The 57,671-nt window shown below is 70.8% G+C and carries 48 protein-coding genes (2 of these 48 running past the window's edge); 33 read left to right on the top strand and 15 right to left on the bottom strand.

What is annotated here, in order from left to right; all coding sequences use genetic code 11:
* The 4 genes in view from hutU to hutI are tightly spaced (at most 32 nt apart) and all read left to right on the top strand, a layout consistent with a single transcriptional unit that may run on beyond the window.
* Window positions 1-1,657, top strand: the 3' portion of a protein-coding gene (gene hutU, locus OHB13_RS13740; RefSeq protein WP_328377283.1) for a urocanate hydratase. It extends 8 nt beyond the left edge of the window; 1,657 of the gene's 1,665 nt are visible here — the last part of the coding sequence; the start codon falls outside the window, past its left edge; it ends in the stop codon at window positions 1,655-1,657.
* Window positions 1,658-1,674: 17 nt separating this feature from the next.
* On the top strand, window positions 1,675-2,874 hold the full coding sequence (locus OHB13_RS13735; protein WP_328380286.1) for an allantoate amidohydrolase: 1,200 nt from the start codon (window positions 1,675-1,677) through the stop codon (window positions 2,872-2,874).
* On the top strand, window positions 2,865-4,214 hold the full coding sequence (locus tag OHB13_RS13730; protein ID WP_328377282.1) for a formimidoylglutamate deiminase: 1,350 nt from the start codon (window positions 2,865-2,867) through the stop codon (window positions 4,212-4,214). Before OHB13_RS13735 ends, OHB13_RS13730 begins: the two co-directional genes overlap by 10 nt.
* Before the next feature lie 32 nt (window positions 4,215-4,246).
* A complete protein-coding gene (hutI, locus tag OHB13_RS13725; protein WP_328377281.1) occupies window positions 4,247-5,425 on the top strand; it encodes an imidazolonepropionase in 1,179 nt (392 codons plus the stop codon).
* A 216-nt stretch (window positions 5,426-5,641) separates the two neighbouring features.
* Here the strand turns inward: hutI and OHB13_RS13720 are convergent, their stop codons facing one another.
* On the bottom strand, window positions 5,642-6,523 hold the full coding sequence (locus OHB13_RS13720) for an RNA polymerase sigma factor SigF (protein WP_401608860.1): 882 nt from the start codon (window positions 6,521-6,523) through the stop codon (window positions 5,642-5,644).
* 248 nt (window positions 6,524-6,771) lie between these two features.
* Here OHB13_RS13720 and OHB13_RS13715 point away from each other — a divergent pair, with 248 nt between their 5' ends.
* From OHB13_RS13715 to OHB13_RS13690, 6 genes are all read left to right on the top strand, one after another.
* Window positions 6,772-7,140 carry an STAS domain-containing protein gene (locus tag OHB13_RS13715; RefSeq protein ID WP_266856340.1) on the top strand — a complete coding sequence of 123 codons (369 nt, stop codon included), beginning with the start codon at window positions 6,772-6,774 and terminating at the stop codon, window positions 7,138-7,140.
* Between the two features lie 117 nt (window positions 7,141-7,257).
* Window positions 7,258-7,749, top strand: a complete 492-nt coding sequence (locus OHB13_RS13710) for an ATP-binding protein (protein WP_328377280.1) — start codon at window positions 7,258-7,260, stop codon at window positions 7,747-7,749.
* Window positions 7,750-7,902: 153 nt separating this feature from the next.
* On the top strand, window positions 7,903-8,619 hold the full coding sequence (locus OHB13_RS13705; protein WP_266856344.1) for a peptidase: 717 nt from the start codon (window positions 7,903-7,905) through the stop codon (window positions 8,617-8,619).
* A 47-nt stretch (window positions 8,620-8,666) separates the two neighbouring features.
* Window positions 8,667-9,677 carry a COG1470 family protein gene (locus OHB13_RS13700; protein WP_328377279.1) on the top strand — a complete coding sequence of 337 codons (1,011 nt, stop codon included), beginning with the start codon at window positions 8,667-8,669 and terminating at the stop codon, window positions 9,675-9,677.
* A gap of 2 nt (window positions 9,678-9,679) precedes the next feature.
* A complete protein-coding gene (locus OHB13_RS13695; protein ID WP_328380285.1) occupies window positions 9,680-10,822 on the top strand; it encodes a hypothetical protein in 1,143 nt (380 codons plus the stop codon).
* Between the two features lie 14 nt (window positions 10,823-10,836).
* Window positions 10,837-12,240 carry a hypothetical protein gene (locus OHB13_RS13690; RefSeq protein WP_328377278.1) on the top strand — a complete coding sequence of 468 codons (1,404 nt, stop codon included), beginning with the start codon at window positions 10,837-10,839 and terminating at the stop codon, window positions 12,238-12,240.
* 155 nt (window positions 12,241-12,395) lie between these two features.
* On the opposite strand, the gene OHB13_RS13685 is transcribed toward OHB13_RS13690, so the two are convergent.
* Window positions 12,396-13,877 (bottom strand): peptide MFS transporter, encoded by a 1,482-nt coding sequence (locus tag OHB13_RS13685; protein WP_328377277.1) that lies wholly within the window; start codon window positions 13,875-13,877, stop codon window positions 12,396-12,398.
* Window positions 13,878-14,340: 463 nt separating this feature from the next.
* On the opposite strand from OHB13_RS13685, the gene OHB13_RS13680 reads away from it, so the two are divergent.
* Window positions 14,341-15,018 (top strand): response regulator transcription factor, encoded by a 678-nt coding sequence (locus OHB13_RS13680; protein WP_164261518.1) that lies wholly within the window; start codon window positions 14,341-14,343, stop codon window positions 15,016-15,018.
* Window positions 15,019-15,174: 156 nt separating this feature from the next.
* Window positions 15,175-16,458, top strand: coding sequence for an ATP-binding protein (locus OHB13_RS13675; RefSeq protein WP_266856356.1), 1,284 nt, complete (start codon window positions 15,175-15,177; stop codon window positions 16,456-16,458).
* Window positions 16,459-16,467: 9 nt separating this feature from the next.
* Here OHB13_RS13675 and OHB13_RS13670 read toward each other — a convergent pair whose 3' ends face one another.
* Window positions 16,468-16,953 (bottom strand): GtrA family protein, encoded by a 486-nt coding sequence (locus OHB13_RS13670; RefSeq protein ID WP_266856358.1) that lies wholly within the window; start codon window positions 16,951-16,953, stop codon window positions 16,468-16,470.
* Between the two features lie 149 nt (window positions 16,954-17,102).
* On the opposite strand from OHB13_RS13670, the gene OHB13_RS13665 reads away from it, so the two are divergent.
* Genes OHB13_RS13665 through OHB13_RS13655 form a run of 3 tightly spaced genes read left to right on the top strand, consistent with a single transcriptional unit; the run spans window position 17,103 to window position 20,008 of the window.
* On the top strand, window positions 17,103-18,254 hold the full coding sequence (locus OHB13_RS13665; RefSeq protein WP_328377276.1) for a 5-(carboxyamino)imidazole ribonucleotide synthase: 1,152 nt from the start codon (window positions 17,103-17,105) through the stop codon (window positions 18,252-18,254).
* On the top strand, window positions 18,251-18,811 hold the full coding sequence (purE, locus tag OHB13_RS13660; RefSeq protein WP_328377275.1) for a 5-(carboxyamino)imidazole ribonucleotide mutase: 561 nt from the start codon (window positions 18,251-18,253) through the stop codon (window positions 18,809-18,811). Before OHB13_RS13665 ends, purE begins: the two co-directional genes overlap by 4 nt.
* Before the next feature lie 9 nt (window positions 18,812-18,820).
* Window positions 18,821-20,008: a dipeptidase gene (locus OHB13_RS13655; protein ID WP_328377274.1), complete on the top strand. Its 1,188-nt coding sequence runs from the start codon at window positions 18,821-18,823 to the stop codon at window positions 20,006-20,008.
* A gap of 77 nt (window positions 20,009-20,085) precedes the next feature.
* Here OHB13_RS13655 and OHB13_RS13650 read toward each other — a convergent pair whose 3' ends face one another.
* Window positions 20,086-20,448, bottom strand: coding sequence for a VOC family protein (locus tag OHB13_RS13650; RefSeq protein ID WP_328377273.1), 363 nt, complete (start codon window positions 20,446-20,448; stop codon window positions 20,086-20,088).
* Between the two features lie 113 nt (window positions 20,449-20,561).
* Window positions 20,562-21,905 (bottom strand): UDP-glucose dehydrogenase family protein, encoded by a 1,344-nt coding sequence (locus OHB13_RS13645; protein ID WP_328377272.1) that lies wholly within the window; start codon window positions 21,903-21,905, stop codon window positions 20,562-20,564.
* Between the two features lie 167 nt (window positions 21,906-22,072).
* On the opposite strand from OHB13_RS13645, the gene OHB13_RS13640 reads away from it, so the two are divergent.
* Window positions 22,073-23,230 carry an acyl-CoA dehydrogenase family protein gene (locus OHB13_RS13640; protein ID WP_164261492.1) on the top strand — a complete coding sequence of 386 codons (1,158 nt, stop codon included), beginning with the start codon at window positions 22,073-22,075 and terminating at the stop codon, window positions 23,228-23,230.
* 111 nt (window positions 23,231-23,341) lie between these two features.
* Here the strand turns inward: OHB13_RS13640 and OHB13_RS13635 are convergent, their stop codons facing one another.
* The gene (locus OHB13_RS13635) at window positions 23,342-24,604 is read right to left on the bottom strand and encodes an LCP family protein (protein ID WP_266856369.1); all 1,263 of its coding nucleotides are present in this window, start codon (window positions 24,602-24,604) and stop codon (window positions 23,342-23,344) included.
* Between the two features lie 118 nt (window positions 24,605-24,722).
* Here OHB13_RS13635 and OHB13_RS13630 point away from each other — a divergent pair, with 118 nt between their 5' ends.
* Window positions 24,723-25,247 (top strand): acyl-CoA thioesterase, encoded by a 525-nt coding sequence (locus OHB13_RS13630; protein ID WP_266856371.1) that lies wholly within the window; start codon window positions 24,723-24,725, stop codon window positions 25,245-25,247.
* A gap of 67 nt (window positions 25,248-25,314) precedes the next feature.
* Here OHB13_RS13630 and OHB13_RS13625 read toward each other — a convergent pair whose 3' ends face one another.
* Window positions 25,315-26,781 (bottom strand): LCP family protein, encoded by a 1,467-nt coding sequence (locus OHB13_RS13625; protein ID WP_443062998.1) that lies wholly within the window; start codon window positions 26,779-26,781, stop codon window positions 25,315-25,317.
* Between the two features lie 96 nt (window positions 26,782-26,877).
* On the opposite strand from OHB13_RS13625, the gene OHB13_RS13620 reads away from it, so the two are divergent.
* Complete coding sequence (locus OHB13_RS13620) at window positions 26,878-27,909, top strand: glycosyltransferase family 2 protein (RefSeq protein WP_328377270.1); 1,032 nt, start codon at window positions 26,878-26,880, stop codon at window positions 27,907-27,909.
* A gap of 83 nt (window positions 27,910-27,992) precedes the next feature.
* On the opposite strand, the gene OHB13_RS13615 is transcribed toward OHB13_RS13620, so the two are convergent.
* The 4 genes from OHB13_RS13615 to OHB13_RS13600 all read right to left on the bottom strand — a co-directional run bounded on the left by OHB13_RS13615 (window position 27,993) and on the right by OHB13_RS13600 (window position 33,903).
* Complete coding sequence (locus tag OHB13_RS13615) at window positions 27,993-29,651, bottom strand: LCP family protein (RefSeq protein ID WP_328377269.1); 1,659 nt, start codon at window positions 29,649-29,651, stop codon at window positions 27,993-27,995.
* A gap of 48 nt (window positions 29,652-29,699) precedes the next feature.
* Window positions 29,700-31,475 (bottom strand): LCP family protein, encoded by a 1,776-nt coding sequence (locus tag OHB13_RS13610; protein ID WP_328377268.1) that lies wholly within the window; start codon window positions 31,473-31,475, stop codon window positions 29,700-29,702.
* A gap of 219 nt (window positions 31,476-31,694) precedes the next feature.
* Window positions 31,695-32,933, bottom strand: a complete 1,239-nt coding sequence (locus tag OHB13_RS13605) for an LCP family protein (protein ID WP_328377267.1) — start codon at window positions 32,931-32,933, stop codon at window positions 31,695-31,697.
* Window positions 32,934-33,147: 214 nt separating this feature from the next.
* The gene (locus tag OHB13_RS13600) at window positions 33,148-33,903 is read right to left on the bottom strand and encodes a TIGR03089 family protein (protein ID WP_266856383.1); all 756 of its coding nucleotides are present in this window, start codon (window positions 33,901-33,903) and stop codon (window positions 33,148-33,150) included.
* Between the two features lie 160 nt (window positions 33,904-34,063).
* Between OHB13_RS13600 and OHB13_RS13595 the strand changes: the two genes are divergently transcribed.
* The 3 genes from OHB13_RS13595 to OHB13_RS13585 all read left to right on the top strand — a co-directional run bounded on the left by OHB13_RS13595 (window position 34,064) and on the right by OHB13_RS13585 (window position 37,632).
* Window positions 34,064-35,503 carry an N-acetylmuramoyl-L-alanine amidase gene (locus tag OHB13_RS13595; protein ID WP_328377266.1) on the top strand — a complete coding sequence of 480 codons (1,440 nt, stop codon included), beginning with the start codon at window positions 34,064-34,066 and terminating at the stop codon, window positions 35,501-35,503.
* Between the two features lie 130 nt (window positions 35,504-35,633).
* A complete protein-coding gene (locus OHB13_RS13590; protein ID WP_266856387.1) occupies window positions 35,634-36,716 on the top strand; it encodes a nucleotidyltransferase family protein in 1,083 nt (360 codons plus the stop codon).
* A 10-nt stretch (window positions 36,717-36,726) separates the two neighbouring features.
* Window positions 36,727-37,632 carry a DNA-3-methyladenine glycosylase family protein gene (locus OHB13_RS13585; RefSeq protein WP_328377265.1) on the top strand — a complete coding sequence of 302 codons (906 nt, stop codon included), beginning with the start codon at window positions 36,727-36,729 and terminating at the stop codon, window positions 37,630-37,632.
* A gap of 52 nt (window positions 37,633-37,684) precedes the next feature.
* Here the strand turns inward: OHB13_RS13585 and OHB13_RS13580 are convergent, their stop codons facing one another.
* The 3 genes from OHB13_RS13580 to OHB13_RS13570 form a co-directional block, all read right to left on the bottom strand.
* The gene (locus OHB13_RS13580) at window positions 37,685-38,995 is read right to left on the bottom strand and encodes a coenzyme F420-0:L-glutamate ligase (RefSeq protein ID WP_328377264.1); all 1,311 of its coding nucleotides are present in this window, start codon (window positions 38,993-38,995) and stop codon (window positions 37,685-37,687) included.
* A complete protein-coding gene (cofD, locus tag OHB13_RS13575; protein ID WP_266856393.1) occupies window positions 38,992-39,948 on the bottom strand; it encodes a 2-phospho-L-lactate transferase in 957 nt (318 codons plus the stop codon). The genes OHB13_RS13580 and cofD overlap by 4 nt, the downstream gene beginning before the upstream one ends.
* 119 nt (window positions 39,949-40,067) lie before the next feature.
* Window positions 40,068-40,628: a cysteine dioxygenase gene (locus OHB13_RS13570; protein ID WP_328377263.1), complete on the bottom strand. Its 561-nt coding sequence runs from the start codon at window positions 40,626-40,628 to the stop codon at window positions 40,068-40,070.
* A gap of 656 nt (window positions 40,629-41,284) precedes the next feature.
* Between OHB13_RS13570 and OHB13_RS13565 the strand changes: the two genes are divergently transcribed.
* The 3 genes from OHB13_RS13565 to OHB13_RS13555 all read left to right on the top strand — a co-directional run bounded on the left by OHB13_RS13565 (window position 41,285) and on the right by OHB13_RS13555 (window position 47,195).
* Window positions 41,285-41,548, top strand: coding sequence for a WhiB family transcriptional regulator (locus tag OHB13_RS13565; RefSeq protein WP_164266780.1), 264 nt, complete (start codon window positions 41,285-41,287; stop codon window positions 41,546-41,548).
* A gap of 263 nt (window positions 41,549-41,811) precedes the next feature.
* Window positions 41,812-45,687 carry a glycosyltransferase gene (locus tag OHB13_RS13560; protein WP_328377262.1) on the top strand — a complete coding sequence of 1,292 codons (3,876 nt, stop codon included), beginning with the start codon at window positions 41,812-41,814 and terminating at the stop codon, window positions 45,685-45,687.
* Window positions 45,684-47,195 carry a DUF5719 family protein gene (locus OHB13_RS13555; RefSeq protein WP_328377261.1) on the top strand — a complete coding sequence of 504 codons (1,512 nt, stop codon included), beginning with the start codon at window positions 45,684-45,686 and terminating at the stop codon, window positions 47,193-47,195. The genes OHB13_RS13560 and OHB13_RS13555 overlap by 4 nt, the downstream gene beginning before the upstream one ends.
* Window positions 47,196-47,294: 99 nt before the next feature.
* On the opposite strand, the gene OHB13_RS13550 is transcribed toward OHB13_RS13555, so the two are convergent.
* Window positions 47,295-47,753 (bottom strand): metallopeptidase family protein, encoded by a 459-nt coding sequence (locus OHB13_RS13550; protein ID WP_266856401.1) that lies wholly within the window; start codon window positions 47,751-47,753, stop codon window positions 47,295-47,297.
* A gap of 332 nt (window positions 47,754-48,085) precedes the next feature.
* On the opposite strand from OHB13_RS13550, the gene OHB13_RS13545 reads away from it, so the two are divergent.
* From OHB13_RS13545 to OHB13_RS13505, 9 genes are all read left to right on the top strand, one after another.
* A complete protein-coding gene (locus tag OHB13_RS13545; protein ID WP_266856403.1) occupies window positions 48,086-48,460 on the top strand; it encodes a DUF3499 domain-containing protein in 375 nt (124 codons plus the stop codon).
* A 132-nt stretch (window positions 48,461-48,592) separates the two neighbouring features.
* Window positions 48,593-50,209, top strand: a complete 1,617-nt coding sequence (locus tag OHB13_RS13540) for an L-lactate permease (protein WP_328377260.1) — start codon at window positions 48,593-48,595, stop codon at window positions 50,207-50,209.
* 124 nt (window positions 50,210-50,333) lie between these two features.
* Entirely contained in the window at window positions 50,334-51,707 is a 1,374-nt protein-coding gene (locus OHB13_RS13535) for a phosphomannomutase/phosphoglucomutase (protein ID WP_328377259.1), read from the top strand.
* A gap of 191 nt (window positions 51,708-51,898) precedes the next feature.
* Entirely contained in the window at window positions 51,899-52,084 is a 186-nt protein-coding gene (locus OHB13_RS13530) for a Trm112 family protein (RefSeq protein WP_266856409.1), read from the top strand.
* A gap of 55 nt (window positions 52,085-52,139) precedes the next feature.
* A complete protein-coding gene (locus OHB13_RS13525; protein ID WP_266856411.1) occupies window positions 52,140-53,270 on the top strand; it encodes an SIS domain-containing protein in 1,131 nt (376 codons plus the stop codon).
* A gap of 150 nt (window positions 53,271-53,420) precedes the next feature.
* Entirely contained in the window at window positions 53,421-54,584 is a 1,164-nt protein-coding gene (gene manA / locus OHB13_RS13520) for a mannose-6-phosphate isomerase, class I (RefSeq protein ID WP_328377258.1), read from the top strand.
* A 66-nt stretch (window positions 54,585-54,650) separates the two neighbouring features.
* Window positions 54,651-55,628 (top strand): cation diffusion facilitator family transporter, encoded by a 978-nt coding sequence (locus tag OHB13_RS13515; protein WP_328377257.1) that lies wholly within the window; start codon window positions 54,651-54,653, stop codon window positions 55,626-55,628.
* A 329-nt stretch (window positions 55,629-55,957) separates the two neighbouring features.
* Window positions 55,958-57,415, top strand: coding sequence for an adenosylhomocysteinase (gene ahcY, locus OHB13_RS13510; RefSeq protein ID WP_328377256.1), 1,458 nt, complete (start codon window positions 55,958-55,960; stop codon window positions 57,413-57,415).
* A gap of 139 nt (window positions 57,416-57,554) precedes the next feature.
* A protein-coding gene (locus OHB13_RS13505; protein ID WP_328377255.1) for a hypothetical protein crosses the window boundary here: on the top strand, window positions 57,555-57,671 show its 5' end (the start). It continues 498 nt past the right edge of the window; only the first 117 of its 615 coding nucleotides appear in the window; the start codon lies at window positions 57,555-57,557; the stop codon falls past the right edge of the window.

Raw genomic sequence — 57,671 nt, 5'->3', positions numbered from 1 at the left:
ACCCCGGCCGGTACGAGCGCCGCGCGGTACGGAGCTGAGCACCCTGGGATGGCAGCAGGAGGCCGCCCTGCGCATGCTCCAGAACAACCTGGACCCGGAGGTCGCCGAGCACCCCGACAAGCTCGTCGTCTACGGCGGCACCGGCAAGGCCGCCCGCGACTGGCGCTCCTTCGACGCCATGGTGCGCACGCTGCAGACGCTCAAGCAGGACGAGACGATGCTCGTCCAGTCGGGCCGCCCGGTCGGCGTGATGCAGACCCACGAGTGGGCCCCGCGCGTGCTCATCGCCAACTCCAACCTGGTGGGCGACTGGGCCAACTGGGAGGAGTTCCGGCGGCTCGAATCGCTCGGGCTCACCATGTACGGTCAGATGACGGCCGGCTCCTGGATCTACATCGGCACCCAGGGCATCCTCCAGGGCACCTACGAGACCTTCGCCGCCGTCGCCGCCAAGCGCTTCAACGGCACGCTCGCCGGGACCATCACGCTCACCGCCGGGCTCGGCGGCATGGGCGGCGCCCAGCCGCTCGCCGTGACGATGAACGACGGCGTCGCGATCTGCATCGACGTCGACCCGCGTGCCATCGAGCGCCGTATCGAGCACCGCTACCTGGACGTCCGCGCGAACTCCCTGGAGCACGCCCTCCAGCTCGCCACCGAGGCGCGCGACGCCCGCAAGCCGCTCTCCATCGGCCTCCTCGGCAACGCCGCCGAACTGCTGCCCCGGATGCTCGCCGAGGGCGCGCCGATCGACATCGTGACGGACCAGACCTCCGCCCACGACCCGCTCGCCTACCTGCCGCTCGGCATCGACTTCGACGACATGGCCGCGTACGCCGCCGAGAAGCCCGCCGACTTCACGGTGCGCGCCCGCGAGTCGATGGCCCGGCACGTCGAGGCCATGGTCGGCTTCATGGACGCCGGGGCCGAGGTCTTCGACTACGGCAACTCCATCCGCGGTGAAGCCCAACTCGCCGGTTACAGCCGGGCGTTCGACTTCCCCGGCTTCGTGCCCGCCTATATCCGCCCGCTCTTCTGCGAGGGCAAGGGACCGTTCCGCTGGGCCGCGCTCTCCGGTGAGGCCGCGGACATCCACAAGACGGACAAGGCGCTCCTGGAGCTGTTCCCGGAGAACGAGTCGCTGCACCGCTGGATCAAGATGGCCGGTGAGCGCGTCCACTTCCAGGGCCTGCCCGCCCGCATCTGCTGGCTCGGCCAGGGCGAGCGCGACAAGGCCGGCGCCCGCTTCAACGACATGGTCGCCGACGGCACCCTCGCCGCCCCGCTGGTCATCGGCCGCGACCACCTCGACTGCGGCTCGGTCGCCTCTCCGTACCGCGAGACCGAAGCCATGCTCGACGGCTCCGACGCCATCGCGGACTGGCCGCTGCTCAACGCCATGGTCAATGTCGCGTCCGGTGCCTCCTGGGTCTCCATCCACCACGGCGGCGGGGTCGGCATGGGCCGCTCCATCCACGCCGGGCAGGTCTCGGTGGCCGACGGCACCCCGCTCGCGGGCGAGAAGATCCGCCGGGTGCTCACCAACGACCCGGGCATGGGCGTCATCCGCCATGTCGACGCCGGATACGACATCGCCGAGCGGGTGGCCGACGAGCGCGGCGTCCGCATCCCGATGCGCGAGGGCGGGCAGCAGTGACCTCCTCGTTCCACGAGATGTGGGCGGAGCTGCTGCCCATCGGCCGCAGCTCCGACTCCGGCGGGTACCGCCGGCACGCCTGGACCGGCGCCGACGCCGACTGCCGCGCCTGGTTCAAGGACCAGGCGCTGGCCCGCGGTCTCACCTACGAACTCGACCGCAACGGCAACCAGTGGGCCTGGCTGGGTGACCCGCTGGGCACCGACGCCGTCGTCACCGGCTCGCACCTGGACTCCGTACCGGACGGCGGTGCCTTCGACGGGCCCCTCGGGGTGGTCTCCTCCTTCGCCGCGCTCGACGAACTCCGCCGCAGGGGAGCCGAGTTCACCAGGCCGCTGGCGATCAGCAACTTCGGCGACGAGGAAGGAGCCCGCTTCGGGCTCGCCTGTGTGGGCTCCCGGCTCGCCGCCGGACAGCTCACCGTCGACCAGGCGCACCGGCTCCGCGACGGCGACGGCATCTCGCTGCCCGACGCCATGGAGCAGGCCGGGTACGACCCCGCCGGTATCGGCCCCGACCCCCAGCGGCTCGCCCGGATCGGCGCCTTCGTCGAGCTCCATGTGGAGCAGGGGCGCGCCCTCGACCTCAGCGGCGACCCGGTCGGTATCGCCTCGGCGATCTGGCCGCACGGCCGCTGGCGGTACGACTTCCACGGCGAGGCCAACCACGCCGGGACGACCCGTCTGGTGGACCGCCGCGACCCGATGCTGACGTACGCCGAGACGGTCATCGCCGCCCGCCGCCAGGCGGAACTCGCGGGCGCCGTGGCCACCTTCGGCAAGGTCTCCGTCGAGCCGAACGGGGTCAACGCGATCCCCTCCCTGGTGCGCGGCTGGCTCGACTCGCGCGCCGCCGACCAGTCGACCCTGGACACGGTCATCGCCGGTATCGAGCAGGCGGCCAGGGAACGCGGCGAGCGGGACGGCGTGGACGTCCGCGTCACCCGGGAGTCCTTCACCCCCGTCGTCGAGTTCGAGCACGCCCTGCGCGACGAACTCCGCAAGATCCTCGGTGGCGACGGCACCGACGTGCCCGTTCTCGGAACGGGCGCGGGACACGACGCCGGGATCCTCTCCGCGTCCGTCCCGACCGCCATGCTGTTCGTACGCAACCCCACGGGCGTCTCGCACTCCCCGGCGGAGAACGCCGGTGAGGACGACTGCCTGGCCGGGGTGACCGCACTCGCCGATGTACTGGAGGGCCTGGCGTGCAGGTGACGTACTGGCTGGAACACGCCTGGCTCGACACACACGTCGAGCCGGGCGTCGTCCTGGAGACCGACCAGGGCCGGATCACGGCTGTCCGCAAGGAGGTGCCGGCACCACCGCCCGGCGCGACGGCCCTGCGCGGCCTGACCATCCCGGGCCTGGCGAACGCCCACAGCCACGCCTTCCACCGCGCCCTGCGGTCCGCCGCCCAGGTGGGCTCCGGCACCTTCTGGACCTGGCGCGACGTGATGTACGGCGTGGCCGCCCGGCTGACCCCGGACACCTACCACGCGCTCGCCCGCGCGGTGTACGCCGAGATGGCGATGGCCGGGATCACCGTGGTCGGTGAATTTCACTATGTGCACCACACGCCGGGTGGCGCCGCCTACGACGACCCGAACGCGATGGGCGAGGCGCTGATCGCCGCCGCCGACGACGCGGGCATCCGCATCACCCTCCTCGACACCGCCTATCTGGCGTCCGGGATGATCGACAAGTACCGCAGCGCGGAGCCCGAGAAGCACCAGCTGCGCTTCTCCGACGGCTCGGCGCAGAGCTGGGCCGAGCGGGTGTCCCTGCTGAAGGACCGCGACCACGCCCGGATCGGCGCGGCCGTCCACTCCGTGCGGGCGGTCCCGGCCGACCAGCTCGGCACCGTGGCCGCCTGGGCCGGGAGCCGGCGGGCCCCGCTGCACGTCCACCTCTCCGAGCAGACCGCCGAGAACGAGTCCTGCCTGGCGGCGCACGGCTGCACGCCCACCCGGCTGCTCGCCGACCACGGAGTCCTCGGGCCCCGCACCACCGGCGTCCACAACACCCATCTCACCGACGAGGACATCCGCCTCCTCGGCTCCTCGGGGACCGGCACCTGTATGTGCCCCACCACCGAACGCGATCTCGCCGACGGCATCGGCCCCGCCACCCGGCTCCAGCACGCGGGCAGCCCGCTCTCCCTGGGCAGCGACAGCCACGCCGTGATCGACATCCTCGAAGAGGCCCGCGCCCTGGAGCTCAACGAACGGCTGCGCTCGCGCACCCGGGGCCACTGGACGGCAGCGGCGCTGCTGCGCGCTGCCACCGACGACGGGCACAACGCGCTCGGCTGGCCCGAGGGAGGCGTCATCGAGACCGGCGCGCTCGCCGACCTCACGACGATCGCACTCGACACGGTCAGAACAGCTGGGCCCGTACCGCGCCTCGGAGCGGAGACCGCGGTATTCGCCGGCTCCGCAGCCGACGTACGCCACACGGTCGTGGGCGGCCGCCATGTCGTACGCGACGGAGTCCACGCACTGGTCCAGGACGTCCCGCACGCACTGGCCGAGTCGATCGCGGCGCTGCGTCCCTGACCCCGAACCCGTACACGTAGGAGCACACCGCGATGACGAACCCCGCCACCGCCCTCACCCACATCGGCAGTCTGGTCACCAACGACCCCTCCCTCGGGGACGGATCCCCGCTCGGTCTGATCCAGGACGCGGCGCTCGTCATCGACGGCGACCGCATCGCCTGGGTCGGTGAATCCAGCAAAGCACCCGCCACTGACAACGCGGTCGACGCGGGCGGCCGGGCGGTGATCCCGGGGTTCGTCGACTCGCACTCGCACCTGGTCTTCGCGGGCGACCGGACGGCCGAGTTCAACGCGCGCATGTCGGGCCGCAGTTACTCGGCGGGCGGGATCCGCACCACGGTCGCCGCCACCCGCACCGCCACCGACGAGCAGCTCTCGGCGAACGTCGCCGCGTACCTCCAGGAGGCGCTCCGCCAGGGCACCACCACGCTGGAGACGAAATCCGGCTACGGCCTGACCGTCCAGGACGAGGCGCGGGCCCTGCGGATCGCGGCCCGCCACACCGAAGAGGTCACCTACCTGGGTGCCCACATCGTCGCGCCCGAGTACGCCGACGACCCCGCCGGGTACGTCGATCTGGTCACCGGCGAGATGCTCGACGCCTGTGCGCCGCACGCCCGCTGGGTCGACGTGTTCTGCGAGAAGGGCGCCTTCGACGGCGACCAGGCCCGCGCGATCCTCACCGCCGGGCGGGCCAGGGGCCTGCATCCGCGCGTCCACGCCAACCAGCTCGGTCACGGGCCGGGGGTGCAGCTGGCCGTCGAGCTGGACGCCGCTTCGGCCGACCACTGCACCCATCTCACCGACGAGGATGTCACGGCCCTGGCCGACGGCGACACCGTGGCCACACTGCTGCCGGGCGCCGAGTTCTCCACCCGCGCAGCCTGGCCGGACGCCCGCCGCCTCCTCGACGCCGGGGTGACGGTCGCGCTCTCCACCGACTGCAACCCGGGCTCGTCGTTCACGTCCTCCATGCCGTTCTGTATCGCCCTGGCGGTACGGGACATGGGGATGAGCCCGGACGAGGCGCTCCGGGCGGCCACCGCGGGCGGCGCGCAGGCGCTGCGCCGCACGGACATCGGCCGTCTCGTGCCGGGGGCCAGGGCGGACCTGACCCTGCTCGACGCCCCGTCCCACGTCCACCTCGCCTACCGGCCCGGTGTCCCGCTGGTCTCGGGGGTGTGGCAGCGCGGAACCCGGGTGGTCTGACCCCGGCCCGGTCTCACTCAGCCCGCGTACCAGCTCCGTTCACGAGCGGCGTACGCGGGCTGCACGAGCGCCGTACGTGCGCCTGTACCGGCTCCGTACGCAGGTCGGCTGGACCGGCCCCGCACGCGGAAGAGCCGGTCCCGGCGAGCGGGACCGGCTCTTCCGCCGAGGCGCTGCCCGGCCGGTGTACGGACGGACGCTCCTCGTGACGGTGCCTCACTGCTCCAGGGTCAGCCCCTTGCGCAGCTTTACCAGAGTGCGCGACAGCAGCCGCGACACATGCATCTGCGAGATGCCCAGCTCTTCGCCGATCTCCGACTGCGTCATGTTGGCGACGAAGCGCAGCGACAGGATCTGCCGGTCGCGCGAGGGGAGCCCGGCTATGAGGGGCTTGAGCGACTCGATGTACTCGACGCCTTCGAGGTCGTGGTCCTCGTAGCCGATCCGGTCGGCCAGCGCGCCCTCGGACTCGTCCTCCTCGGGCTGGGCGTCCAGCGAGCTCGCGGTGTACGCGTTGCTCGCCGCCATCCCTTCGACGACCTCTTCCTTGGTCAGGTCGAGGCGCGCGGCGAGTTCCGCCACGGTCGGGGAGCGGTCGAGCTGCTGGGCGAGCTCGTCGCCTGCCTTGGCGAGGTCGAGACGGAGCTCCTGGAGACGGCGCGGCACCCGCACCGACCAGGAGGTGTCACGGAAGAAACGCTTGATCTCGCCGATGATCGTCGGCATCGCGAATGTGGGGAATTCCACGCCCCTGCTGAGCTCGAAGCGGTCTATCGCCTTGATCAGACCGATCGTGCCGACCTGGATGATGTCTTCCATCGGTTCGCTGCGTGAGCGGAACCGGGAGGCGGCGAACTTGACCAGGGCCAGGTTGAGCTCGACGAGCGTGTTGCGGACATACGCGTACTCGTGCGTTCCCTCTTCGAGGGACTCCAGCCGCGAGAAGAGCGTCTTCGACAGGGCCCTGGCGTCCAGCGGGCCCACTTCGTCGTACGGCGGAATCTCAGGAAAATCCTCGATTCCGGACTCGATCCGGTGGGGCTGGGTAGGACGTGCAGTCGACGTATCGCTGCGGGATTCGTCGAGCCGGGGTGACATGGTGTCCTCCATGGTTCTCGGCATATGGCTGCCGATGCCTGTGTTCAGCGGTGTAGCGGCGCCTCCGAAGCCGGCCATGTTCGAATGATGTCGCTACTACCCCTATCGGCTTGTGACGGACAAGCGCAAGTGTTAAATGTCCGTATTGGTAAGGTTTGTTGTGGTTGTTCGACTACCGGTCGGCGTACGGAAGGCGTAGTCTTCGTCGCACGTCAGCGACATCTCCAATACGGCGAAGAGGAACGGACATGGACCGCGAGACGGTCGGCAGCATGAACCGGGGCCGGCTTCAGGTCGAAGTCAGGTCCGTGGGCCGGAGTGAGGTCGTGACTCCGGCAGGTGAGCTTGATCACCACACTGCCGAATTGCTGAGCGAGCCGCTGGATCAGGCGCTGGAGCGCGGCCGGTCGAGACTGGTCATCGACTGCTCCCGGCTGGAATTCTGCGACTCGACCGGACTGAACGTGCTCCTCGGGGCCCGCCTCAAGGCGGAGGCCGCCGGGGGAGGGGTTCACCTGGCCGGGATGCTTCCCGTGGTGGCCAGAGTGTTCGAGATCACAGGCGCCGAGGCGGTCTTCACCGTGCACGATTGTCTCGAAGACGCGCTGCGCGACTGATCCGCACACTCTGTTGAAAGAAATGAGTGTTGTCACCATTAGGCAGGGCAGGAGTCCCTCCGCAATCTCTGTACCGCTGACTTTTTTGAACTGGTGAATCGGTGAGGTGAAGCGCTGATGAGCACCACCCGGCAGCAGCCGCCGGGGGACCTCGGCCCCGAGCGCGACGGCGCCGGACCAGCCTCTACCGTGTCCGCCGAAGGCCGCATCCGCACGCTCTCCCTGCAGAGTGCGAGCGGCATTGTTCCGCTGGCGCGTGATTTCACGCGCCAGGCGCTCTACGACTGGGCCTGGCTGCCCGCCGGGAGCGCCGACCGCCGTGCCGCGGCTGAGGACGTCCTGCTGGTCGTGTCCGAGCTGGTCACCAACGCGTGCCTGCACGCCGAGGGCCCCGAGGAGCTCCGCGTCTCGTACGGGCAGAAGGTGCTCCGTCTTGAGGTCGCCGACCGTGGCGCGGGCCAGCCCGCACCGCGCAGCCCGCACCGGGCCGGCCGGCCCGGCGGGCACGGCATGTTCATCGTGGAGCGGCTCTGTCTCGACTGGGGCGTGGTCCGTACGCCCGGCAGGCCCGGCAAGATGGTCTGGGCCGAGCTGGCCGCGCCGGCGTAGGCCTCCCACCTCTTCTTTCTCCTCTTCCCCCTGAGCGCACCGATCCGGTGCGCTCTTTGTCTTCCCTCGGCAAGGGCTCCGGCGTACCTTGAGCGCCCAATCTGATGTGTCGTCAGTAACTTAGCGGCGGCATCCGGCATAAGGGGTTTCGAGGTGTCGTACCAGAAGCGGACAGCGTTTGCGCTGGCGGCGGCCGTCGCGGGCTCGGTGGTGCTGATGACCGCACCGGCAGCCCAGGCCGACGTGGTGGACGTCAACTACCAGTGCAAAACGCCGATCGGAAACAAAGGAGCCGTCTCGCCCATCGACATCAAGGGCGTCAAGAGCGGCAGCGGCTACACCCTGACCATGTCCTTCCAGAAGGGCGTCTCGTCCAGCCCGGTCGAACTGGGCAAGGGCGCCATGAAGCCCAGCGCGCTCATCAAGCTGGGCGGCGCCGAGAGCGGGACGGTCCCGGTATCGGGAGCCACCAACTCGGCGGCCATACCCGCCAACTCACCCATCAAGATCAGTGACCTGTCGGGCACCTACACGCCCAAGAAGAGCGGCAAGGTCACCTTCACCGCGTCGACGCTGACCATCAAGGCGCTCGGCACGACGACCACCTGCACTCCGTCCAACAGCCCCAAACCCTCACTGGAACTGACGGTCGCCGGATCGGGCGGCGGCGGTACGAGCGGGGGCAGCGGCTCGACGGGCGGCGGCAGTACGAGCGGTGGCTCCGGCTCGTCGCAGAGCACCGGCGGCAGCCTGCCGAAGACCGGGCCGCTCGACTCCACGATGGCGCTCGGCACGCTCGGCGGGACCGTGCTGCTCAGCGGGGCCGCGGGGGTGCTGTGGCTGACCCGGCGGGGCCAGCGGTCCGCCTGACACCTGCCGGGACCAGGGAGGCGGTCCAAGCAACAGGGAGTTCTCTCATGCTCACGCGCAACATCCGTTCCGCCGTGCTCACGGCTGCCGTACTGCTCTGCTCCGCCGTGCCCGCGCTCGTACCCGCGGCCGCGGCCGAGCCGGCGGCCGGCGGACCCGGCTGGACGGCGGCGCCCGCGTCCGGCGCCGGCACCAGGCCGAGCGCCGACGGCCGCCCGTACTTCTATCTGGAGGGCGCACCGGGGACCGTCCTGGAGGACACCCTGGCGCTGACCAACCCCGGGAAGAAGGCCGTGACCGTACGGCTGCGGGGGGCCGAGGCGTACAACACGGCATCCGGCGGGTCCGCGCTCCGCGCCACGGACCACAGCTGGATCACCCCGGCCGCCCGCACGGTGAAGGTCCCGGCGCGCACCAGCGCCCGGGTCCCCTTCAGCGTCACCGTCCCCACCAGCGCCGAACCGGGCGACCACCCGGCCGCGATCGTGGCGGCGGCGGGCGGACATGAGACCGGGGTGCGGGTGCAGCTGCGGGTGAGCGGGCCGACGCTCTCGGCGCTGACCGTCGAGGACGTCCGGATCGACAAGGGCCGGGGGCTGATCCACTACACGGTGGTCAACCGCGGCAACACCGCCCTCACCCCGCACCTCGACATACGCACCGAAGGACCCATCAGCGGCGCTCACCACATCACCGGGCGCACGCTGCCGGTGGAACTGCTGCCCGGACGGCGCGCACAGCTCACGGAGAAGTGGCCGCATCCGCCGGCGCTCGATTCGGCGTCCGTGCACCTCGCGGTCACGGCCGGGGGCGGAGCGCACGGGACGGGGTCCGCGTCGGCGGTGTTCGTGCCGTGGTGGCGCCTGGCGGGGGCCGCGGTCCTGGTGCTCGCCGGTACGGGCGGCTGGTTCGCCGTACGGCGCAGACGCCTCCGCGGCAAGGGAGACGGAACGGGAACGGGGACGGGCTCAGGACCGGACCCGTACGCAAGCGACAGCAGCACCAGGGACATGACGTACACCGACAGCGAACCGGCGACGGCGGGAGCGGCAACGTGAAGATCGAACCCGCCCGTTGGCTGCGGGCCCTCGGGAGCTGGGGGGCCGCCCTGGCCTTCCTCCTGGCGCTGCTCCCCGCCCTGGTCCTGGCTCCGGCCACCGGCGCCGCCGCGGCCGGCAAGCCGGGCGCCACACTCTCCCAGCAGCAGGCGGGCAAGGGCGGCGACATCACCGTCAAGGGCACGGGCTGGCGCCCCGACGCGTTGCTCATGATGCTGATCTGCGGTCAGGCCACCCCGGCCCGGGGCGTGATCGGCGGCACCAACTCCTGCGCCAACTCCGAGGGACGCGCCGTCACCACCGACTCCAAGGGCGGCTTCAGCAAGAAGCTGCCGGTGGCCGAGCCGCCGAAACCCTGCCCGTGCGTGGTGCACATCGCGACCGTGACCGGTGAACAGGCCGCGGCCGACGTGGTGTTCAAGGTCGCGGGGCATCCGGTCGCGGCTCTGCCGAAGCCCCCGCCCGGGAGGCTGGCGGTGCTGTCCGACGCCCGGCTCGAAGGGTCGAGCGGAGTCCTCACCTGGTTCGGGGCGCCGCCCGGCCGGACCATCGTGTTCACCGTCGGCAATCTCGGCTCGACGCCCGTCAAGGACCCGCTCTTCTCGCTGGGCACCTCGCACGGCGTGTTCGCCCCGCAGTGGGAGGACCGGCAGTGGCACGGCACGGTCGCACCCGGCAGGAAAGCGCAGATCAGACTGGATGCCGAACTCTCGGCCGGCGCCCACGGCGACTACCAGGTCGCGGTGAAGTACGCCGGCAAGGTGCTGGTCGAGCAGCCCTGGGGGGTGGGGCGCCCGTGGGGCGTCACGTTCTTCTGGCTGCTGCTCTGCGTGGTCGTACCGGCCGCCGTGTTCCGTATCGGCATGGCGATCGTCGACAAGGTCAGGCCGCGGGGCGCACGCGGTACGGCCGGTGGCGCCGGCCGCCACCGGAACGCGCTGCTGCCCGGACTCACCGTGAGAATGCCCGCGTTGCGCAGGCCCGAGCGGGCAGCACCGCCCGGCGACGGGCCGCAACCCTCTACGACCACGGTTCTCCCGTGGTTCACCCCGGACACCGCACCGTCTGAGAACAACCCGTCTGAGAAACACCTGTCTGAGAACCACCCGGCCGAGAAGCACCCGACGACGAAGGGAAACTCGTGATCAGACAACGGAGGATGAGCGCGGCAGGATTCGCGCTGATGCTCGGCGGTGCGGGGATCATGCTGGCCGCGGGCCCTGCCCAGGCCGCGGACGTCTCGTACAAGACCGAGTGCATACCGCCCGCGATTTCCGGGCTGCCGCCCATCGAGGGCACGACCGAGGTGGCGATCACGGCGCCCGCCACGGCGAAGGTGGGCGACGAGGTCGACGTCGTGTGGAAGACGGTCTCGGCCGCCTCCAAGAACCCCGACATCCTCGATCTGGACGCCAACACCGTGCAGCCGACCGGCACGATCAAGGTCGGCGGGGCGCAGACAGCGGATCTCGCCATGCAGGGGCCCCGGACGAACCCGCCCATTCCCAAGGGCGCCCCGATGGTCCTCTCCGACATGACGGCCAAGCTGAAGCTGACCAAGGCCGGGGACGTCACGCTGACGGCCGACAAGTACAACATCAACGTCAGCAAGCCGATCTCCACGGACACCAAGTGCTCGCCCAAGGAGACGGTGAAGTCGTCGGCCACCATCAAGGTCACGGACGGCGGCGGAACCACCACCGGCGGGACCACGACGGGCGGTACGACCACCGGCGGCACCACGGCCGGTACGACCACCGGCGGGACCACCACGGGTGGTACGACGGCCGGGACGACCACCGGCGGGACCACCACCGGCGGGACCACCACCGGGACGACCACAGGCGGTACGAGCACCGGTGGGAGCACCACCGGCGGCAGCACCACGGGCGGCACCGGGGGCGCGACCGACTTCCCCGGTAAGCAGGTCTCCGTCGCCTACGCCTGCAAGACACCCATCGGCGACAAGAACGCCACATCGCCGGTGCAGATCAACGCGAAGAAGAGCGGCGGGGACTACGGCCTCACCGTGAAGTTCAGCAAGTCCGTGATGGACAGCCCGGCCGACATTCCCGCCGGCTCGGTCGTCCCGTCCATGGACGTCAAGCTCGGCGGCTCCGACAAGGGCACGGTCCATGTGGTGGGCCCGGCCAACAAGTCGGCCATCAAGTCGGGCGCACCCATCGAGATCCCCGACCTCACCGGCACGTACAAGCCGGGCGCGAGCGGCAAGACGACGCTCAGCCCCGGCGTACTGACGGTCAAGGCGCTCGGTACGACCACCACCTGCACCCCGCCGGCGAACGTCGCTGTCTCACTGAACCTGGACACGTCGGCCCAGCCGGGCGGCGCGTCGGGCGGCACGTCGACCGGCGGGACCACCGGCGGCACGGCGACGGGCGGCTCGGGCGGCAGCACCAGCACCAGCGGTGGCCTCGCCGAGACCGGTGCGAGTGACAACGGCGCCCTGCGGGCGCTCGGCCTGGTGGCCGGCACCGTGATCCTGCTGGGCGGCGCGGTGTTCACCTTCACCCCGTGGAGGAGGCTGCGCGGCACCCGCTGACCCGGCCGTGACGGCACCGGGCCCGCCGCCGTCACGGGGAGGGCCCGGTGTACGGGGGACACAGGCCCCGGAGGCTCAGCGCGTACGACACAGGCCCCGCCGCACCTGACCGGTGCGGCGGGGCCTGCGTACGGATGGAGCGGGTACGGACCGCGTCAGCGGACGTCGCCCATGAGCTCCTTGACCTTGCCGCGGTACATCCAGACGGCTATGGCCGCGACCACCGCGAGCGCCGCTTCAAGGCCGACCATGCCGGACTTGTTGAGGTTCACCCCGGAGAGCGACATCAGGCTGGTGACGCAGTCGCCGGCCGTGACGGCGAGGAACCACACACCCATCATCTGGCTGGCGTACTTGGCCGGAGCCATCTTCGTGGTCACCGAGAGGCCGACCGGGGAGAGGCAGAGCTCGCCGACGGTCTGGACGAAGTAGATCGCCACCAGCCACATCGGGCTGACCTTCGAGCCGTCCGTCGTCGACATCAGCGGCAGCATGAAGACGAAGAAGGAGACGCCGATCAGGAAGAGACCCGAGACGAACTTGACGACCGTGCTCGGCTCCTTGCCCCTCTTGTTGAGAGCCAGCCAGATCCAGGCGACGACCGGGGCCAGCGCCATGACGAAGACCGGGTTCACCGACTGGTACCAGGACGTCGGGAAGTGGAAGCCGAGCAGGCTGTTCGTCGTGGAGTCCTCGCCGAAGAGCGACATGGTGGAGCCGCCCTGGTCGTAGATCATCCAGAAGACGGCCGCGGCCACGAAGAACCAGATGTAGCCGGAGATCTTCTTCTGCTCAAGGCCGGACAGCTCCCGGTCGCGCTTCATGCGCACCAGGACACCGATCGGGATGAGCAGACCGAGCACGGTGATCGGGTAGAGCGCCCAGTTCTGGGTGAAGGCGCCGCTGAAGACCACGATGCCGTAGAAGACCGCGGCGATGATCAGGCAGATCAGGCCCTTGGTCAGGACCGAGCTGCGCTCCTGCGCCGACAGGGGCTTCGGGACGATGCTGCTGCGCTCGCTCAGGTGGCGCGTGCCGATGAGGAACTGGATCAGGCCCAGCGCCATACCGACCGCCGCGAGGGCGAAGCCGAGGTGCCAGTTCACGTTCTCGCCGACCGTACCGATGACCAGCGGCGCGAAGAAGGAACCGATGTTGATGCCCATGTAGAAGACGGTGAAGCCACCGTCCCTGCGCGGGTCGTCGGGGCCCTTGTACAGGTGCCCGACCATCGTCGAGATGTTGGCCTTCAGCAGCCCGGAACCGAACGCGACGAGCGCCAGACCCGCGAAGAACGAGCCAGTGCCCGGCAGCGCCAGGGTGAGGTGCCCGACCATGATGATCGAGGCCGCGATGGTGACCGTCTTGCGGGCTCCCCAGACACGGTCGCCGAACCAGCCGCCCGGCATGGTGAGCAGGTAGACCATCGCCAGGTAGATCGAGTAGATCGCCGTGGCGGTGGCGGCGCTCAGATGCGGACCGGTGCTGGACACCAGGTACAGCGGGAGCAGAGCCCTCATGCCGTAGAAGCTGAAACGCTCCCACATCTCCGTCATGAAGAGCGGTGCCAGGCCGCGGGGGTGTCCGAAGAAGGTCTTTTCCGGGGTCTCCGGTGCCTTCGTCAGGCTTGACGCCATGGTCGTTCCTTGCTTTTCGGGACGCATCGCAGAACGGTGACGCGCCCGGTGGGGGGTGGCCGGCACCGGCATGGTCCGTCCCCGCCCCACGCCTGAGGTGCCAGCCGGATGTATTCCGTACCGAAGGGGGAGACCACACAGGGATCCACGCCCCGCGCGCTTCCTCGCACACAGGGCCCGGCCGCTAGGTCATTCACTGTCCACGCGGCCGGAGTGCCAACCGCGCACAGAATAAGAGGTCTTTAGCGCGTCATGGCAGGCCAAAGAACCCGAAGTACTGCAACAGGCGTCTCGCCACCATAAAGAGGCAGCTGCGGCATTTGAAAGGGGTTGAGACATGGATCACAGGTGAAGACAGGAACCGGCCGCTGTATCGAAGGTAACAACACCTATGGCCACCCAGAGCCGCAGCCCTTCGCGATCACCTCACGAGCACGACCTGTCGCGGTCTACCATCACCTTCATGACCCGTGTACTGCTCGCCGAGGACGACGCATCCATCTCGGAGCCGCTGGCCCGCGCACTGCGTCGGGAGGGTTACGAGGTCGAGGTGCGGGAAGACGGACCGACCGCGCTCGACGCCGGCCTTCAAGGAGGGATCGACCTGGTCGTCCTGGATCTGGGCCTGCCCGGCATGGACGGCCTGGAGGTGGCCAGACGGCTGCGCGCCGACGGGCACACCGTGCCCGTCCTGGTGCTCACCGCCCGCGCCGACGAGGTCGACACGGTGGTCGGCCTGGACGCCGGCGCCGACGACTACGTGACCAAGCCGTTCCGGCTCGCCGAACTGCTGGCGCGGGTACGGGCCCTGCTGCGGCGCGGCGCCGCCGAGACCGCCCCGCAGCCCGCCACCCACGGCGTACGGATCGACGTCGAGTCGCACCGCGCGTGGATGGGCGACGAGGAACTCCAGCTCACGGCAAAGGAGTTCGACCTGCTGCGGGTCCTGGTCAGGGACGCCGGCCGGGTCGTCACCCGGGACCAGCTGATGCGCGAGGTCTGGGACACCACCTGGTGGTCGTCCACCAAGACGCTCGACATGCACATCTCCTGGTTGCGCAAGAAGCTCGGCGACGACGCGGCGAACCCGCGCTATATCGCCACCGTGCGGGGCGTCGGCTTCCGCTTCGAGAAGAGCTGAGTCCAGGACGAGCTGAGTCCAAGGCGAGCTGAGCCCGAGAAGAGCTGAGGCCGCGGGCCGGGCCGTCGCCGGTGCGGCCCGCCCCGGCACCGCAGCCACCCGGCCCCGCGGGCGCACCGCCCCGGCCCCGCGGGCGCCGACTGCGACACTTGGCGCATGCGCCGCCGACTCATCAACTCCACGCTCGCCGTCGTACTCGTCGTGATCGCCGTCTTCGGCGTCTCGCTCGTCATCGTCGAGACGCGCACCATCAGCAGCAGTGCCCAGGAGAGCGTGGACTCCGAGGCCCTGCGCCTCGCGAGCATCGTCGAGAGCCGGATCGTCGGCAAGGAACGGGTCACCGGGTCGGTCCTGCACGATCAGGTCGAGGCCCACCGCTACGCAGTGATCAAGATCCCCGGCCGGGACACCGTCAGGCTCGGCACCGAACCGCAGGGCAACGTCATCCGGTCCAGGGCGACCGGCGCCCACGGCGAGGAGGTCACGGTCGAGGAAGCGGGCTCCACCGTGACCCGCGAGGTCGGCCGCACCCTGCTCATCATCGGCGCGGTGGCCCTCCTGGCGATCATCTCGGCGGTGCTCCTCGCCGTACGCCAGGCCAACAAGCTCACCTCGCCGCTCACCGACCTCGCCGAGACCGCCGAACGCCTCGGCTCCGGCGACCCGCGCCCCCGGCACAAGCGGTACGCGGTTCCCGAGCTGGACCGGGTCGCCGATGTGCTGGACTCGTCGGCCGAGCGGATCACCCGGATGCTGACCGCCGAGCGCCGGCTGGCCGCCGACGCCTCGCACCAGCTCCGTACGCCGCTGACGGCGCTCTCCATGCGGCTGGAGGAGATCACCCTCACCGAGGACCTGGACACGGTGAAGGAGGAGGCGACCATCGCGCTGACCCAGGTCGAGCGGCTGACGGACGTCGTGGAGCGGCTGCTGACCAACTCCCGCGACCCGCGCACCGGCTCCGCCGTCACCTTCGATCTGGACGAGGTCGTCACCCAGCAGCTCCAGGAGTGGCGCCCGGCGTACCGCAGCGCGGGGCGCGCGATCGTACGGTCGGGGAAGCGCGGGCTGCGGGCCATCGGCACGCCCGGCGCGGTGGCCCAGGTGATGGCCGCCCTGATCGAGAACTCGCTGATGCACGGTGGCGGCACCGTCGCGGTCCGTACGCGGGTCACCGGCACCCAGACGGTCGTCGAGGTGACGGACGACGGGCCCGGTGTGCCGCCCGACCTGGGGGCGCGGATCTTCGAGCGGACCATCAGCGGCCGCAACTCCACCGGCATCGGCCTCGCCGTGGCCCGCGACCTGGCGGAGGCGGACGGCGGACGGCTCGAAATGCTCCAGCAGCACCCGCCGGTCTTCGCGCTCTTCCTGAGCCGGGTGTCGAAGAACCCGCCGCAGCAGAACAGCGCCCCGGACCCGCAGCCGACGATCCGGTGACGGGGAGGCCTACTCCGGGCCGGCCTCGACCAGGGCGGGAGACGGGGCTGCCGGTTCCCGGGCGGGCAGCGTCCGGAAGACCCAGGTGCGGTAGGACCAGAAGCGGAAGAGCGTCGCGACGGCGATACCGAGGAACTTGAAGAAGTTGCTCTGCAGCGGGGAGTTCCAGTCGGCGCCGTATGTCGCCGCGTAGAGGACCCCGTTCTCTATGACCGCGCCGACCAGGCTGAACAGCAGGAACAGCCCCATCTCCCGGGCCCGGCCGCTCTTCTCACGGTCCCGGTAGGCGAAGTACCGCAGGCCGACGTAGTTGAAGACGACCGCGATGACGGTCGCCAGCACGCTGGCCCGCACCACCTGCAGGGAGGTCGTGTGGCGGAGCAGGTTGAACGCCGCCATGTTGACCAGCAGGCCCAGGGCGCCCACCGCGCCGAACTTGGCGACCTCGCGCCAGAGCCGCTGCACCCGCGTCCGCATCCCGCCGGAATCGCTCATGGTGGTCGATAGCCCCGTTCGGTCGAGTGAGTCAACGGTCGGTCGAGTCCGTCAACTCGCCCATGCTAGCCAGTGCTCCGTTCGGGTGCCCGGTCAAGGCTGTGACGTGCTGGCATGCGGGCTACGGGGCTGCGGATACCCTGGGGTACGTGACGTTCCCCGTAGTCGGCATGGTCGGTGGCGGACAGCTCGCCCGGATGACCCACGAGGCGGGTATCCCCCTCGGCCTGAAATTCAAGCTGCTCAGTGACACCCCGCAGGACTCGGCGGCCCAGGTGGTCAGCGAAGTCGTCATCGGCGACTACCGCGACCTGGACACGCTGCGCGACTTCGCACGCGGCTGCGACGTGATCACCTTCGACCACGAGCATGTGCCCGCAGGGCATCTGCGCGCCCTGGAGGCGGAGGGCATCCCCGTCCGGCCGGGCCCGCACGCGCTGGTGCACGCGCAGGACAAGGGGGTGATGCGCGAGCGGCTCACCGCGATCGGGGCCCCCTGCCCCCGCCACCGCATCGTCTCCGACCCGGCCGACGCGGTCGCCTTCGCGGACGAGGTGGGCGGCTTCCCGGTCATCCTCAAGACGGTCCGGGGCGGCTACGACGGCAAGGGTGTCTGGTTCGTACGCTCCCTCGCGGACGCCGAAGCCCCCTTCAAGGCGGGCGTCCCGGTGCTGGCCGAGGAGAAGGTCGACTTCGTACGGGAGCTGGCGGCGAACGTCGTACGCTCCCCGCACGGCCAGGCCGTGGCCTACCCGGTGGTCGAGTCCCAGCAGGTGGACGGGGTCTGCGACACCGTGATCGCCCCCGCTCCCGGCATCAGCGAGGAGCTGGCGGGCGAGGCCCAGCAGCTCGCCCTGCGGATCGCCGCCGAGCTGGATGTGACCGGCCACCTCGCCGTCGAACTCTTCGAGATCCGGGGAGCCGACGGCACGCCCGGCATCCTCGTCAACGAGCTCGCGATGCGCCCGCACAACTCCGGCCACTGGACCCAGGACGGCGCGATCACCTCGCAGTTCGCCAACCACGTGCGCGCGGTCCTGGACCTGCCGCTGGGCGACCCGCGCCCGCGCGCCCGCTGGACGGTCATGTGCAACGTCCTGGGCGGCGACTTCCCGGACATGTACCAGGCCTATCTGCACTGCATGGCCCGCGACCCCCAGCTCAAGATCCACATGTACGGCAAGGACGTGAAGCCGGGGCGCAAGGTCGGCCACGTCAACACCTACGGCGACGACCTCGACGACGCACTGGAACGCGCCCGTCATGCCGCCGGATACCTGCGAGGGACGATCACCGAATGACCTCTCCGTCAGCTTCCCCGGCCGCTGCGGCTTCGGGGGCCCCCGTCGTTGGCATCGTGATGGGCTCGGACTCCGACTGGCCCGTCATGGAGGCCGCCGCCAAGGCCCTGGACGAGTTCGGGGTGGCGTACGAGGTGGATGTCGTCTCCGCCCACCGGATGCCGCGCGAGATGATCGCGTACGGCGAGCAGGCGGACGGCCGGGGGCTCCGGGCGATCATCGCGGGCGCCGGGGGAGCGGCCCATCTGCCGGGGATGCTGGCCTCGGTCAGCCCGCTGCCGGTCATCGGCGTCCCGGTGCCGCTGAAGTACCTGGACGGAATGGACTCGCTGCTCTCCATCGTGCAGATGCCGGCCGGCGTCCCGGTGGCGACGGTCTCGGTGGGCGGCGCGCGCAACGCGGGGCTGCTCGCCGTCCGCATCCTGGCCGCGTCCGACCCGCAACTCCAGGACAAGATGCGGGAGTTCCAGCAGAAGCTGAACGACGAAGCGACGGAGAAGGGCACCCGGCTGCGCGCCAGGGCGGCGGGCGCGGAGACCTTCGGATTCGGAAAGTAGGCGGTTCCCATGAGCAATCACCTCACCGAGGCGCTGGACCTGCTCGCCGAGTACCCGGTCGTGGACGGCCACAACGACCTGCCCTGGGCGCTGCGTGAGAACGTCCGGTACGACCTCGACGCGCTGGACATCGCCCGCGACCAGACCGGCCACCTCCACACCGACCTGCACCGGCTGCGCAAGGGCGGCGTCGGCGCGCAGTTCTGGTCGGTCTACGTCCGAAGCGACATGGCGGGCGAGGACGCGGTCAGCGCGACGCTGGAGCAGATCGACGTCGTGGACCAGCTGCTCACCCGCTACCCCAACGACCTGGTCCGCGCGCTGACCGCCGACGACATGGAGAAGGCCAGGAGCCAGGGCCGCATCGCATCCCTGATGGGCGCCGAGGGCGGCCACTCCATCAACAACTCGCTGGGCACCCTGCGCGCCCTGCACACGCTGGGCGTGCGCTACATGACGCTCACGCACAACGACAACATCGCCTGGGCGGACTCCGCGACCGACGTCGTGAAGGCCCGCGGGCTGACCGCCTTCGGCCACGAGGTCGTCCGCGAGATGAACCGCACCGGGATGCTGGTGGACCTCTCTCATGTGGCGGCGTCCACGATGCGCGACGCGCTGGCGACGTCGACGGCGCCGGTGATCTTCTCGCACTCCTCGTCCCGTACGGTCTGCGACCACCCGCGCAACATCCCGGACGACGTCCTCGCGCTGCTCCCGGCGAACGGCGGCATCGCGATGGCCACGTTCGTCCCGAAGTTCATCCTCCCGGAAGCGGTCGCCTGGACCGCCCGCGCGGACGAGAACATGCGCACCCACGGGCTGCACCACCTGAACACGACGCCCGCGGGGCTGAAGGTCCAGCGCGCCTTCGAGGAGGCGCACCCCCGCCCGATGGCCACCGCGTCGACGGTCGCCGACCACCTGGACCACATGCGTGAGGTCGCGGGCGTCGACCACATCGGCATCGGCGGCGACTACGACGGCACGGCCTTCACCCCGGCGGGCCTGGAGGACGTGGCGGGCTACCCGAACCTGATCGGTGAGCTGATCGGCCGCGGCTGGTCGAAGCCGGACCTGGCGAAGCTGACCTGGCAGAACGCGGTACGGGTGCTGCGCGCGGCGGAGGACGTGGCCCGCGGCCTCCAGGCCGAGCGCGGCCCGTCCAACGCGACCCTGGCCGAGCTGGACGGCTGAGCCGGGCCTGACGCGGTACGGCTGGGTCGCGCGACCCAGCCGTACGCAACAGCCTTACGCAGCAGCCGACCCCGGGCTCAGCAGGCGCAGAGGCAGAACGGGTGCCCGGCGGGATCCGCGTACACCCGGAAGGTCCGCGACCTGTCCGCCGCGTCGAGCGCCTTCGCGCCCAGCGCCAGGATCTGCTGCTCGGCCGCGTCCAGATCCTCGACGGTCAGGTCCAGATGGAACTGCTGCGACCCGTCGTCCGAAGGCCATTGCGGCGGTACGAACCCGGGCGACCGCTGGAAGTCGAGCTGTGTGCCCGGAAGGCCGGTGAGGCTGACCCACTCCGGGTCGTTGCTCTCGACCGTGCCGCCGATAACCGCCGCGTAGAAGGCGGCGAGCGCGGCTGGGTCAGGACAGTCCAGAACGACGGCGCCGAGCTTGGCTACAGCCATGGTGATCTCCCCGGTCGGTTTGACTACCGGCCCACACCTTCGACCGGTAACGGCCACCTCATGCTCCCCCATGGGCGGACGGACCACGAGGGAGTTTCGGCTTCCGGAAGAACCTAGGCCCGCGGGCGTCCCATCGCCCGGTACACCCAGCCGGCCTCCCGCCACGCCACCGGGTCCAGTGCGTTGCGGCCGTCCAGCAGTATCCGCTCGGAGGCCACCGCGCCCAGTGCCGCCGGGTCCAGCTCGCGGAACTCGCGCCACTCCGTGAGGTGCAGGACGACGTCCGCGCTCCGTACCGCGTCCAGCGCGGTCTCCGCGTAGCCGAGCGTCGGGAAGAGGCGGCGGGCGTTCTCCATGCCCTTGGGGTCGTAGACCGTGACCTGGCCGCCCTGGAGGTGGATCTGGCCGGCGACGTTCAGCGCGGGGGAGTCCCGTACGTCGTCCGAGTCCGGCTTGAAGGTCGCGCCGAGCACTGCGACCCGCTTGCCCAGGAAGGAGCCGCCGCCCACGGCCTCCCGCGCCAGCTCCACCATGTGGCCGCGGCGCCGCATGTTGATCGAGTCGACCTCGCGGAGGAAGGTCAGCGCCTGGTCGGCGCCCAGTTCGCCCGCGCGGGCCATGAAGGCCCGGATGTCCTTGGGCAGACACCCGCCGCCGAAGCCGATCCCGGCCCGCAGGAACTTCTTGCCGATGCGCTCGTCGTGCCCGAGCGCTTCCGCGAGCTTCGCGACGTCACCGTCGGCGGCCTCGCAGACCTCGGCCATCGCGTTGATGAAGGAGATCTTCGTGGCGAGGAAGGAGTTCGCGGCGGTCTTCACCAGCTCGGCCGTGGGGAAGTCGGTCACCACGAACGGGGACCCCTCGCCCACCGGCCCCGCGTACACCTCGCGCAGCAGCTTCTCGGCCCTCTCGCTCTCCACACCGACGACGATCCGGTCGGGGTGCAGGGTGTCCTTGACGGCGAAGCCCTCCCGCAGAAACTCCGGGTTCCACGCCAGCTCCACACCCTCACCGGCGGGCGCGAGATCCCGGAGCATCCCGGCGAGCCTGGCCGCGCTGCCGACCGGCACGGTCGACTTGCCGACGACCAGCGCGTTCGCCTTCAGATGCGGTGCGAGCCAGCGGAAGGCGTTGTCGACGTACGACATGTCGCAGGCGTACTCGCCGTGCTTCTGCGGGGTGTTGCAGCACACGAAGTGCACATCGCCGAACTCGCCCGCCTCCTCCCACGAGGTGGTGAAGCGCAGCCGTCCGGTCGCCCCCTCGATGCCCGCGACGTGCCGCTGCAGAAGCTCTTCGAGACCGGGCTCGTACATGGGGACGCGCCCCTGCGAGAGCATCTCGATCTTCTCGGGGACGATGTCGAGACCGAGCACCTCGAAGCCCAGCTCAGCCATGGCCGCGGCGTGAGTGGCACCGAGATAGCCGGTACCGATCACGGTGATTTTCAGGGCCATCAGGAAGCTCCAGGGGGCGTACGGGATCGGGTGCGCGCCCGAGCATAGTCGGGCCGTTCGATGCCTGGCCCCTACCCCTGTCGTGCAGCTCACGTATCCCTGGGGGCGGGCAGCCCCTAAAATCGGGTTACTTAACGGTAGTTAGCATCTTTGGGGAGTGAGTGACCTTGGCAGGTTCGCCCGATTTCGACCTGTACCGCCCGGCTGAGGAGCACGACATGCTCCGCGACTCGGTCCGCGCCCTGGCCGAGGCGAAGATCGCACCCTTCGCCGCCGCGGTGGACGAGGAAGCCCGCTTCCCGCAGGAGGCGCTGGACGCGCTGACCGCCGCCGACCTGCACGCCGTCCACGTACCCGAGGAGTACGGCGGCGCCGGGGCCGACGCGCTCGCCATGGTCATCGTCATCGAGGAGGTGGCCCGCGTCTGCGCGTCCTCCTCCCTGATCCCGGCCGTGAACAAGCTGGGCTCGCTCCCGGTGATCCTCTCGGGCTCCGAGGACCTCAAGAAGAAGTACATGAGCCGCCTGGCCAAGGGCGAGGGCATGTTCTCGTACTGCCTGAGCGAGCCCGACGCCGGTTCGGACGCGGCGGGCATGAAGACCAGAGCCGTGCGCGACGGGGACTTCTGGGTGCTCAACGGCGTGAAGCGCTGGATCACCAACGCGGGCGTCTCCGAGTACTACACGGTGATGGCCGTCACCGACCCCACCAAGCGCTCCAAGGGCATCAGCGCCTTCGTCGTCGAGAAGTCCGACGAGGGCGTCTCCTTCGGCGCCCCCGAGAAGAAGCTCGGCATCAAGGGCTCCCCGACCCGTGAGGTCTACCTCGACAACGTTCGCATCCCCGCCGACCGCATGATCGGCGAGGAGGGCACCGGCTTCGCCACGGCGATGAAGACCCTGGACCACACCCGCATCACGATCGCCGCCCAGGCCATCGGCATCGCGCAGGGCGCGCTCGACTACGCCAAGGGCTACGTCCAGGAGCGCAAGCAGTTCGGCAAGCCGATCGGCGACTTCCAGGGCATCCAGTTCATGCTCGCGGACATGGCGATGAAGCTCGAAGCGGCCCGCCAGCTCACCTACTCGGCCGCCGCGAAGTCGGAACGCCTCGACGGCGACCTGACGTTCTTCGGCGCGGCCGCCAAGTGCTTCGCGTCGGACGTCGCGATGGAGGTCACGACGGACGCGGTCCAGCTCCTCGGCGGGTACGGCTACACGCGCGACTACCCGGTGGAGCGCATGATGCGCGACGCGAAGATCACCCAGATCTACGAGGGCACGAACCAGGTCCAGCGGATCGTGATGGCCCGCAACCTGCCGTAGCGCCCAGGGCGCTGCCTGAGCACGCACACCATCGGACAGGGGTGAGCCCCCGGACCGCGGTCCGGGGGCTCACCCCTGTCTTCGGCCGGTCCGGACGGGGCCGGACAGCCCCTAGTTGCCCGAGACCGTCACCGTGTCGTCGTCCTTCAGCTCCTGCACCAGCTGCTTGACCTTGGTCTTGTCCCAGACCAGGTTGCCGCCGGTGGAGCCCGAGATCGGCATGTTCATCTGCTTGCCGTCGCCGCCGCCCTGCACACCCTTCATGGCCCAGAACATGGACGCCAGGTTCCACAGGCTCATGTCCTTGTCCACGATCACCGTGTCCAGGCCCGCGCCCATCACCGGGTAGAGCTTGAAGGGGTTCAGGATCGTGGACGGGGTGGCCGTCTGGGAGGCCAGGGCCGACAGGAACTTCTGCTGGTTCTTCGTGCGCTGGAGGTCGCTGGCCGCGAAGGCGTGCCGGGTGCGGACGAAGGCCAGGGCCTGGCTGCCGTTGAGGGTCTGCTTGCCCGCCGGGAAGTCGGCGCCGGAGTCCTTGTCCTTGAACGCCTGCGGAATGTCCAGCTGGACCCCGCCGACCGCGTCCACGATGCTCGCGAAGCCGTCGAAGCCGATCTCCGCGTAGTGGTCGATGTGCAGCCCGGTGTTGTACTCGACGGTGCGAACCAGCAGCTCCGGGCCGTCCTCCGCGTACGCGGCGTTCAGCTTCGTCTGCCGGCCGGTGTTCGGGTAGAGCTTGCCGGACGACGAGCCCTTGTACGACGGGATCGTGACGTTCGAGTCACGGGGCAGCGAGACCATCGTGTCCCCGTGGTCACCGACGTGCAGGATGATCATGGAGTCGGTGCGCTTGCCCTCGGCGGAGCCGGTGTGCAGCTTCTTCTTGTCGGCCGCGGACATGCCGTCGCGGCTGTCCGAGCCCACGATCAGGTAGTTCGTGCCCTTGCCCGATGCGGGGCGGTCGATGACCTTGGAGAGGTCGACCTCGCGGCGCAGCTTCCCGTCGGCCCAGAAGTACGTACCGATGGAGGTGCCGAGGATCGCGATGATCAGGACCAGCGCGCCGATCTTGATGCGGCGGCGCCAGTTCGGAGGGGTACCCGGACGTGCGGTGGGGCGCGGGCCGCCGGTGCCCTGACCGCCCTGGCTTCTCTGGCTGCCGGGGCCCGAGGGGCCGCCCTGCCCGTAGACCTGGCCCGTGTTGTAGCCGCTGTCGTACGGGGTGTCGTACCCGCCGTCGTAGCCCTGGCCCTGCTGCTGCCCGCCGTACTGCCGCTGGCTGGGTGGCGTTGAACGCTGCACGTGCGGCATGACCCGAGCACCGTCGGGCTGTGCGTTCTCGCTGCCGCGTCCGTAGCGGTCCCTGTCGTCCATGTGGACCAGTGTGCCGTCACGGTGCGTATGTATTACAGGGCGGGTGTGGAATCGGGGCAGTGCTGTTGCAGATCTGATGCAAAGTGCCGCGGCGCGGGCCCCGCCTAAGCTGGCACGTATGACAGATCTTCCGGGCAAGCCCACCTCGGCCTCACGAACCACCCTGAGTCACATCATGACGGGCAACGACACCAATCTCCTCGGTACCGTGCACGGTGGCGTGATCATGAAACTGGTGGACGACGCGGCGGGCGCCGTGGCCGGCCGGCACTCCGGCGGGCCCGCGGTCACCGCGTCGATGGACGAGATGGTCTTCCTGGAGCCGGTCCGCGTCGGTGACCTGATCCATGTGAAGGCCCAGGTGAACTGGACCGGACGGTCGTCGATGGAGGTCGGCGTACGGGTCCTGGCGGAGCGGTGGAACGAGTCGTCCCCGGCCCAGCAGGTCGGCAGCGCCTACCTCGTCTTCGCCGCGGTCGACGCGGACGGCAAGCCCCGGGCCGTACCGCCGGTGATCCCCGGCAGCGAACGCGACAAGCGGCGCTACCAGGAGGCGCAGATCCGCCGTACGCACCGGCTGGCCCGGCGCCGCGCGATCAAGGAGCTGCGGGAGCAGCGCATCGCCGACGGCATCGACGACTGAGCGAGCCGCACCGGCTGCACCGGCTGGACCGGCCGCGCGTCCCGTGGCCGCCGGCGGCCGCTTGCCGCTACTTGCAGACCACCTGGTCGCCCGTGACCGCCGCGAACCTGCCCGGATCCGGCTCGTCCGCCCGGACCGGTGTCACCGTGGTGAAGTCCGACCCGAGCGTCACCTTCAGCGTGGAACCGATCCCCGCCACCGACCGCAGCTCCGCGTGCGGCAGCGCCGCCGCCAGCGAGCGCACCGAACGGTTCCAGCGCGGGTCGTACTCGATGACCGTGCGCTTGACGTCCGACGCCACCGGCCGGCCCGGGACCGTGGCCGCGACCGAGGAGAGGAAGCCGGTGGAGCGCAGGCTCTTGTCGGCGCGGGCGGCCAGGCCGCTGGTCGACGTGCCGTTGGTCACCTGCACCCTGATCTGGCTGGGCGGCACGTCGACCTTCTGCGCCTGCGACGCCGCCGGCCGGTGCACGGCGATCGGCACGTCCTCGCGGATCTCCCGGAAGAGCTTCCCCGCCTTCACCGGGTCCCATTTCACCGTCGAGCCGATGCCCTTGACCCGGTAGTTCATCTGCCCGATGGGTACGGAGGTGAACTCCGACGACGCCGGCTTGAAGCCCCGCATCGCCTGCCCGATGGAGAGCATCTCGTCCGGGCCGAAGCCCTTGTCGGCCCGGACCGAGCCGAAGACCGTGGACGCGACATCGCGGAACTTGACCGGGTTCAGCAGGACACCGCTGCTGGTCGTCTTGGCGATGAGGGACGCCATGAAGCGCTGCTGGCGCTGCATCCGGCCCAGGTCGGACGCAGCGTCGAGGTGGCGGGAGCGTACGTACTGGAGCGCCTGGCCGCCGTCGAGCTTGCTGGTCCCCACCGGCAGGTCGAGCCCCGTGTAGGAGTCCTTCAGCGGGCGGGCGGTGCAGATGTCGACACCGCCCAGCACATCCACCGTCTTCATGAAGCTCGTGAAGTCGACCTCCAGATAGTGGTTGATCTGGACGCCGGTCATCCGCTCCACGGTCTGCACGGTGAGCTGGGGGCCGCCCTGGGCGTACGCCGCGTTGAGCCTGACCGGATGGGCGGGGTAGCGCTTCCTGGTGGCGGGGTCGGTGTGCTCGGGCACCACCGCGTAGCTGTCCCGCGGCAGGCTCACGACGCTCACCCGGGAGCGGTCGGCCGAGACGTGGACGAGCATGATCGTGTCGGTGCAGTGGCAGGGGGCACCGCCCAGGTGGTACTTCCGCTTCTCCGCCGGCGTGATCTTGTCGCGGCCGTCGGTGCCGACGAGGAGCACGTTCATGCCGCGTCCCGGCGCGGGACGGTTCTTCATGTCCTTGAACGGGTCGATGCGGCCGATGCCGTCCAGCTCGCCGATGAGCGCATGGCCGATTCCCCCGGCGCCCAGCACCAGGACGGACAGCGTGGTGGTGATGCGCATACCCCAGCGGGGGCGGGGCGGGCGGCGCGGCGGCGGCCTTCGGCGGCGGGGCGGGGGCACGGCGGAAACTGGGACACCTCCGCGGGGGACGGGCAGGGAAGCGACCACGGTAGGCCGCTGTGATCAACATCCCGGGTAGGCCACCCGGCCGACGCGCCCGGTGTCCCTCGTTCGCGGTAACGTGACCGTCCTATGGACGCCACGCCCGCCACGCCCGCCACGCCCGCCGTTTCTGTGATCATGCCGGTCCTCAACGAGGAGCGGCATCTGCGCAACTCGGTCCGCCACATCCTGGAGCAGGAGTACGACGGCGAGATGGAGGTGGTGATCGCCATCGGCCCGTCGTCCGACCGCACCGAGGAGATCGCCGCCGAGCTGGTACGGGAGGACCCCCGGGTCCACACCGTCGCCAACCCCACCGGCCGTACACCCGCCGCACTCAACGCCGCCATCAAGGCGTCCAGCCACCCCGTCGTGGTGCGCGTCGACGGCCACGGAATGCTCTCGCCCAACTACATCGCCACCGCGGTCCGCCTGCTGGAGGAGACCGGCGCGATGAACGTCGGCGGGATCATGCACGCCGAGGGCGAGAACGCCTGGGAGGACGCGGTCGCCGCCGCGATGACCTCCAAGATCGGCGTCGGCAACGCGGCGTTCCACACCGGCGGCAGGGCGGCCCCCGCCGAGACCGTCTACCTGGGTGTCTTCCGGCGCGAGGCGCTGGAGCAGCAGGGCGGGTACAACGAGGAGTTCATCCGCGCCCAGGACTGGGAGCTGAACTTCCGGATCCGCGAGGCCGGCGGCCTGATCTGGTTCTCGCCCGAGCTGCGCGTCCAGTACCGCCCGCGCCCCTCGGTCCGGGCGCTCGCCAAGCAGTACAAGGACTACGGCCGCTGGCGCCATGTCGTCGCCCGCTACCACGAGGGCTCGATCAACCTCCGCTACCTCGCCCCGCCGACCGCGGTCTGCGCGATCGCGGCGGGCATCGTGGTCGGTGCGGCCGTCACCCCGTGGGCCTTCCTGGTGCCGGCCGGCTATGCCGCGGCCATCGTGGCGGGCTCGCTGCCGGCCGGCAAGGGTCTCCCGGCGAAGGCGCGGGTGCAGATCCCGGTGGCCCTGGCCACCATGCACATGTGCTGGGGCTTCGGCTTCCTGACCAGCCCGCGCGCGCTGGCCCGCAAGGTCATCGCCAGCCGCCGCCCGGCGGTCCGCACCGCCGTCTGAGCATGGCGAAAGGGCCGGTCCGGCCGCCGTGAGGCGGTCAGGACCGGCCCTTTCCCGTGTGGGCTCCTGCCTGCGGACCCGGGCTACCAGGTGTACGCCGGGTCGACATGCATGCACGCCGACTTGTCGTCCCCGCGCAGTGCGTTGGCGGATTCCGGCGTCTTCCCGTCGTCCGCCGTGGACTTGGGGTAGACCGTGCCCGTACGCCAGTCGCTTCCGACGACCACCGTGACCCCGGTGACCTGGGTGGACTTCTTGGCGGACTTCAACGGAACGCCCAGGGCCTTCGCCACCGCCTGGGCGTCGCCCTCCAGATCGGCGCTGGGGAAGAGCACCTCGGTGTTCTTCTGCGGATCCAGCGTCTGATCGGCCACGGCGCGCGAGAAGCCCTGCCCGGTCAGCAGCGTTGCGATCTCGCCCGCCCGGCCCTTCGACGGCAGCCCGCCGTCGCCCGCCGTGCCGTTCCGCACGGTGATGCCGATGTCGCCCTTGGGCGCCGCCGGATCCTTGGAGACCTTCTCGGCGGGCTTCTTCTTCGAGCCCTTGCCGTCCAGCGGGGTGTCGTTCCTGACCATGGCGAACAGCTTGTCCGCGTCACCCGGCTTCGGGTCGACCTTCTGCTCGAACCCGGGCCGTACGGAGTTCACGTTCGGCATGGTCGTCATGGTGATCCGCGAGGTCGGGACCTTCTGGAGCTCCCCTGCGAGGTCGTACAGCTTCTTGCCCGTGTCGATCCCGGTGTCGACCTTGAGCGCGTTGGTGGCCGCCTCGGCGAGGTCGATGAGCTTCCCCGGGTCGGTGAGCTTGGTGCCCTCGCGCAGCCGGCGGACCATGGAATTCATGTACTCGTGCTGGGCCTTGGTCCGTACGACGTCGGTGTCCGGCCAGAATCCGTACCGCGTCCGCAGCCACTGGAGCGCCTGCTGCCCCTTGACCGACGTGGTGCCCTTCTTCAGCTTGAGCCCCGAGCCGTGGCCGTCATGGGTGTGCGAGTACACATTGGCGTCCACGCAGACCGGCACCCCGCCGATCGCGTCGGCCATGGAGACCACACCGGAGAAATCGATCTTCATGAAGTGGTCGATGTGGATGCCGGTAAGAGATTCCCAGGTGGCGACGGTGCAGCCGGGACCGCCGCGGCCGAGCGACTCGTTGGCCAGGGTCCAGCCCGTCGCCTGATAGGTCTTGCCCTGCTCGTCCGTGCACTTGGGGATCTTCAGCACGGTGTCGCGCGGCAGGCTGACGACCGACATGTTGCTGCGGTCGGCCGACAGGTGCAGCAACATCTGCACATCCGCCAGGGGAGTGCCGCCGAAGGTGTTCTTGGCGCCACCGAGCTTCTGGTTCTCCTTGGAGTCCCGCGCGTCCGAGCCGATCAGCAGGATGTTCAGCGGGGTCTGGCCCGCCGCGTTGGCTGTCGGCTTCGGGGCCTGGTGGTCGCCGAGGTTGAGGGCGCTCTTCTGCAGATTTCCGTTCAGGTGGCGGTAGTAGAGATATCCCGCGCCCGCAGTGCCGATGATCAGCAGTGCCGCTGCGCCCGCCACCCAGCGGAGTATTCGGCGTTTCCCGCGCCGCGCGCGCCGCCGCGACGTCTGCTGCCGGTGACTCCCGCCGCCGCCCCCCGGGCCGGCGGGGGACGGCCGGGCGCCCTCCTGCTTGTACAGGCTCTCGTCCCAGCCGAGTTGGCCCGCCCCCGGACTGCGAGGCCGAGTCCCCTCCCCTCGCGTGCTGCTCTGTCCCACCAGGTCCCCCCTGCTACTCAGGTATAGGTATGGCCCGGTGACCTGGCGTCACCTGGCGCATATGCTCTTGTCGGCTTCGACCTTCTGTATGTCGGCCGGCGCCTTCGTCGGCGCTGCGATCGGCGTGCCGGCGGCCTTGAAGTCCGCCCCGAGGACGAGCGTCATCGGGGTGAGCCCCACGGAGTCCTTCGTGCCCGGCTTGAGCGCCGACGCGGGCAGCCCCATGATGTCGGCGAGCTTGCGGGCCTGGTCCGCCTGGTTCGGCGCGTAGGTGAGGGTCGTCTTGGCCAGATCGGGCTTGTAGTTGCCGCCGTTCTCCGACTTCAGAACGCCCTCGGTGTTCTGCAACCAGGTCAGCGTGGTCTGCGCCGATCCCGGCTGGGCCCCGCCGTTGAGCACCTTGACCCGGACGTCGGACGCGTTGGCCTGCGAACCCTTGAGGAGCGCCTCCTGCTTGCCCGCGGCCGCCTTCTTCTCCTTCTTGACCTCGGTGAGCGAGACGTCGTCGCGCATCATCGAGAACAGCGGGTCCGCCTGGGCGTGGTTCACGACGACGGTGGCGTGGACCTTCTCCGCCGGGTTGTCGAGGACCGGCAGCGTGGTGAAGGTGACGTTCTTCGGGTTCACCGACTTCAGGTCCAGCGCGAGGCTCTTGAGGCGGTCGATGCTCCCGATGCCGCTGTCGACGGTGAGCGCCTTGGTCGCCGCGTTCGCCAGGCTGTAGAGCTTGGAGGGGCTGGTCAGCGTGTCACCCGATGTCATCTTGCGTATCAGCGAACCCAGGAACTGCTGCTGCACCTTGATGCGGTCCAGGTCGCCCTGGTTGCCGAAGCTGTGCCGGGTCCTGACGAAGGCCAGCGCCTGCTCGCCCTCGACCTTGGACGTCCCCGCCGGGAGCTTGAGATGCGACTCCTTGTCGTCCACGGGGTGCGCCACACAGACGTCGACGCCGCCCACCGCGGTGCTGAGCGTCTTGATGGCGTTGAAGTCGGCCATCATGAAGTGATCGACCGTCAGACCAGTTATTGCCTTGACCGTCTTCATGGTGCAGCCGGGGTCGCGGTCGTCCTGCCCCAGACTGGTGTTGAAGCGGACCTGCGGCGTACCGGGGATCGTCCTGGTCGACCCGTCGGGCTGCTTGACCTGGCAGTCCGGGATGTCGGTGATCAGGTCGCGGGGGATGGAGAGCGCGGTCGCGTTCGTCCGGTCCTTGGAGACGTGGAAGAGGATGTTCGTGTCGGCGTGGCCGACGCTCCCCTTGTCGCCGTAGCCCTCGTTGCCCTTGCCGGTGCGCTTGTCCGTACCGATCAGCAGGATGTTGACGGCCCGGTCCTTGGTGGACCCCGAGGTACCGCCGACCACATCGATCTTGTTGATGTTGTTGTTGAAGTGCTCGTAGAGCAGATACGTGGCGACGGAGCCGCCGACGAGGACGAAGGCCGTCACGCCGCCGGTCCACATCAGCGCCTTTTTCCTGCGCGACTTCTGCTGCTTGCGCTTCCGGCGGCCGGCCGCCGTCTGCGGCCCGCTCCCGGGACCGCCGTCCTGGCCGTTGCCCCCGGCCCGGCGGCTGCGCTGGCCGGGCACGTCGCGGCGCGGCGACTGCGGCGGCGACTGCTGCTGCGAGCGCCTGCGCGAGGACTGCTCGGGCAATGAATCCCTGCGCCGTGTGCGGCCGGTCGCGGGCTCGGAACCGGACGGCGATCTGTCCCCCGACTGCGGTCCGGAGGGGTTCAGTCGCAGTTCGTAATTGCCGGTTTCCGGGTTGAGCACCCACTGGTCTGCGGGGTCGATATCGTCCCGACCACGGCTATGCGCGTCCACGGTTGCCTGTGTCCTCCGTCGGTGCCACGCGAGGCGCCCTCCCCCCGGGCGCTCGGTCTTTCGTCCTGCAGTGCGCGACCACATGGCCGGACGCACCGGATCGCGTCACACTATCTGCCCGGATCAATGTCCAGCGACGTCCGGGACACATTCCTTGGCGCTTACAACTGGGCATACCACCCAATCCACATGTCCTGCGGATACGGGTTTGAGAATTGTTTACCCGCAGGCCGCGGCAGCCGCATTCGTCCCCGGGAAAGTGGCCTGCGGAGAAGGAGACGGTTTGCCCTTCCCGCCGGCGCCCGCTGCGCCTGCGGTGCTCTCCGCGCCCGGGGTCCCCGCGAAGGTGCCGGTGCTGCCCTTCGTCACGGTGACCGGGTCGTCGTCACGGAGCCGCTTGAAGAGCCGGTTCGCGTCCGGCTGTACGAGCTGGTCGCGGTTGCGGTTGGCGGTGTACGGCTCACGCGGCACTGTCAGGAACTGGACCCGGTCGGTGGGGATGCCGCGCAGCCGCCGCGTCAGGTCGTACAGGTCCTTGAGCGTGTCCAGACCGGGGTCCGTGGTCAGCGACTTGGTCGCCGCGTCCAGCACCGGGTAGAGCCGCGTCGGGTTCAGCAGGACGCCGTTGCTCTGCACCTTCTTCACCAGCGAACCGAGGAACTCCTGCTGGCGCTGCATGCGTTCGGTGTCGCTGCCGTTGCCGATGGAGTGCCGGACGCGTACGTATCCGAGCGCCTGCTCCCCGTTGAGCGTCTGGCGGCCCGCGGGCAGCTTGAGGTGGGCGTCCTTGTCGTCCACCGGCTTCTTGAGGCAGACCTCGACGCCGTCGACCGCGTCGACCATGCCCTTGAAGCCGTTGAAGTCGACCACCATGTAGTGGTCGATCCGGATCCCGGTCATGTTCTCCACGGTGCGGACGGTGCAGGCGGTGCCGCCGAACTCGTAAGCCCAGTTGAACTGCACGAACTGCTTCTTCGTACGGGTCTTGTTCGCCGTGATGCAGCTCGGCACGTGCGACATCAGGTCGCGCGGCAGGGAGACCGCCGTCGCGTTCTTCTTGTCGGTGGACAGGTGCAGCAGGATCGTGGTGTCGGAACGCTGCGAACCCTCGTCCCTGCCGTACTTCTTGTTGTCGCCCGCGCGCGAGTCGGACCCGATGAGCAGGATGTTCTCGGCGCCGTTCGCGACGGGGGCGGGGCGCTCCTTCTCGTACGCGCGGAGCTCGGCGGTCGCGGTGTTGTCCGTCCTGATGTTGTGGTCGAGCTTGTTGTAGAACCACCAGCCGGCGCCCGCGGCGACGAGCACGAGGAACGCGACTCCGAGGGCGGCCCAGCGCACCCAGTGCCGCTTGCGCCGGTTCGGCGGCTCGGGGGCGGCGCTCGACGGGTCCGTGTCCTGGGCGTCCGTCTGCGGCTCGTCGTCGGGCGTGCCAGCACTGTCGGTCACGTCTGCGTCCATCCTTCACGGAGTCGGCGACGCGCTGGGCCGCCGATCGAACGGACGGGCGACTGAACCGCGCGCGTGGTTGTGCTCTCTCCTGATCATGTACCGGAGACCGCGCCTGATCCTGGGGGCTCGTCCTGCGGTGGGCCAGACGGGTGGCCGGTCGGTACGTGACGGAGTGGGTGCCGTGCCTGCTTCAGTGCCCGACCGAGTGCGTGACCCCCTTGTTTCAGTGTGCGACGGAGTGGGTGACCCGCTCGCTCTCGACGCGCTTTTCGAGGTCGCCGTCGGACAGTTGCCCGAGGTTGCGGCAGAGCACCACCGACGCGCCCGCCGCGAGCGGGGCGTAGAGACCGGTCGAGAGGCCGTCCCAGCTGTCGTACGGCCGCCCCGACAGCAGCCGTGCGCCCGGGGCGAGTCCGACGCCCGCCGCGTCGTGCATGGCCCGGTCCACCACCTGCGCACCGGACAGCTCGGTCCCGCCGACCGCGAGCGCGGGCGCGTCCGGGTCGACCGGGGCGTACGGCACGAAGCGGTCGCCCTGGCTGGGGACCTCGACCGCGTAGTCGGCGAAGCCGGCCGGCGGCTGCGGGAAGCGGCCGCCGAGCGGACGCAGCGCCAGCGCCACCCGCTCCCCGCCGCAGGCGCGCGCCTGCTCCAGGGTGTCGGGGCCGCTGACCACCAGGTCGGCCCCGGCCGGGTCGCCGCCGATGTCGGCGAGTACGCCCACCGACGAACAGGCGAGCAGCCAGACGGCGCTCTGCCAGTGCGCCGGGAGCAGCAGAGCGAGCCGGTCGCCCGGCTCCGCCGACAGCTCGCCCTGGAGCAGATTCGCCGTCTTGGCCACCCAATTGGCGAAGGTGGCCACGGAAAGTTCGACGCGCTCGCCGGTCGCATCGTCGTAGAACGTGACAAGCGGGCGCGCCGGTTCCAGGGCAAGTGCGGAACGCAGCAGGTCGGCGGGGGTGTGGTCGCTGGCAGTCATGCGCGAAGCGTACGTCGCGGGGCGTGCCGGGGAGGGCTGCCTCCGCGGAATCCGTGACGCCGTATCGGCTCGTCCGACCCGCCTGTGAGCCGATACGGCGTCAGTTGCGGGATGGACAGGGACAGGTGGGTATGTCCAAATCGTAGCTATGCGTGCTCCTATGACTGCCTCTGTGCTCTCCGCCTCGATCGCCGTGGCATGTGCCGCTGCGCTTGCCCTCCCGACCGCCGCACCGGCCGGCGCGGTCACGCCACGCGCCGACTCACCGGCCACGACGTTCCCCGGCTCCACCCAGTCGCTGCGGCTCAACCCGGTCTCCGCCGACCGCTCCACGGACACCTCGGCCACCGCCGGTCTGTCCAGGCAGAAGGTCAAACCGTTCTCGCTGGTCGGCGTGGTCTGGAGCGACAAGAACGCTCACCTGAACGGCACCGTCCAGGTACGGACCCGTCCCGTGGGCTCCACGGCCTGGACGGGCTGGCAGTCCGTCCAGGCCCAGAACGACGGCCATGCGCCCGACCCCGCCACGGCGGAGGCCGAGTCCTCGGCCGTGCGCGGCTCCACCGCCCCGCTCTGGGTGGGCAACTCGGACGCGGTCCAGGTCCGCGTACGTGCCAAGGCGCCCACCGGTTCCACCCGCGCGGCCGAGCCGCTGCCGAAGGGACTGCGGCTGGACCTCGTCGACCCGGGCCCCGACCCGAAGCCGAAGCCGAAGCCACAACCGGCTGACCCCACCGCGGCCGACCCGACCGCGTCCGACCCCACAGCGACTGAGCCGACCGCAACCGATCCCACCGCGGCCGACCCGACCGCGGCCGACCCGACCGCGGCTGATCCCACAGCGGCCGACCCGACGGCGGCCGACCCCACCGCAGCCCGCCCGCACACCGCCGGCTCCAAGACCGCCACCCAGCCCGACCCCACCGAACTGCCCGCCCTCAGCAAAGAAGCCACCGTCGCCGAGCTGGAGTCCACCGGTGCCAAGGCGGGCCCCTACGTCGCGCCCCGGCCGCGCATCGTCACCCGCCAGGGATGGGGCGCCGACGAGAGCGTCCGCGAGTCCGGGTTCAGCTACACGGACACCGTGAAGGTCGCGTTCGTCCACCACACCGCGACGGGCAACAACTACACCTGTGAGCAGGCCCCCGCGCTGCTGCGAAGCATGTACCGCTACCACGTGAAGAGCCTCGGCTGGCGGGACATCGGCTACAACTTCGCCATCGACAAGTGCGGAACCATCTACGAGGGCCGCGCGGGCGGGGTGACCAAGCCCGTGATGGGCGCCCACACCCTCGGGTTCAACGCCGACAGCACCGGCGTCGCCGTCATCGGCACCTTCACATCGACCGAGCCGTCCGCCGCCGCCGTCACCGCGCTCTCCCGCTTCACGGCGTGGAAGCTCGGGCTGACCGGCGCCGACCCGGAGGGGAAGGCCACCCTGGTGTCCGACGGCGGCAACCGCTACGACAAGGGCACCGAGGCGGAGCTGAACGTGATCTCCGGACACCGTGACGGATTCGCCACCGAGTGCCCGGGAGCCAAGCTCTACGACAAGCTCGGCGAGATCCGCACCGCAGCCGCCCGCTACCAGGGCCGCTGAGTCCCGGCAGCTCCGTACGGCCTTGCCCGCAACCGCAACTCCGTACGGCCTGCCCGCATCCGCACTTCACCGTCTGCATACACTGGCCAGCCGTTCACGGCCCGCCCCAGCAGGAAGCAGAGACGTCAAGGTGACAGAAGCGATTCTCCTGGTCGGCGGCAAGGGCACGCGGCTGCGGCCGCTCACGGTCAACACACCCAAACCGATGGTCCCGGCGGCGGGAGTCCCGTTCCTCACCCACCAGCTGGTCCGCGCACGGGCCGCCGGGGTCGATCACATCGTGCTCGCCACGTCGTACCTCGCGGAGGTCTTCGAGCCGTACTTCGGCGACGGGTCCGCCCTGGGCCTGCACCTGGAGTACGTCACCGAGGAGGAGCCGCTGGGTACGGGCGGCGCCATCCGCAACGTCGCGGAACGCCTGCACTCGGGTCCGGACGAGCCGGTCCTCATCTTCAACGGGGACATCCTCACCGGTCTGGACATCGAGGCCCTCGTCACCACCCACGAGACCTCGGGCGCCGACGTCTCCCTCCACCTCACCCGGGTGGAGGACCCGCGCGCCTTCGGGCTCGTCCCCACGGACGTGACCGGCCGGGTGACGGCCTTCCTGGAGAAGCCGCAGACGCCCGAGGAGATCGTCACCGACCAGATCAACGCGGGCGCGTACGTCTTCACGCGCTCGGTCATCGACACCATCCCGGCCGGGCGGCCGGTCTCGGTGGAACGGGAGACCTTCCCCGGCCTGCTCGGCTCGGGCGCCCACCTCCAGGGCATGGTCGACTCCACCTACTGGCTCGACCTGGGCACCCCGCAGGCCTTCGTGCGCGGCTCGGCCGACCTCGTACTCGGCCACGCCCCGTCCCCGGCCGTTCCGGGCCGCTGCGGCGAAGGGCTGATCCTGGACAGCGCCACGGTGGCGCCCGACGCCAAGGTGACGGGCGGCACGGTGATCGGTGCGGGCGCGGTCGTCGGCGAGGGCGCCAGGATCGACGGCAGCACGGTCCTCGACCACGCGGTCGTCGAGCCGGGGGCGGTGGTCACCGACTCACTGATCGGGGCCGGTGCCCGGATCGGGGCCCGCTCGGTGCTGACCGGCGCGGTGATCGGCGACGGCGCACGGGTGGGCGCGGACAACGAGCTGCGCGCCGGGATACGGATCTGGTGCGGGGCCGTGCTGCCCGACGGCTCCGTGCGTTTCTCGTCGGACCAGTAGCCTCTACGGAGTGGCAGGACGTTTCATCGCCCGGGCCCCGGGTCAGTACAGCCCCGTCGACCTCGCTCTGGTCCTCGGGGTGCTCCGCCGTGGCCCCTGGGACCCCACGTACCGGACGACACCGGACGGCGCGGTGTGGCGGGCCAGCCGTACGCCGCAGGGGCCCGGCACACTCCGGATCACCGTGGACGGGGCGGAGGCCTGGGGCCCCGGCGCCGACTGGCTGCTCGCGGGGCTTCCCGGGCTGCTGGGTGAGCTGGACGACCCGTCGGACTTCGTACCGCGCCACCGGCTGGTCGCCGACGCGCACCGCCGCCGCCCCCACCTCAGGCTCTGCCGCACCGGTCTGGTCCTGGAGTCGCTGATCCCCTCGGTCCTGGAGCAGAAGGTCACGGCCGACGAGGCGTACCGCGCCTGGCGCCGGCTGCTCCGCGCGTCCGGCACACCGGCGCCGGGCCCGGCGCCGGAGCACATGTACGTGATGCCGGACCCGCGCGGCTGGTCGCTCATCCCGTCCTGGGAGTGGCACCGCGCGGGCGTCGACAACAAGCGCGCGTCCACGATCCTGCGTGCGGTACGGGTGGCCCGCCGGCTTGAGGAAGCGACGGCGATGGCACCGGCCGACGCGGCCCGCCGCCTGGAACTGATTCCCGGCATCGGCCCCTGGACCTCGGCGGAGACGCTCCAGCGCGCCATCGGAGCACCGGACGCGGTCACGGTCGGCGACCTGCATCTGCCGGGCATCGTCGGCTACGCGCTCACGGGGCGCCGGGGCGTGGACGACGACGGGATGCTGGAACTCCTGGAACCGTACGCGGGCCAGCGCCACCGTGCGGTCCGGCTGATCCTGCTGACGGGCCGGGTACCGCAGAGACGCACACCGAAGATGCCACGAACGGACATCGCGCGGCTGTGACCGCCCGCGGGGCACCACACCGCACCCGCGGCCCCGCACCCCGCCACAAGGCTCACCGCACCGTGATGAACGCCTCCACATCGCGCCCCGGGCGCGGAGCCGCAGGCGTGGCCGGATGCCCGACCGCCACAGCCCCCATCGGCTCCCACTCCGCGGGCAGCGCCAGCACCTCCCGCACCACGTCCCGGCAGAACATCGTCGAAGAGACCCAGGCGGACCCCAGCCGCTCACCCGCGAGCGCCACCAGGAAGTTCTGCACGCCCGCACCGGTCGCGACGGAGAACATCTCGCGCTCGGCCGCGTCCCGCCGGTCGTCCCCGTACGTGTGCGAGCCGTCGAGCACCATGCAGGGCACCGCCAAGTACGGTGCCCGCCACAGCACTTCACCGCGGCGCACCCGTTTGGCGATGGACTCGTCCGACTTGCCGTCTCGCCGCAGATCCGCGATCCACGCGTCCCGCATCGCGTCCAGCAGCCGGGTGCGCGCCGCCGCCGACTCCAGCAGGACGAAACGCCACGGCGTCGTGTGGTGCGGGGCCGGCGCGGTGACCGCCGCGGCGACCGCCCGGCGCACCGCGCCCGGGTCCACCGGCTCGTCGGTGAAGTCGCGGACCGTACGCCGCTGGGTGACCGCTTCCCGTACCGCCTCGGACGTACCGAGCCGGAACATGTCGTCGGCGGCGACACGCACCATGGCACGGGCGCCCCCGGCAGCGTCATCACCGGCACCGGACGCCGTGACGACGTGCGGCAGCCCGCGGACCACCGCGACCGGCAGCCCCGCCGCCTTGCCCTTCACCAGGTCGCCCGCGGCGGCCAGCTCGTCGGCGGTGGCGACGACCGTGGCGCTCAGCGGGTTGCCGTGCGCGTCCGTGCCGCCGCGCAGATCGTCGAGGACCCGCACCCCGGCGGCCCCGATCGCCACATCGGTGAGGCCGTTGCGCCACGGCCGCCCGAAGGTGTCCGTGACGACCACGCCCACCTCCACGCCCAGCGCGTCCCGCAGGCCCTCGCGGATCGCCCGCGCCGACCTGTCGGAGTCCTCCGGGAGCAACAGCACGGTGCCGGACGGGGTGTTGGAGGCGTCGACCCCGGCGGCGGCCATCACCAGGCCCTGCCGGTTCTCGACGATACGGAGCAGGCCGCGCCGCGCCACCACCCGTACCGTCTCCGCGTCGATCGCCGCCTCGCGGTCCTCGGCCTGCACGATCCGGCCCTCGGCCTTGGAGACGATTTTGGAGGTGACGAGGACGACATCGCCGTCCGCCAGGTCGGGCGACGCGGTCGCGATCAGCTTGGCGAGGTCGTCGCCCTGGCACACCTCGGGCAGTCCGGGCACGGCCCAGACGCGGAAGGACGTCACGCCCTGACCTCTTCGGCCAGGGTGAGCGCCGCATGGGCCATCGCGGCGGTCGCATCCAGGTCGGTCATCATCAGCGGCACGGCCCGGCAGCGGATCCCCGCCTCCTCGACCCGGGCCACGGACGCGGCGTCGACGGTGTCGACCAGCCAGCCGTCCAGCAGACCCGAACCGTAGTGCTCGGCCACCGCTGCCGCCGTCGAATCGACGCCGACGGCGGCGAGGACCTTGTCGGCCATCCCGCGCACGGGGGCGTCCCCGACGATGGGCGAGAGCCCCACGACCGGCACACCCGCGTCGGCGATGGCCTCCCGGATGCCGGGCACGGCGAGGATGGTGCCGACCGAGACCACCGGGTTGGACGGCGGGAAGATGACGACGTCGGCGGCTGCGATGGCGTCGAGGACGCCCGGTGCGGGCTTCGCCCGGTCGGCGCCGACCGGCACGACCGCCGCCGCCTCGACCGACGCGCGCAGCCGCACCCAGTACTCCTGGAAGTGAATGGCCTTGCGCTCGCCGTCGATGTCGACGGCGACATGTGTCTCGATCCGGTCGTCCGACATCGGGATGAGCCGCACCCCGGGCTGCCACCGCTCGCACAGGGCCTCGGTGACGGCGCTCAGCGGATAGCCCGCGCCGAGCATCTGGGTACGGACGATGTGCGTCGCGAAGTCACGGTCGCCGAGCCCGAACCACTCGGGTCCGACGCCGTACGCGGCGAGTTCGTCCTTGACGGTGAAGGACTCGTCGGTACGCCCCCAGCCCTGCTCCTCGTTGATGCCACCGCCGAGGGTGTACATCACCGTGTCGAGGTCGGGACAGACCTTCAGCCCGAACAGATGGATGTCGTCACCGGTGTTGCCGATGACGGTGATGTCCGCGTCAGGCGCGGCCTGCTTGAGGCCACGCAGGAATCGGGCACCACCGATGCCGCCGGCCAGAACCACAATGCGCATGCAGACAGTCTGTCAGGCGAAGCCTGATCCGTTGAGGGGTGGTGGTCGGGCGACGGGCGGGACTGTCAGGCGAAGCCGGAACCTTTTAGGGGCGGTGGGGGGTCACGGGCACGTGGCTGTCAGGCGGGTACGGCGTCCTGCGCGGCCGGGACCGCGCACTGCGGGCTGTGCATCGGCATCTCGGTCAGGCCCGGGTAGTAGATGTGCAGGCTGACGGCCGGTTCCAGCGAGTCGTTGACGACCTCGTGGGCGTACCCCGGCGCGAAGACGCGCTGAGCGCCCGCGGCCAGGGACCGTACGCCACCTTCGGTCCGCTCGGTCAGCGTGCCGTCCAGGACGGTCAGTACACCGGACGAACGCCCGTGGCCGTGCGGCCCGCTGCCCTGCCCCGGGACCCAGCTGAGCAGCCAGACCTCGTAGCCGAGTGACCCGAGTGACGCGGGCGGGGCCTGCCCTGCCCGGTCGGAGCCGGGAACCTGGGGCACGGTGCGCAGCCGGTGGTACCAGCGGGAGACCGCGTCGTACTCGACGAGATGGGCCCACTGGCCGCGGTCCGCGGCGATGGACCGTGCGAGCCCGGCGAACTCGGCCACCGTGGCCGGGTGCTCGCGGGCGGGCTGGAGCAGGTGCTGGACGGCGAGGATGTCGCCGGCGATCTGGAGGTCGCTGTCGCTGTTCATGGTGCGGGGGTTCCTCGGCAGTGAAAGTGCTGGGGTGTCGCAGAGAGGTGCAGTCAGGGCTGCGGAAAGACGCTGGAGCTCGGTGGCATCAACAGCTGGAACAGCAACAGCACGCCTGGACAGCGCTGCGGAACCCACGGGCGTGGGTCACGGAGAACGCTGCGGTCGCTGGCATGGGACCAGGAGAGCGGCTCTCGCCCTCGCTGTCAACCCACTGCCCGATTTGGGCGTAATGTTTCACCTCATCCGGTTACTCCGTACGGAGAGAGGTTTGTTCGTCCGCCGCCGCGGAGATGTGGCGCAACAAGCCCCACCGCAAACATCAAACATCGCAGGGATCTCGTGACCTGACTGTGATCTTGATCGCTTCGGCGGGCGGAGTGAGAACGGGACCGGCCTCGGCGGAGTCTCAGTCTGAGAGGGCATCGCTCCTCACGGGCCGGGAAGGTGCAGGTATGGGCCAGTGGCATGTGTCAGGTTTTTAGTGATTTGAACACTTTCCGCATAGCCTTGGTTCCGCAGAGTGAATAAGGGACCCAATAGCAGATCTCGGCTTGACTGGCCCGGATCCACGCACTTGTAATTTCACTCGTGTCGTTCGGCCGAAATCGGTAGCGACAGCAACACGGGGACGCAAAGACGGACAAGGGGCGCACATGACCGAGCTGTTCCAGCAACTGCTGGTCGAGGACGCGGACGAGGAATTCGGCTGGCAGGAGCGCGCGCTGTGCGCCCAGACCGACCCCGAGTCCTTCTTCCCCGAGAAGGGCGGTTCCACCCGCGAGGCCAAGAAGGTCTGCCTCGCCTGCGAAGTCCGCTCGGAGTGTCTTGAATACGCCCTCGCCAACGACGAGCGGTTCGGCATCTGGGGCGGCCTGTCCGAGCGGGAGCGGCGACGGCTGAAAAAGGCCGCTGTCTAGCCACCGCCGACCACGAGCGCCGACCACGAGCGTCGGCCGCGCTCTCCGGCCGCCCGGCCGGCGCCGGCCCAGGCACCACATCCGGTCCGCCGTCCGTCCCCCCTGGGGCGGGCGGCGGACCGCTGTCCGAGTCAGCCGTTAGTGTGGGGCCCCGTCCGCGATGCACCAACGCCCCCACGGGGCGCGTGCGTCCACCGCATCCGCACACCAGCCTTCCGGGGGGCAACGCCACCCGGACTCCGGCCGGAGGGGCCCGTACCTCGATGTCCGTGCACAGCCAATCGACGGCCCCTTACGAGGCCGCAACGCCTGCGTTCGCTCCCGCACACCCGCCCGAATTCCCGCAGCATGTCGTCACCGCCGTGCTCGTCACCCACGACGGCGCCCGCTGGCTGCCCGACGCGCTCGCCGGGCTGCTCGGCCAGGAGCGCCCCGTACAGAACGTCGTCGCGGCCGACACCGGCAGCGCCGACGCGTCCGCGAGCCTGGTCACCGAAGCGCTCGGCGCCGACCGGGTGTTGCACCTCGCGCGCCGCACCGGCTTCGGTGCCGCCGTCGACGAGGCCGCCCGCACCGCGGGAGTCCTCACCCCCGAGGAACTGCCGTATCTGAAGCGGCCCAGCGGCTGGGACCCGGTGAGCCGCAGCTGGCGCGACGAGACCTATGACATGCCCGAACTGCCGCACGGCGAACCGGTGCAGTGGCTCTGGCTGCTCCACGACGACTGCGCCCCCGACCCCGACGCGCTCACCGAGCTGCTGCGCGTGGTCGACAACGACCCGCACGCCGTCATCGTCGGACCCAAACTGCGCGGCTGGTACGACCGTAAGCAACTGCTCGAAGTCGGCGTCTCGATCGCCAACAGCGGTCGCCGCTGGACCGGCCTCGACCGCCGCGAACAGGACCAGGGCCAGCACGACCAGGTCCGCTCGGTGCTGTCCGTCTCGACCGCCGGAATGCTCATCAGGCGGGACATCTGGGAGGAACTGGGCGGCTTCGACCGCAGACTTCCGCTGATGCGTGACGACGTCGACCTGTGCTGGCGCGCACACGCCGCGGGCCACAGCGTCGTCGTGGCACCCGACGCCGTACTGCGGCACGCGGAGGCATCGGCCCGCGAGCGCAGGCCCATCGACTGCGTGGGCCGCTCCGTCGCCAGCCCGCACCGCGTCGACAAGGCGGGCGCCGTCTACACCCTGCTCGTCAACACCCGCGGCCGCGGGCTGCCGTACGTCCTGCTGCGGCTGGTCATCGGCACCCTGCTGAGAGTGGTCGCGTATCTGGTCGGCAAGGCGCCGGGACAGGCACTCGACGAAGTCGCCGGGCTCGTCGGCACCCTGCTGCGCCCCGAGCGGATCCTCGCCGCACGGCGCAAACGCGGAGAAGGCGCGGTCGAGGCGAGCGAGCTGCGGCCGCTCTTCCCGCCGCCCGGAGCCACCGTCAAGGCCACCGCCGAGCAGGTGGCCGGCCATTTCGGCGGTAGCTCCGACGTAGAGGCCGGTTCGCGGCACGGCGCCGTCGAATCCGGTCCGGGCGGTGACGACGCCGACTTCCTGGAGATCGAGCAGTTCGCCCGGCTGAAGCGGATAGCCCGCAAGCCGGCCCCGGTGCTGTTCGCCGTGCTCCTGCTGGTGTCGGTCATCGCCTGCCGGGCGCTGCTGGGCGGAGGCGCCCTCGCGGGCGGCGCCCTGCTCCCCGCGCCCGATCACGTATCGGAGCTGTGGAACCGCTACGCCGACGTATGGCACCCCCTCGGCACCGGCGGCACCCAGTCCGCCCCGCCGTACCTCGGCATCCTCGCCGTGTTCTCCACCGTCCTGCTCGGCCACACCGGACTCGCGCTCACCCTGCTGCTGGTCTGCTCGGTCCCGCTGGCCGGTCTCACCGCGTACTTCGCCTCCCGCCCGCTCACCGAATCGCGGCTGCTGCGGGCCTGGGGAAGCATCGCGTACGCCTTCCTGCCCGCCGCCACCGGCGCCCTGGCCGCCGGGCGGCTCGGCACGGCGGTACTCGCCGTCCTGCTGCCGCTGATCGCCCGCTGCGCCGTCTCCGCCGCCGGAGTGCGCGGGGAGCGCGGAAGCTGGCGGGCCGTCTGGGCCTACGCGTTCCTGCTCACCCTCACCATGGCGTTCACGCCCGTCGTGTGGCCGCTCGCCGTCGTCATCGGGATCGCCGTCCTGGCGCTGCACCGCGACGAGATCACCGCGTACGGGCTGCGCCTCCTCGCGATCGCCGGTACGCCCCTCGTGCTGCTGGCACCCTGGTCGCTCTCGCTGCTCGCCTCCCCCTCCGGCTTCTTCCGCGAGGCGGGCATGGAGTTCGGCAAGGGCTCGGCATCCGCGCTCGACCTGCTGGGCATGAGCCCCGGCGGTCCGAAGACCGCGGGCGGGGTGCTGCTCATCGGAGTGGTGCTCGCCGCGCTGGCCGCCCTGCTGCGCGGGGAGCGGCAGTTCGCCGTCCGCGGCGCCTGGGCGGTGGCCCTGCTGGGTCTCGTCTTCTCGGTGCTGGCCAACAGGTCGGGCTGGGCCGGTCCCACCACGCTCGTCTACGGGCTCGCGCTGCTCGCGGCCGCCGTGCTCGGCGCGGAGGGCGCACGCGAGCGCGTGGCCACCCAGAGCTTCGGCTGGCGGCAGCCGGTCGCCGGGCTGATCGCCGTCGCCGCGCTGCTCGCCCCGGTGATCGCCGCCTTCAGCTGGATGGTCAGCGGTGCGGACGGGCCGCTGGAGCGGCGCGACCCGGTGCAGGTCCCGGCGTTCGTCGCCGAGGAGAGCGGCACCCGCGACCAGGCCCGCACCCTGATCCTCGGCGGGACGTCGCCGTCGGAGGTCTCGTACACACTGGTGCGCGGCTCGGGCGGCAGGCTCGGCGACGCCGAGCTGGCCCGCGCGGGCGGCAGCAGCCCCCGCCTCGACAAGATCGTGTCCAACCTGGTCGCGGGCTCCGGCGCCGACCAGTCCAGCCAGCTCAGCGGGTACGCCATCCGCTATCTGCTGGTCAGGGACGGAGCGCCGCGCGAGATGAGCCGGGTGCTCGACGCGACCCCGGGGCTGAGCCGGCTCAGCCAGCTGGACGGCAGCGAACTCTGGCGCGTCGACCGGCAGGTGGCACGCGCCACCATCGTCTCCGGTACGTCGCCGGACGCGAGCTCCGAGCCGCAGTCCGTCGCCGCCGGCCCGGTGGACATCCACACCACCGTCCCGGCCGGCAAGTCAGGCCGCGTCCTGCGGCTCGCGGACGCCACCGCGCCGGGCTGGCAGGCCACCCTGGACGGTCGCGCGCTGACCAGGACGACCGTCGACGGCTGGGCGCAGGGGTTCGAACTCCCCGCACAGGGCGGGAAGCTCGACGTCACCTACGACGAGCCCCTCACCCACACCCTCTGGGTCTGGGCGCAGGTGCTGCTCGCGGTCGTGCTGCTGGTGCTCGCCCTGCCCGGCCGCCGTGAGCGGATCGACGACGACCTCCCCGAGGAGGAACTCCCCGTACCCGCCGAGCCGGTGGCGGGCGAGGGCCGCAGAGCCCGCAGGCTGCGCGCCGCCGCCCAGGCCGAAGCCGAGGCGGCGGGAGGCACGGACGGCCCGGACGCGACGGCCGCCATGGGCACCACGGCAGCCGCGGAGGACGGCCCGGCCGGGGAACCCGGCGAACCCGGCGAGCAGAATCCGTACGCCCCCGCCGGAGACCCCGCGGCGGATCCGTCGGCCTCCGCAGCCGATGACGGCTTCGCCCCGCAGTACGGGACGGAGATCCCGCAGCAGCCCGCGTACGGCGACTGGGAGCAGCCCGCGTACGCGACGGGTGACTACAGCCAGTACCCGGCCGGGCAGTACGGCAACGAAGGCCACTACGCCAACGACGGCACGTACGCCCCCGGCCAGTACGGCCAGGACGGGTACGGCGGCGAAGCGCAGTACGGCAACGAGGCGCAGTACGGCAACGAGGCGCAGTACGGCGACGACGGCCAGGGCGGAAGCGGCCGGCCGGGCCAGCCCGGCCCGTACCCCGACGGGCAGCAGCAGTACGACCCGTACCAGCAGCAGCCCGACGGCCAGTACGACCCGTACGGCTATGTCCAGCACCCGCAGCAGCCGCCCTACCCCGACGAGAACGAGCACCGCCCCGACGGGAGCAACCAGTGAACCGCACCGCCATCGCCCTCGCGGCGGCCGTCGCAGCCCTCGCGGCCATCACCGGTTTCGCCGTGGTCGCCGCACCGTCGGACGCCGCCACCACGCAGCAGCCCGCCGCCAGGCTGCCCGTCGAGCGCTCCAGCCTGGTCTGTCCGGCGCCCAGCACGTCCGATGTCGCCGAGACGTCGTACACCGCCTTCACCCCGGCCGGGAAGGGCGCCGGGTCCGCCGGGTCCGCCCAGTTGCTGCCGTCGGTCACCGGCGCCGGGACGGACGGGAAGAAGAACGCCAAGGGCAAGGGCGGCGCACCCGACCCGGGGAAGCCCGTGGTCTCGCTCAAGCAGCCGGGCAAGCCCGTCGTCGACAAGGAGTCCGGCGGCGACTCGCCGGCTCTGATCGGTTCGGCGGACGGCCCACTGGCCCCCGGCTGGACCGTCCAGCAGACCACGACGGTCGACGCCGGAGGCTCACGCGGCGTGCTCGGCACCAACTGCACAGCACCGGACACGGACTTCTGGTTCCCCGGCGCCAGCACGGCGGCCTCCCGCCAGGACTATGTGCACCTCACCAACCCCGACGACAGCGCGGCCGTCGCCGACATCGAGCTGTACGGCAAGGACGGCGCCATCAAGTCCGAGGTGGGGGAGGGGATCACGGTCCCCGCGAAGTCGACGGTTCCGGTCCTGCTCTCGACACTGACGCCCGACCCCGCCGACAACCTGACCGTCCATGTCAGCACCCGTACCGGCCGGGTCGGCGCCGTGGTGCAGTCCCTGGACAACAAGCTCGGCAGCGACTGGCTGCCCGCTTCCACCGCCCCGGCCGACAAGCTGGTCATCCCCGGGATCCCGGCGGACGCCACCTCCGTACGGCTGGTGGCGCTCGCCCCGGGCTCGGACGACACGGACCTCAAGGTCCAGCTGGCCGGCGCCGACGGCACGATCACCCCGGCCGGACACGAGACGCTGCACCTCAAGGCGGGCATGACCTCCTCCGCCGACCTGGGTGCCGTGACCAGGGGCGCGGCGGGGTCACTGGTGCTCTCCCCGTCGGGCGGCAGCAGGACACCCGTGGTGGCCGCCCTGCGCGTGGTACGCGGAAAGGGCGACAAGCAGGAGGTCGCCTTCATCCCGGCGACCGCGCCGGTGGGCGATCGGGCATCGGTGGCCGACAACCGCTCCAAGGGCTCGGTGCTTTCGCTGGTCGCCCCGGGCGCCACGGCCAAGGTGAAGGTCACCTCGTCGCCGGGCAGCGGCGGCGGTTCCTCGGCCGTCAAGACGTACACGGTCAAGGGCGGTACGACGCTCGCGGTCAAGCCGACCCCGCCGCCCGGGCTCAAGGGCTCGTACGCACTCACCGTCGAGCCGATGGCGGGCAGCGGCCGGTTCTACGCCTCGCGGATGCTCGAACTCCCGCAGGACGGGATCCCGATGTTCACGGTGCAGACGCTCCCCGACGACCGGGGGACGGTCTCGGTGCCGCGTGCCCAGCAGGACCTGTCACTGCTGGACGACTGAACGAGGAGGCCGGGCCCGCCGAACGGAAACGGCGGGCCCGGCCGCGTCCGGTCGTGTCCGTACCGTCCGTACCGCCAGTACCGTCCGTCCGGCGGACCGTCAGTCCTGTCCGTACCGCGGATCGACCGACTCCGGTGCCAGGCCGAGCAGTTCGGCGACCTGCTCCACGACGACCTCGTGCACCAGCAGCGCCCGCTCGTCGCGGTTCTTGGTGCGGATCTCGACGGGGCGCCGGTAGACGACGATCTGCGCGGGCCGGTCCTTCTCCGCGGAGACCGCGCTGCCCAGCGGCACCGATGTCTCGCCGGGCCACTCGTCGACGCTTTCGGCGCCCTCGATCCGCGGGACGTCGAGCACCAGGAAGTCGACTTCGGAGAGTTGGGGCCAGCGCCGTTCCAGGCGCTCGACGGAGTCCGCGACAAGATCGCGGAAGGAGTCCCCGCGGCTGGTCGAGAGCGGAACCTGCGGCGGGGCCACGGGCCCGCGCATCCCCCGGCCGTGCCGGTCGCGGCGGCGCGGCCGGGGCTCGGCGGGCTGGGGCGGAAGTGAGCTGTCCATCACTGACGCAGGGTAGCTCTCCGTACGACGCGACGTGTGATGCGGCGAGGCCGACGGCCGCGGCGCAGCCGGCATGTCGCGGGATGAGCGTTCCGGACACGTTCACGATCGGTGGCCCAGCTGCTTTCGACCGGTGATCTCGCTCCGGCTGACTGGATATCGACGGGCGAATGACTGGATTCGATTCGTCACTCGCTGTATGCGCCTGTACCCGTGCAGGTCAAGCGAGTTGCCGCCGGGCCGGGCGGGGCAGGCTCCGTGCCACGACACGGTGGAGTGACGCCGGGGCGAGTCGTCGCGGCCCGCTCAAGAGTGCGGTACCGTCCAATACCGTGAGCCCTGTACGTCGCTGTTCGCGCACTGCGTGCGGCCGCCCCGCCGTCGCGACGCTGACGTACGTCTACGCCGACTCGACCGCGGTTCTCGGTCCGCTCGCGACTTACGCTGAGCCCCACTGCTACGACCTGTGCGCCGAGCACGGCGAGCGGCTGACCGCCCCGCGCGGCTGGGAGGTCGTCCGTCTCACCGACGGTTCGGCCCCCGCCAGGCCCAGCGGTGACGATCTCGAAGCGCTCGCCAACGCCGTGCGGGAAGCCGCCAGACCGCACGAGCGCGCGCCCGAGCCCGGTGGCGGCGCACGCCAGGCCGCTCCGGCCGAGAGCGGGCGCCGCGGCCACCTCCGCGTACTGCGCTCTCCGGAGTCCTGACCCGGCTCCGCCTTCCCGATTCCCGGGCCCTCGCGGCCCGGGCGGGATCCCGTGGCCCGCATCCCGTCCGGATCATTGACTTCCGGTTGCCATGAACATGAGCATTCCTCCACCCGTGAGGATCGAGGCCCTGTGTTTGTGCAGCCGCTGGAACCCATAGCCGATTCGCTCGCCCTGTCCGCCCTCGTCGCCGCTCTGCCGCTGCTCACCGTCATGGCGCTGCTCGGCGCCGTACGGATGAAAGCCCACTGGGCCGGCCTGACCGGACTGGCCGTCGCCGTCCTGGTCGCGCTGATCGCGTACGGGATGCCGCTGGGCCAGACGCTCTCCTCGGGCGCGCAGGGGGCGCTCTTCGGTCTCTTCCCCATCCTGTGGATCGTCGTCAACGCCCTCTGGGTGTACCGGATGACGGTCCGCACCCGGCACTTCGACATACTGCGGCGCTCCTTCGGCCGGTTCTCCGACGACCCCCGCATCCAGGCCCTCGTCATCGGCTTCTGCTTCGGCGCGCTCCTCGAAGCGCTCGCCGGATTCGGCGCTCCGGTGGCGATCTGCGCGGTGATGCTGGTGGCACTCGGCTTCGATCCGGCGCGCGCGGCGGTCGTCGCGCTCGTCGCCAACACCGCACCGGTCGCCTTCGGCGCCATGGGCACACCCGTGGTGACGCTCGCACAGGTCAGCGGATTGCCGCTGGACACGGTCGCCTCGGTCGTCGGCCGGCAGACTCCGCTGCTCGCCCTCGTCGTGCCGCTGCTGCTCGTGGTGATCGTGGACGGCAGGCGCGGACTCCGCGAGACCTGGGCGCCCGCGCTCGTCTGCGGAGTCGCCTTCGCAGCCGCCCAGTTCGCCGCGTCGAACTTCGTCTCCGTCCAGCTCGCCGACATCCTGGCCGCGTTGGCCGGTGCCGCAGCCCTGCTGGCGGTCCCCGGCGCCCGCAGGCCGGTCGCTGAACCGGTGCGGGCCGCCGTACTCACCGGCGAACGCAGCCAGGACCTCGACCAGGCGGACCCGCGGCGCGAAGTGGTGCGCGCCTACGCCCCGTACGGGCTGATCGTCGTGGTCTTCTCGCTCGCCCAGATCCCGCCCGTGAAGCGGCTGTTCGACGGCGCGACCCGGCTCTTCGACTGGCCGTTCCTCAACGTCGCGGGCCCGGGCGGCAAACCGGTCCCGGGCAACGCCTTCTCACTCCCGCTCATCTCCACCGGCGGGACGCTGGTCCTCTTCGCGGGGGTGCTGACGGCGGCGGTCATCGGAGTACGGGCGGGGCCCGCGCTCCGGGAGTGGGCGGCGACCGTGCACGAACTGCGGTACGCGATCCTCACGGTCACCTCCGTCCTGGCTCTCGCCTATGTCATGAACCTCTCCGGACAGGCCGCCACCATCGGCCACTTCGTCGCGGCGGCGGGCGCCGGACTGGCCTTCCTCTCACCCGTACTCGGCTGGTTCGGGGTAGCCGTCTCCGGATCCGACACCTCGTCCAACGCCCTCTTCGGCGCACTCCAGGTCTCCGCAGCCCATGAGTCCGGGCTCTCGCCGCAACTGCTGGCGGCCGCCAACAGCTCGGGCGGGGTCCTGGGCAAGATGGTCTCCCCGCAGAACCTGACCATCGCCTGCGCGGCCGTGGGCCTCAAGGGGCAGGAGGGAGATCTGCTGCGCAGGGTGCTGCCGTGGACTCTCGGACTGCTGCTGGTGATGTGTCTGATCGTCATGGCGCAGAGCACGGCGCTCCTGGGCTGGATGCTGCCGTGAGGGCGCGCTTCCCCCCGGCGCGCGCCGGGATGCCGCTCCGATGTGCGGAGAGTCCCGATTCTCCCAGGTAGTTTGATGGGTGATGGGCCCGTAGCGGACAGAGCGGATATTCAGGAGGACCGACGTGGCTGGTGCTGTCGATTTGTCGCAGGTCGTGAAGGCGTACGACGTACGAGGTGTCGTGCCCGACCAGTGGGACGAGTCGCTCGCCGAGCTGTTCGGGGCCGCCTTCGTGCAGGTGACGGAAGCGTCGGCGATCGTCGTCGGCCACGACATGCGCCCCTCGTCGCCCGGTCTGTCCGGAGCCTTCGCGCGCGGTGCGGCGGCGCGCGGTGCGGACGTCACCCTCATCGGCCTCTGCTCGACCGACCAGTTGTACTTCGCGTCCGGGCAATTCGACCTGCCGGGAGCGATGTTCACGGCCTCGCACAACCCGGCCCGGTACAACGGCATCAAGATGTGCCGCGCCGGGGCCTCGCCGGTCGGGCAGGACACGGGCCTCGCGGAGATCCGTACGCTCGTGGAGACCTGGTCCGCCACGGGCGCCCCCGAGGCCGCGCCAACTCCGGGAACCGTCACCGAGCGTGACACGTTGAAGGAGTACGCGGCCCACCTCCTCTCCCTGGTCGACCTCTCGGCGATCCGTCCGCTGAAGGTCGTGGTGGACGCGGGGAACGGCATGGGCGGCCACACGGTCCCCACGGTGCTCGCCCCGCTCCCGCTCGACGTGGTCCCCCTCTACTTCGAGCTGGACGGGACGTTCCCCAACCACGAGGCCAACCCGCTGGACCCGGCGAACCTCGTCGACCTCCAGGCGAAGGTCCGCGAGACCGGCGCGGACCTGGGCCTGGCCTTCGACGGGGACGCGGACCGCTGCTTCGTCATCGACGAACGCGGAGAGGGCGTCTCGCCGTCCGCCATCACCGCCCTGGTGGCCGCCCGCGAACTGGCCGCGCACCCCGGCGGCACGGTCATCCACAACCTGATCACCTCCTGGTCGGTCCCCGAGGTCGTACGGGAGAACGGCGGCACCCCCGTCCGCACCCGGGTGGGGCACTCCTTCATCAAGCAGGAGATGGCCACGACCGGGGCGATCTTCGGCGGCGAGCACTCGGCGCACTACTACTTCCGCGAGTTCTGGAACGCCGACACCGGCATGCTCGCGGCGCTCCACGTCGTGGCCGCCCTCGGCAACCAGCCGGGCACGCTCTCGGAGCTGGTCGCGCCGTACGACCGCTACGCCGGCTCGGGCGAGATCAACTCCGAGGTCACCGACCAGGCGGCCACCACGGCGCTGGTACGGGAGACGTACGAACACCGTGACGGCATCACGACGGACGGCCTGGACGGTCTGACGGTGACGTCCGCGGACTGGTGGTTCAACCTCCGCCCGTCCAACACCGAGCCGCTGCTGAGGCTGAACGTCGAGGCACGGGACGAGGCGACGATGGCCGGGGTCCGCGACGAGGTCCTCGGGCTGGTACGCGGGACCGGCTGACGGCACCACCGACAGGACCGGCTGACGAGACCGGCTGACGAGACCGGCCGACGGGGGCGGCACCCGCCCCCTCCGCCGGCCGCACCCCCGCTCCCACCCGCCCCACCCGAACCGCCCCGATGCCCCGCACCCGCCCCGCCCCGGCGGTACGCTGACCTGGCCCAAACCGTATGTTCGAAGGGACCACCCCCATGCCGCTCGAAGCCGGTCTCCTGGAGATCCTCGCCTGCCCCGTCTGCCACTCCCCGCTCAACGACCAGTCGGCAGCCGAGGAGAACCCGGAGCTGATCTGTACCGGTAAGGAGTGCGGACTCGCGTACCCCGTCCGCGACGGCATCCCGGTCCTGCTCGTCGACGAGGCCCGCCGGCCCGCATAAGGCGCCCCGCCCCACGCACGCACCCGTACGCAAGGCGAATCGGAGGCAGACCCCGATGCTCGACGAGTCGTTGCTCGACGCCCCGGAAGCCCTGGCCCGAGCCGACCGCCGCGGACTCCTCCGCGGCGCAGCCGAGGCCGGAGCCCGTGTCCGTACCGCCGCCCGGAACGCGGCTGAGGCCGGCCTCGCCGACCTGAACCCGGAAGGACGGCCCCGCGCCGTACTCGTCGCCGGTTCCGGCGCCGCCGCGACCGGTGTGGCCGACCTGCTCACCGCCCTGGCGGGTGCTGCGGCCCCCGTCACCCGGCTGCACCCCACGGGAGTGGCCCCCGCCGCCGGCGCACTGCGCTGGGCCCTGCCCGGCTGGGCCGGTTCCGTGGACCTGCTGCTCGTCGTCACCGCCGACGGCTCGGAGCCGGGCCTCGCGCTCCTCGCGGAACAGGCGTACCGGCGCGGCTGCACGGTCGTCGGCGTCGCCCCGCGCCGGTCGCCGCTGACCGAGGCGGTCAACGGGGCGCACGGCCTCGTCGTGCCGATGGCCGAAGCACCGTACGAGGAGGAGACCGAGGTGCCGTTCACCGGGGTCGGCCCCGGTGCGCTGTGGGCCCTGCTCACCCCGCTGCTGGTCCTGCTCGACCGGGTCGGCCTGGTCACGGCACCGCCCGAGACCCTGCAGCGCGTGGCCGACCGCCTGGACAGCACGGCGGAACGCTGCGGCCCGGCCATCGCCACCTACAGCAACCCGGCCAAGACCCTGGCGTCGGAACTCGCCGACTCCCTCCCGCTCATCTGGACCGAAGGCGCCTCCGCGGCCCCCGTCGGCCGCCGCTTCGCCGCCGTACTGACCGAGCTGGCGGGCCGCCCCGCTCTCGCCGCCGAACTGCCCGAGGCCCTGCCCGCGCACGGCGCGCTGCTCGTCGGCCCCTTCGCGGGCGACGCCGACCCGGACGACTTCTTCCGTGACCGGGTGGACGACCCGCAGGCGCTGCACGCCCGGGTGGTGCTCGTCCGCGACCGCCCGGCGGGGGGCCTCACCGCGGCCCCGGCCGCCCGCGAGATCGCCCTCGCCCAGGACACCCCGATCAGCGAGCTCGAACCGGCGGAGGGCAGCGAGCTGGAATGCCTCGCGGAGCTCCTCGCGGTCACCGACTTCGCCGCCGCCTACACCGCTCTTGCCACGGCCTGAACGAGAACACCCGGCCTTCCGCCCCGGACGCGCACCCGCGCACCCGAGTGCCCCGTGCGCGAGAGCCCGCCGCACCCCGTACAGCACCACCCCCGAACGCCCGCCGGGCGACCCGTACCCGCCGCCCTCAGCAGCCCGGAAAGTAGCCTCATGGACCGCCTCGCCAACACCGTGCGCCCCTACGCCTGGGGTTCGACCACTGCCATCCCGGCTCTCATCGGCACCGAACCCACCGGCGAGCCGCAGGCCGAGATGTGGCTGGGCGCCCACCCCGGAGCCCCGTCCCGTATCGACCGCGGTACCGGTGACCAGGCGCTCTCGGCCGTCATCGAAGCTGACCCCGAAGCCGAACTGGGTGCGCCGGCGGTAGCGAAGTTCGGCCCGCGACTGCCCTTCCTGTTCAAAATCCTCGCGGCCGGAGCCCCGCTCTCCCTCCAGGTCCACCCCGACCTCGCCCAGGCCAAGGAGGGATACGCGGACGAGGAGCGCCGCGGCGTCCCGATCGACGCCCCGCACCGCAACTACAAGGACGCCAACCACAAGCCCGAACTCATCTGCGCGCTCACCCACTTCGACGGCCTCTGCGGCTTCCGCGCCCCCGCCGAATCGGCCGACCTGCTGGCCGCTCTCGACGTGGACTCGCTCAAGCCGTACGTGGACATCCTGCACGCACACCCCGAGGAGGCGGCGCTGCGCGAGGTCCTGACAGCCGTCCTGTCCGCGGACCCCGCCGGGATGAAGACCACGGTCACCGAGGCCGCCGCCGCGGCCGAACGCCTCGGCGGCGCCCACGCCCCGTACGCCTCGCTCGCCCACCACTACCCCGGCGACCCGGGCGTCATCGCCGCGATGCTGCTCAACTACGTACAACTCCAGCCAGGTGAAGCACTGTTCCTCGGCGCCGGCATCCCGCACGCCTACCTCAACGGCCTCGGTGTCGAAATCATGGCGAACTCGGACAACGTGCTCCGCTGCGGTCTGACCCCGAAGCACGTCGACGTTCCCGAACTGCTCCGCATCGTCCGCTTCGAGGCGACCGAACCCGGCATCCTGCGCCCGGAAGCGGCCCCGGACGGCGAGGAGCTGTACGAGACCCCGATCGACGAGTTCCGGCTCTCGCGCTACGTACGCGCCGAGGACGCCCTGCCCCTCCCGCTGCCCGCGGCCACCGCGCAGATCCTGCTCTGCACGGCGGGCGCTCCGCGCGCGGGCGAACTCGCCCTGACACCGGGTCAGTCGGTGTTTGTACCGGCGGGCGAGGCCGTCACCCTGAGCGGTACGGGGACGGTCTACCGCGCCACTGTTGTGGCCTGATGCAACAATGTGCGGCCGAATAGCGGCACCAAGGCCGCGGCACCGACGAAGGGAACACGTCCACCCATGAGTGCGTCAGGTGGAACCAAGGCGATCGTGGCGGCGCTCGGCGCCAACCTCTCGATCGCGGTAGCGAAGTTCGTGGCGTTCCTCTTCAGTGGCTCGTCGTCGATGCTCGCAGAGAGCGTCCACTCACTCGCCGACTCGGGCAACCAGGGGCTGCTGCTCCTCGGCGGCAAGAAGGCCAAGCGCGAGGCAACCCCGCAGCACCCCTTCGGCTACGGCCGTGAGCGCTACATCTACGCCTTCCTCGTCTCGATCGTGCTCTTCTCGGTCGGCGGGATGTTCGCGGTCTACGAGGGCTACGAGAAGGTCAAGCACCCGCACTCGCTGGACAACTGGTACTGGCCGGTCGGCGTCCTGGTCTTCGCGCTCATCGCGGAGGGCTACTCCTTCCGTACGGCGATCAAGGAGTCCAACCAGACACGCGGCACGCTCTCCTGGGCCCAGTTCATCCGCCGCGCCAAGGCCCCCGAGCTTCCGGTGGTGCTGCTGGAGGACTTCGGCGCACTGATCGGTCTGGTCCTCGCACTGGCCGGCGTCGGACTGGCCGTGGCGACGGACAACGGCGTCTGGGACGGCATCGGCACGCTCTGCATCGGCACCCTGCTCATCCTGATCGCGATCGTCCTGGCAGCGGAGACCAAGTCCCTGCTGCTCGGTGAGGCGGCGGGCACCGAGGAGGTCGACAAGATCAAGGAAGCCATCGTCGACCACGACACCGTCACCTCCGTGATCCACATGCGCACGCTGCACCTCGGTCCCGAGGAACTCCTGGTGGCCGCCAAGATCGCGGTCCAGCACGATGACACAGCGGCGGAAGTGGCCCGCGCGATCAACGCAGCGGAGGCCCGTATCCGCGAAGCCGTCCCGATCGCCCGGGTGATCTACCTGGAACCGGACATCTACAGCGAGGCGGAGGCCGCGGCGGGCGAAGACCCGGCGGCGACCCCGGGCGGCCCGTCACCGGTACCGCACCACTGACGAGGACCCGAGCCGCGTACGCCCCGGCGGCCCTGCCGCGGAATCGCTCCGACGCACGGTCGGCGGCCCGTCCCGAGGCTCGTCCCGAGGTACGGATTTCAGCCGGACCCCCCGGTGGGCTGGGGGTCGCTGGGCCGATCGGTGTAGATTCGACGGGAGCCAGACGTCGCTGCTGATGGCGGTCGGGCGGTCCGTCCTGCGGACCGGCCGAGGGAGAGAGGGCCTCCGACGGACTGCGCCGCGAGCGCTCGGGCATTCGTGTGCCTTTTCGCCCGTCGCCGCAGCATCCAGCCCATCACCCTCGACCAACCTCCCGAGGAGCAGCTCGTATGACGACCGACGCCATCACCCAGGACTTCAAGGTCGCGGATCTTTCGCTGGCCGCCTTCGGGCGCAAGGAGATCACGCTGGCCGAGCATGAGATGCCGGGTCTGATGTCGATCCGCAAGGAGTACGCCGCGGCGCAGCCGCTGGCCGGTGCTCGCGTGACCGGTTCGCTGCACATGACGGTGCAGACGGCCGTGCTGATCGAGACCCTGGTCGCTCTCGGCGCCGAGGTCCGCTGGGCCTCCTGTAACATCTTCTCCACCCAGGACCACGCTGCCGCGGCGATCGCGGTCGGCCCGAAGGGCACCCCGGAGGCGCCTGCGGGCGTGCCGGTGTTCGCGTGGAAGGGCGAGAGCCTGGAGGAGTACTGGTGGTGCACGGAGCAGGCACTGACCTGGCCGAACACCCCCACCGGCGGCCCGAACATGATCCTCGACGACGGCGGTGACGCCACCCTCCTGGTCCACAAGGGCGTCGAGTTCGAGAAGGCCGGCGCGGCCCCGGACCCGGCGACCGCGGACAGCGAGGAGTACAGCTACATCCTCAAGCTCCTCAACCGCACCCTGGGCGAGAACCCGCAGAAGTGGACGCAGCTGTCGTCCGAGATCCGGGGTGTGACGGAGGAGACCACGACCGGTGTGCACCGGTTGTACGAGATGCACCGTGACGGCACGCTGCTGTTCCCGGCGATCAACGTCAATGATGCTGTCACCAAGTCGAAGTTCGACAACAAGTACGGGTGCCGACACTCGCTGATCGACGGTATCAACCGTGCCACCGATGTCCTGATCGGTGGGAAGGTCGCGGTGGTCTGCGGTTACGGCGACGTGGGCAAGGGCTGCGCGGAGTCGCTGCGCGGTCAGGGTGCCCGGGTGATCATCACCGAGATCGACCCGATCTGCGCTTTGCAGGCGGCGATGGACGGCTTCCAGGTCTCGACCCTGGACGACGTCGTGTCGATCGCGGACATCTTCGTGACCACGACGGGCAACAAGGACATCATCATGGCCGCCGACATGGCCAGGATGAAGCACCAGGCGATCGTGGGGAACATCGGCCACTTCGACAACGAGATCGACATGGCCGGCCTGGCCAGGATCCCCGGGGTCGTGCGGGACGAGGTCAAGCCGCAGGTCCACACCTGGACGTTCGCCGACGGCAAGGTGCTGATCGTGCTGTCGGAGGGGCGTCTGCTGAACCTGGGCAACGCGACGGGTCACCCGTCGTTCGTGATGTCGAACTCGTTCGCGGACCAGACGCTGGCGCAGATCGAGCTGTTCACCAAGCCTGCCGAGTATCCGACCGACGTGTATGTGCTGCCCAAGCACCTGGACGAGAAGGTCGCCCGTCTCCACCTCGACGCCCTCGGCGTGAAGCTGACGACGCTCCGCCCGGAGCAGGCCGCCTACATCGGTGTCGAGGTCGAGGGCCCGTACAAGCCGGACCACTACCGCTACTGATCCCACCAGTGCCGCTGGTGCGCACTTCGCCGCACCGTCAGCAGCCGGCACCGCAGAAGCAGTAGGTACCAGGCAGGCCCCCGCACCCCCGTGTCGGGGGCCTGCCCCGTACCGGCTCTGGAAAGACCCCAAGGACCCCATGCCCCGCGGCCGTTATTCGCTCCACGATCTGCACGACCACACCCCCCTCGGTGAAGAACACTTCCACTGCGCACCAGGCCCCTCCGGCTGGCGCTACGTCTCTCAGACCACTGCA

Origin of the sequence: Streptomyces sp. NBC_00440 (genome assembly GCF_036014215.1) — a bacterium.
GTDB lineage: Bacteria > Actinomycetota > Actinomycetes > Streptomycetales > Streptomycetaceae > Streptomyces.
Note: the sequence above shows the minus strand (reverse complement) of the source record. Positions and strands in the feature narration are given on the sequence as shown.

What these genes read in the sequence shown, in the direction of transcription:
- OHB13_RS13735 (WP_328380286.1), top strand. Translation starts at nt 1,675, where the DNA reads ATGTGGGCGGAGCTGCTGCCCATCGGCCGCAGCTCCGACTCCGGCGGG.
- hutI (WP_328377281.1), top strand. Translation starts at nt 4,247, where the DNA reads ATGACGAACCCCGCCACCGCCCTCACCCACATCGGCAGTCTGGTCACC.
- OHB13_RS13720 (WP_401608860.1), bottom strand. Translation starts at nt 6,523, where the DNA reads ATGTCACCCCGGCTCGACGAATCCCGCAGCGATACGTCGACTGCACGT.
- OHB13_RS13715 (WP_266856340.1), top strand. Translation starts at nt 6,772, where the DNA reads ATGGACCGCGAGACGGTCGGCAGCATGAACCGGGGCCGGCTTCAGGTC.
- OHB13_RS13710 (WP_328377280.1), top strand. Translation starts at nt 7,258, where the DNA reads ATGAGCACCACCCGGCAGCAGCCGCCGGGGGACCTCGGCCCCGAGCGC.
- OHB13_RS13700 (WP_328377279.1), top strand. Translation starts at nt 8,667, where the DNA reads ATGCTCACGCGCAACATCCGTTCCGCCGTGCTCACGGCTGCCGTACTG.
- OHB13_RS13690 (WP_328377278.1), top strand. Translation starts at nt 10,837, where the DNA reads ATGAGCGCGGCAGGATTCGCGCTGATGCTCGGCGGTGCGGGGATCATG.
- OHB13_RS13685 (WP_328377277.1), bottom strand. Translation starts at nt 13,877, where the DNA reads ATGGCGTCAAGCCTGACGAAGGCACCGGAGACCCCGGAAAAGACCTTC.
- OHB13_RS13680 (WP_164261518.1), top strand. Translation starts at nt 14,341, where the DNA reads ATGACCCGTGTACTGCTCGCCGAGGACGACGCATCCATCTCGGAGCCG.
- OHB13_RS13675 (WP_266856356.1), top strand. Translation starts at nt 15,175, where the DNA reads ATGCGCCGCCGACTCATCAACTCCACGCTCGCCGTCGTACTCGTCGTG.
- OHB13_RS13670 (WP_266856358.1), bottom strand. Translation starts at nt 16,953, where the DNA reads ATGAGCGATTCCGGCGGGATGCGGACGCGGGTGCAGCGGCTCTGGCGC.
- purE (WP_328377275.1), top strand. Translation starts at nt 18,251, where the DNA reads ATGACCTCTCCGTCAGCTTCCCCGGCCGCTGCGGCTTCGGGGGCCCCC.
- OHB13_RS13655 (WP_328377274.1), top strand. Translation starts at nt 18,821, where the DNA reads ATGAGCAATCACCTCACCGAGGCGCTGGACCTGCTCGCCGAGTACCCG.
- OHB13_RS13650 (WP_328377273.1), bottom strand. Translation starts at nt 20,448, where the DNA reads ATGGCTGTAGCCAAGCTCGGCGCCGTCGTTCTGGACTGTCCTGACCCA.
- OHB13_RS13645 (WP_328377272.1), bottom strand. Translation starts at nt 21,905, where the DNA reads ATGGCCCTGAAAATCACCGTGATCGGTACCGGCTATCTCGGTGCCACT.
- OHB13_RS13635 (WP_266856369.1), bottom strand. Translation starts at nt 24,604, where the DNA reads ATGGACGACAGGGACCGCTACGGACGCGGCAGCGAGAACGCACAGCCC.
- OHB13_RS13630 (WP_266856371.1), top strand. Translation starts at nt 24,723, where the DNA reads ATGACAGATCTTCCGGGCAAGCCCACCTCGGCCTCACGAACCACCCTG.
- OHB13_RS13620 (WP_328377270.1), top strand. Translation starts at nt 26,878, where the DNA reads ATGGACGCCACGCCCGCCACGCCCGCCACGCCCGCCGTTTCTGTGATC.
- OHB13_RS13605 (WP_328377267.1), bottom strand. Translation starts at nt 32,933, where the DNA reads ATGGACGCAGACGTGACCGACAGTGCTGGCACGCCCGACGACGAGCCG.
- OHB13_RS13600 (WP_266856383.1), bottom strand. Translation starts at nt 33,903, where the DNA reads ATGACTGCCAGCGACCACACCCCCGCCGACCTGCTGCGTTCCGCACTT.
- OHB13_RS13595 (WP_328377266.1), top strand. Translation starts at nt 34,064, where the DNA reads ATGACTGCCTCTGTGCTCTCCGCCTCGATCGCCGTGGCATGTGCCGCT.
- cofD (WP_266856393.1), bottom strand. Translation starts at nt 39,948, where the DNA reads ATGCGCATTGTGGTTCTGGCCGGCGGCATCGGTGGTGCCCGATTCCTG.
- OHB13_RS13570 (WP_328377263.1), bottom strand. Translation starts at nt 40,628, where the DNA reads ATGAACAGCGACAGCGACCTCCAGATCGCCGGCGACATCCTCGCCGTC.
- OHB13_RS13565 (WP_164266780.1), top strand. Translation starts at nt 41,285, where the DNA reads ATGACCGAGCTGTTCCAGCAACTGCTGGTCGAGGACGCGGACGAGGAA.
- OHB13_RS13560 (WP_328377262.1), top strand. Translation starts at nt 41,812, where the DNA reads ATGTCCGTGCACAGCCAATCGACGGCCCCTTACGAGGCCGCAACGCCT.
- OHB13_RS13550 (WP_266856401.1), bottom strand. Translation starts at nt 47,753, where the DNA reads ATGGACAGCTCACTTCCGCCCCAGCCCGCCGAGCCCCGGCCGCGCCGC.
- OHB13_RS13530 (WP_266856409.1), top strand. Translation starts at nt 51,899, where the DNA reads ATGCCGCTCGAAGCCGGTCTCCTGGAGATCCTCGCCTGCCCCGTCTGC.
- OHB13_RS13525 (WP_266856411.1), top strand. Translation starts at nt 52,140, where the DNA reads ATGCTCGACGAGTCGTTGCTCGACGCCCCGGAAGCCCTGGCCCGAGCC.
- manA (WP_328377258.1), top strand. Translation starts at nt 53,421, where the DNA reads ATGGACCGCCTCGCCAACACCGTGCGCCCCTACGCCTGGGGTTCGACC.
- OHB13_RS13515 (WP_328377257.1), top strand. Translation starts at nt 54,651, where the DNA reads ATGAGTGCGTCAGGTGGAACCAAGGCGATCGTGGCGGCGCTCGGCGCC.
- ahcY (WP_328377256.1), top strand. Translation starts at nt 55,958, where the DNA reads ATGACGACCGACGCCATCACCCAGGACTTCAAGGTCGCGGATCTTTCG.